The 55,470-nt window shown below is 61.5% G+C and carries 57 protein-coding genes (2 of these 57 running past the window's edge); 22 read left to right on the top strand and 35 right to left on the bottom strand.

Features of this window, described 5'->3' with window-relative positions:
- The 3 genes in view from HWX34_RS16450 to HWX34_RS16440 are tightly spaced (at most 41 nt apart) and all read right to left on the bottom strand, a layout consistent with a single transcriptional unit that may run on beyond the window.
- Nucleotides 1-598, bottom strand: the 5' portion of a protein-coding gene (locus HWX34_RS16450) for a branched-chain amino acid ABC transporter permease (protein ID WP_178973262.1). It extends 350 nt beyond the left edge of the window; 598 of the gene's 948 nt are visible here — the first part of the coding sequence; the start codon lies at nt 596-598; its stop codon lies beyond the left edge, outside the window.
- A complete protein-coding gene (locus HWX34_RS16445) occupies nt 591-1,514 on the bottom strand; it encodes a branched-chain amino acid ABC transporter permease (RefSeq protein ID WP_178973261.1) in 924 nt (307 codons plus the stop codon). The genes HWX34_RS16450 and HWX34_RS16445 overlap by 8 nt, the downstream gene beginning before the upstream one ends.
- Before the next feature lie 41 nt (nt 1,515-1,555).
- Entirely contained in the window at nt 1,556-2,674 is a 1,119-nt protein-coding gene (locus HWX34_RS16440; RefSeq protein ID WP_178973260.1) for an ABC transporter substrate-binding protein, read from the bottom strand.
- Between the two features lie 350 nt (nt 2,675-3,024).
- On the opposite strand from HWX34_RS16440, the gene HWX34_RS16435 reads away from it, so the two are divergent.
- The 11 genes from HWX34_RS16435 to HWX34_RS16385 all read left to right on the top strand — a co-directional run bounded on the left by HWX34_RS16435 (nt 3,025) and on the right by HWX34_RS16385 (nt 12,507).
- Nucleotides 3,025-4,479, top strand: a complete 1,455-nt coding sequence (locus HWX34_RS16435) for a SidA/IucD/PvdA family monooxygenase (protein ID WP_178973259.1) — start codon at nt 3,025-3,027, stop codon at nt 4,477-4,479.
- 332 nt (nt 4,480-4,811) lie between these two features.
- Nucleotides 4,812-5,486 carry a FadR/GntR family transcriptional regulator gene (locus HWX34_RS16430; protein ID WP_178973258.1) on the top strand — a complete coding sequence of 225 codons (675 nt, stop codon included), beginning with the start codon at nt 4,812-4,814 and terminating at the stop codon, nt 5,484-5,486.
- A 39-nt stretch (nt 5,487-5,525) separates the two neighbouring features.
- Nucleotides 5,526-6,320: a transporter substrate-binding domain-containing protein gene (locus HWX34_RS16425; RefSeq protein ID WP_178973257.1), complete on the top strand. Its 795-nt coding sequence runs from the start codon at nt 5,526-5,528 to the stop codon at nt 6,318-6,320.
- 75 nt (nt 6,321-6,395) lie between these two features.
- Complete coding sequence (locus HWX34_RS16420) at nt 6,396-7,064, top strand: amino acid ABC transporter permease (protein WP_178973256.1); 669 nt, start codon at nt 6,396-6,398, stop codon at nt 7,062-7,064.
- On the top strand, nt 7,061-7,711 hold the full coding sequence (locus tag HWX34_RS16415; protein WP_178973255.1) for an amino acid ABC transporter permease: 651 nt from the start codon (nt 7,061-7,063) through the stop codon (nt 7,709-7,711). Before HWX34_RS16420 ends, HWX34_RS16415 begins: the two co-directional genes overlap by 4 nt.
- Nucleotides 7,698-8,429 (top strand): amino acid ABC transporter ATP-binding protein, encoded by a 732-nt coding sequence (locus HWX34_RS16410; RefSeq protein ID WP_178973254.1) that lies wholly within the window; start codon nt 7,698-7,700, stop codon nt 8,427-8,429. The genes HWX34_RS16415 and HWX34_RS16410 overlap by 14 nt, the downstream gene beginning before the upstream one ends.
- Nucleotides 8,430-8,458: 29 nt before the next feature.
- Nucleotides 8,459-9,487: an allantoicase gene (gene alc / locus HWX34_RS16405; protein ID WP_178973253.1), complete on the top strand. Its 1,029-nt coding sequence runs from the start codon at nt 8,459-8,461 to the stop codon at nt 9,485-9,487.
- Nucleotides 9,484-9,984: an ureidoglycolate lyase gene (locus HWX34_RS16400; protein ID WP_178973252.1), complete on the top strand. Its 501-nt coding sequence runs from the start codon at nt 9,484-9,486 to the stop codon at nt 9,982-9,984. Before alc ends, HWX34_RS16400 begins: the two co-directional genes overlap by 4 nt.
- Before the next feature lie 233 nt (nt 9,985-10,217).
- On the top strand, nt 10,218-10,976 hold the full coding sequence (locus HWX34_RS16395) for an amino acid ABC transporter substrate-binding protein (protein ID WP_370459769.1): 759 nt from the start codon (nt 10,218-10,220) through the stop codon (nt 10,974-10,976).
- A gap of 89 nt (nt 10,977-11,065) precedes the next feature.
- Nucleotides 11,066-11,746 carry an amino acid ABC transporter permease gene (locus tag HWX34_RS16390; protein ID WP_178973251.1) on the top strand — a complete coding sequence of 227 codons (681 nt, stop codon included), beginning with the start codon at nt 11,066-11,068 and terminating at the stop codon, nt 11,744-11,746.
- Nucleotides 11,743-12,507: an amino acid ABC transporter ATP-binding protein gene (locus HWX34_RS16385; protein ID WP_178973250.1), complete on the top strand. Its 765-nt coding sequence runs from the start codon at nt 11,743-11,745 to the stop codon at nt 12,505-12,507. Before HWX34_RS16390 ends, HWX34_RS16385 begins: the two co-directional genes overlap by 4 nt.
- Nucleotides 12,508-12,595: 88 nt before the next feature.
- Here HWX34_RS16385 and HWX34_RS16380 read toward each other — a convergent pair whose 3' ends face one another.
- The 14 genes from HWX34_RS16380 to ssuD form a co-directional block, all read right to left on the bottom strand.
- Entirely contained in the window at nt 12,596-13,375 is a 780-nt protein-coding gene (locus HWX34_RS16380; protein ID WP_178973249.1) for a MetQ/NlpA family ABC transporter substrate-binding protein, read from the bottom strand.
- Nucleotides 13,372-14,433 (bottom strand): isopenicillin N synthase family oxygenase, encoded by a 1,062-nt coding sequence (locus tag HWX34_RS16375; protein WP_178973248.1) that lies wholly within the window; start codon nt 14,431-14,433, stop codon nt 13,372-13,374. The genes HWX34_RS16380 and HWX34_RS16375 overlap by 4 nt, the downstream gene beginning before the upstream one ends.
- Before the next feature lie 123 nt (nt 14,434-14,556).
- Nucleotides 14,557-15,312 carry an ABC transporter ATP-binding protein gene (locus tag HWX34_RS16370; RefSeq protein ID WP_178973247.1) on the bottom strand — a complete coding sequence of 252 codons (756 nt, stop codon included), beginning with the start codon at nt 15,310-15,312 and terminating at the stop codon, nt 14,557-14,559.
- A gap of 83 nt (nt 15,313-15,395) precedes the next feature.
- Entirely contained in the window at nt 15,396-16,730 is a 1,335-nt protein-coding gene (locus tag HWX34_RS16365) for an ABC transporter substrate-binding protein (protein ID WP_178973246.1), read from the bottom strand.
- Nucleotides 16,731-16,791: 61 nt separating this feature from the next.
- Nucleotides 16,792-17,859 carry a branched-chain amino acid ABC transporter permease gene (locus HWX34_RS16360; RefSeq protein ID WP_178973245.1) on the bottom strand — a complete coding sequence of 356 codons (1,068 nt, stop codon included), beginning with the start codon at nt 17,857-17,859 and terminating at the stop codon, nt 16,792-16,794.
- A gap of 11 nt (nt 17,860-17,870) precedes the next feature.
- Nucleotides 17,871-18,752: a branched-chain amino acid ABC transporter permease gene (locus HWX34_RS16355; protein WP_178973244.1), complete on the bottom strand. Its 882-nt coding sequence runs from the start codon at nt 18,750-18,752 to the stop codon at nt 17,871-17,873.
- A gap of 104 nt (nt 18,753-18,856) precedes the next feature.
- Nucleotides 18,857-19,639 carry an ABC transporter ATP-binding protein gene (locus HWX34_RS16350; RefSeq protein ID WP_178973243.1) on the bottom strand — a complete coding sequence of 261 codons (783 nt, stop codon included), beginning with the start codon at nt 19,637-19,639 and terminating at the stop codon, nt 18,857-18,859.
- Nucleotides 19,640-19,661: 22 nt separating this feature from the next.
- Nucleotides 19,662-20,837, bottom strand: coding sequence for an AMP-binding protein (locus HWX34_RS16345; protein ID WP_178973242.1), 1,176 nt, complete (start codon nt 20,835-20,837; stop codon nt 19,662-19,664).
- 14 nt (nt 20,838-20,851) lie between these two features.
- Nucleotides 20,852-21,955, bottom strand: a complete 1,104-nt coding sequence (gene sfnG, locus HWX34_RS16340; protein ID WP_178973241.1) for a dimethylsulfone monooxygenase SfnG — start codon at nt 21,953-21,955, stop codon at nt 20,852-20,854.
- 54 nt (nt 21,956-22,009) lie between these two features.
- Complete coding sequence (gene msuE / locus HWX34_RS16335) at nt 22,010-22,600, bottom strand: FMN reductase (RefSeq protein ID WP_178973240.1); 591 nt, start codon at nt 22,598-22,600, stop codon at nt 22,010-22,012.
- A 52-nt stretch (nt 22,601-22,652) separates the two neighbouring features.
- Nucleotides 22,653-22,865 (bottom strand): hypothetical protein, encoded by a 213-nt coding sequence (locus HWX34_RS16330; RefSeq protein ID WP_178973239.1) that lies wholly within the window; start codon nt 22,863-22,865, stop codon nt 22,653-22,655.
- A 35-nt stretch (nt 22,866-22,900) separates the two neighbouring features.
- Complete coding sequence (locus tag HWX34_RS16325; RefSeq protein ID WP_178973238.1) at nt 22,901-23,863, bottom strand: sulfonate ABC transporter substrate-binding protein; 963 nt, start codon at nt 23,861-23,863, stop codon at nt 22,901-22,903.
- A gap of 37 nt (nt 23,864-23,900) precedes the next feature.
- Nucleotides 23,901-24,743: an amidohydrolase family protein gene (locus HWX34_RS16320; protein WP_178973237.1), complete on the bottom strand. Its 843-nt coding sequence runs from the start codon at nt 24,741-24,743 to the stop codon at nt 23,901-23,903.
- A complete protein-coding gene (gene ssuD / locus HWX34_RS16315) occupies nt 24,740-25,891 on the bottom strand; it encodes an FMNH2-dependent alkanesulfonate monooxygenase (RefSeq protein ID WP_178973236.1) in 1,152 nt (383 codons plus the stop codon). The genes HWX34_RS16320 and ssuD overlap by 4 nt, the downstream gene beginning before the upstream one ends.
- Nucleotides 25,892-26,101: 210 nt before the next feature.
- Between ssuD and HWX34_RS16310 the strand changes: the two genes are divergently transcribed.
- The 3 genes from HWX34_RS16310 to HWX34_RS16300 all read left to right on the top strand — a co-directional run bounded on the left by HWX34_RS16310 (nt 26,102) and on the right by HWX34_RS16300 (nt 29,534).
- Entirely contained in the window at nt 26,102-26,830 is a 729-nt protein-coding gene (locus tag HWX34_RS16310) for a GntR family transcriptional regulator (protein ID WP_178973235.1), read from the top strand.
- Between the two features lie 155 nt (nt 26,831-26,985).
- The gene (locus tag HWX34_RS16305) at nt 26,986-28,242 is read left to right on the top strand and encodes an SfnB family sulfur acquisition oxidoreductase (protein WP_178973234.1); all 1,257 of its coding nucleotides are present in this window, start codon (nt 26,986-26,988) and stop codon (nt 28,240-28,242) included.
- A gap of 59 nt (nt 28,243-28,301) precedes the next feature.
- Complete coding sequence (locus tag HWX34_RS16300; protein ID WP_178973233.1) at nt 28,302-29,534, top strand: acyl-CoA dehydrogenase family protein; 1,233 nt, start codon at nt 28,302-28,304, stop codon at nt 29,532-29,534.
- A gap of 115 nt (nt 29,535-29,649) precedes the next feature.
- Here HWX34_RS16300 and HWX34_RS16295 read toward each other — a convergent pair whose 3' ends face one another.
- The 6 genes from HWX34_RS16295 to HWX34_RS16270 form a co-directional block, all read right to left on the bottom strand.
- Nucleotides 29,650-31,062, bottom strand: a complete 1,413-nt coding sequence (locus HWX34_RS16295; RefSeq protein WP_178973232.1) for an LLM class flavin-dependent oxidoreductase — start codon at nt 31,060-31,062, stop codon at nt 29,650-29,652.
- A 146-nt stretch (nt 31,063-31,208) separates the two neighbouring features.
- The gene (locus HWX34_RS16290; protein ID WP_178973231.1) at nt 31,209-31,400 is read right to left on the bottom strand and encodes a hypothetical protein; all 192 of its coding nucleotides are present in this window, start codon (nt 31,398-31,400) and stop codon (nt 31,209-31,211) included.
- 1 nt (nt 31,401) lies between these two features.
- Nucleotides 31,402-32,856 (bottom strand): APC family permease, encoded by a 1,455-nt coding sequence (locus tag HWX34_RS16285; protein ID WP_178973230.1) that lies wholly within the window; start codon nt 32,854-32,856, stop codon nt 31,402-31,404.
- Between the two features lie 166 nt (nt 32,857-33,022).
- On the bottom strand, nt 33,023-34,249 hold the full coding sequence (locus HWX34_RS16280) for an SfnB family sulfur acquisition oxidoreductase (RefSeq protein ID WP_178973229.1): 1,227 nt from the start codon (nt 34,247-34,249) through the stop codon (nt 33,023-33,025).
- Nucleotides 34,250-34,490: 241 nt separating this feature from the next.
- A complete protein-coding gene (gene ribB, locus HWX34_RS16275; protein ID WP_178973228.1) occupies nt 34,491-35,171 on the bottom strand; it encodes a 3,4-dihydroxy-2-butanone-4-phosphate synthase in 681 nt (226 codons plus the stop codon).
- Nucleotides 35,172-35,179: 8 nt separating this feature from the next.
- A complete protein-coding gene (locus HWX34_RS16270; protein ID WP_178973227.1) occupies nt 35,180-36,376 on the bottom strand; it encodes an acyl-CoA dehydrogenase family protein in 1,197 nt (398 codons plus the stop codon).
- A gap of 71 nt (nt 36,377-36,447) precedes the next feature.
- On the opposite strand from HWX34_RS16270, the gene HWX34_RS16265 reads away from it, so the two are divergent.
- From HWX34_RS16265 to HWX34_RS16255, 3 genes are all read left to right on the top strand, one after another.
- Complete coding sequence (locus HWX34_RS16265; RefSeq protein ID WP_178973226.1) at nt 36,448-36,612, top strand: hypothetical protein; 165 nt, start codon at nt 36,448-36,450, stop codon at nt 36,610-36,612.
- A 170-nt stretch (nt 36,613-36,782) separates the two neighbouring features.
- On the top strand, nt 36,783-37,991 hold the full coding sequence (locus HWX34_RS16260) for an acyl-CoA dehydrogenase family protein (RefSeq protein ID WP_178973225.1): 1,209 nt from the start codon (nt 36,783-36,785) through the stop codon (nt 37,989-37,991).
- A complete protein-coding gene (locus tag HWX34_RS16255) occupies nt 37,946-39,115 on the top strand; it encodes a sigma-54-dependent Fis family transcriptional regulator (RefSeq protein WP_304506142.1) in 1,170 nt (389 codons plus the stop codon). Before HWX34_RS16260 ends, HWX34_RS16255 begins: the two co-directional genes overlap by 46 nt.
- Nucleotides 39,116-39,138: 23 nt before the next feature.
- Here the strand turns inward: HWX34_RS16255 and HWX34_RS16250 are convergent, their stop codons facing one another.
- From HWX34_RS16250 to HWX34_RS16200, 11 genes are all read right to left on the bottom strand, one after another.
- Complete coding sequence (locus tag HWX34_RS16250; RefSeq protein ID WP_178973224.1) at nt 39,139-39,861, bottom strand: SDR family oxidoreductase; 723 nt, start codon at nt 39,859-39,861, stop codon at nt 39,139-39,141.
- 191 nt (nt 39,862-40,052) lie between these two features.
- Nucleotides 40,053-40,862, bottom strand: coding sequence for a MetQ/NlpA family ABC transporter substrate-binding protein (locus HWX34_RS16245; RefSeq protein WP_178973223.1), 810 nt, complete (start codon nt 40,860-40,862; stop codon nt 40,053-40,055).
- A 44-nt stretch (nt 40,863-40,906) separates the two neighbouring features.
- Complete coding sequence (locus tag HWX34_RS16240; protein WP_178973222.1) at nt 40,907-42,247, bottom strand: LLM class flavin-dependent oxidoreductase; 1,341 nt, start codon at nt 42,245-42,247, stop codon at nt 40,907-40,909.
- A 1-nt stretch (nt 42,248) separates the two neighbouring features.
- A complete protein-coding gene (locus HWX34_RS16235; protein WP_178973221.1) occupies nt 42,249-43,484 on the bottom strand; it encodes an SfnB family sulfur acquisition oxidoreductase in 1,236 nt (411 codons plus the stop codon).
- A gap of 12 nt (nt 43,485-43,496) precedes the next feature.
- Nucleotides 43,497-44,702, bottom strand: a complete 1,206-nt coding sequence (locus HWX34_RS16230) for an SfnB family sulfur acquisition oxidoreductase (protein ID WP_255497219.1) — start codon at nt 44,700-44,702, stop codon at nt 43,497-43,499.
- Between the two features lie 14 nt (nt 44,703-44,716).
- Nucleotides 44,717-45,370 (bottom strand): methionine ABC transporter permease, encoded by a 654-nt coding sequence (locus HWX34_RS16225; protein ID WP_178973219.1) that lies wholly within the window; start codon nt 45,368-45,370, stop codon nt 44,717-44,719.
- Nucleotides 45,363-46,496 (bottom strand): methionine ABC transporter ATP-binding protein, encoded by a 1,134-nt coding sequence (locus HWX34_RS16220; RefSeq protein ID WP_218645221.1) that lies wholly within the window; start codon nt 46,494-46,496, stop codon nt 45,363-45,365. Before HWX34_RS16220 ends, HWX34_RS16225 begins: the two co-directional genes overlap by 8 nt.
- Nucleotides 46,497-46,507: 11 nt before the next feature.
- Nucleotides 46,508-47,320 (bottom strand): MetQ/NlpA family ABC transporter substrate-binding protein, encoded by an 813-nt coding sequence (locus HWX34_RS16215; RefSeq protein ID WP_178973217.1) that lies wholly within the window; start codon nt 47,318-47,320, stop codon nt 46,508-46,510.
- Between the two features lie 195 nt (nt 47,321-47,515).
- Nucleotides 47,516-48,106 carry a malonic semialdehyde reductase gene (locus HWX34_RS16210; RefSeq protein ID WP_178973216.1) on the bottom strand — a complete coding sequence of 197 codons (591 nt, stop codon included), beginning with the start codon at nt 48,104-48,106 and terminating at the stop codon, nt 47,516-47,518.
- Between the two features lie 9 nt (nt 48,107-48,115).
- Entirely contained in the window at nt 48,116-48,334 is a 219-nt protein-coding gene (locus HWX34_RS16205) for a molybdopterin-binding protein (RefSeq protein ID WP_045847830.1), read from the bottom strand.
- 158 nt (nt 48,335-48,492) lie between these two features.
- Nucleotides 48,493-49,416 (bottom strand): LysR family transcriptional regulator, encoded by a 924-nt coding sequence (locus HWX34_RS16200; protein ID WP_178973215.1) that lies wholly within the window; start codon nt 49,414-49,416, stop codon nt 48,493-48,495.
- Between the two features lie 134 nt (nt 49,417-49,550).
- On the opposite strand from HWX34_RS16200, the gene HWX34_RS16195 reads away from it, so the two are divergent.
- Entirely contained in the window at nt 49,551-50,309 is a 759-nt protein-coding gene (locus HWX34_RS16195; protein ID WP_178973214.1) for an SDR family NAD(P)-dependent oxidoreductase, read from the top strand.
- Between the two features lie 33 nt (nt 50,310-50,342).
- Here HWX34_RS16195 and HWX34_RS16190 read toward each other — a convergent pair whose 3' ends face one another.
- A complete protein-coding gene (locus tag HWX34_RS16190; protein WP_178973213.1) occupies nt 50,343-50,849 on the bottom strand; it encodes an SRPBCC domain-containing protein in 507 nt (168 codons plus the stop codon).
- A 113-nt stretch (nt 50,850-50,962) separates the two neighbouring features.
- Here HWX34_RS16190 and HWX34_RS16185 point away from each other — a divergent pair, with 113 nt between their 5' ends.
- The 4 genes from HWX34_RS16185 to HWX34_RS16170 form a co-directional block, all read left to right on the top strand.
- The gene (locus HWX34_RS16185; protein ID WP_178973212.1) at nt 50,963-51,880 is read left to right on the top strand and encodes a LysR family transcriptional regulator; all 918 of its coding nucleotides are present in this window, start codon (nt 50,963-50,965) and stop codon (nt 51,878-51,880) included.
- A 90-nt stretch (nt 51,881-51,970) separates the two neighbouring features.
- Nucleotides 51,971-52,999 (top strand): LacI family DNA-binding transcriptional regulator, encoded by a 1,029-nt coding sequence (locus tag HWX34_RS16180; protein WP_178973211.1) that lies wholly within the window; start codon nt 51,971-51,973, stop codon nt 52,997-52,999.
- 55 nt (nt 53,000-53,054) lie between these two features.
- Entirely contained in the window at nt 53,055-54,437 is a 1,383-nt protein-coding gene (locus HWX34_RS16175) for a sucrose-specific PTS transporter subunit IIBC (RefSeq protein WP_178973210.1), read from the top strand.
- On the top strand, nt 54,427-55,470 hold the 5' portion of the coding sequence (locus tag HWX34_RS16170) for a sucrose-6-phosphate hydrolase (RefSeq protein ID WP_178973209.1). It continues 384 nt past the right edge of the window; the window shows 1,044 of its 1,428 coding nt (coding positions 1-1,044); its start codon is at nt 54,427-54,429; its stop codon lies beyond the right edge, outside the window. Before HWX34_RS16175 ends, HWX34_RS16170 begins: the two co-directional genes overlap by 11 nt.

Here is a 55,470-nt window from a genome sequence, read left to right as displayed (position 1 = left end):
TGGCCGGGTCCAGCCCCATGGCGGCCACGCACTGCTCATCCTCACGCAAGGCACGCAGCGCATTGCCGTAGTAAGAATGGACGGTGCGCTCCAATACCAGGTAACACAGCAGGAACACCAGCATCACCAGGCCCAGATTGATGGCCGGGCTGGCGGTACTGAGCGGGGCGATGTCGGTAATGCCCATCGGCCCGCGGGTGAAATCCACCCAGTTAAGCAAGGTGACATACACCGCCTGACCTATGCCCAGCGTGGCCACGGCAAAGTGGACATTCACCAGCCGCCGCGTCAGCCAGGCAGTCAGCCCGCCCAGCAGCGCCGCAGTCACACCGGCCAATGGCAGGGTCAGCCAGGGGGAAAACTGGTACTGGCTGGACAGCAAGGCGGAGGTATAAGCCCCCACGCCGTAAAACGCCGCATGGCCCAGCGTCATCATGCCGGCCACGCCGGTAATCAGGTTGGCACTGGCGGCCAGCAGGCCGAACACCAGCGCCATGCTGGCCAGCCGGTAGAGGTAGCTGGCATCCAGCCAGCCCAGCAGCAGCCACAAGACGGCCAGCAACACTAGCGGCCTTGTTGAACGGGACAGACTAGACACGTTCCACCTTCTTTCCAAACAAGCCGCGCGGGAAGTACAGCAGGGTGATGAGCAACAGGCCGTAGCTGATCAGCTCGGACCAGCCCTGCGACACGAAATCGGTGGACAGCGCTTCGCACAGCCCCAGAACAATGGCGCTGATGACGGCACCGGGGATGGAATCCAGCCCGCCCATCACCATGGCGACAAAGGCCTTGATGCCGGGCGAAAAACCCATCTGCGGGAAAATATTGCCCGAATACAGCCCCACCACAATGCCGGACACCGCCCCCATCAGCGAGCCGATGGCAAAGGTGGCAATGATGATGTGATTGACATTGATGCCCACGTGCAAGGCACCCAGCCGGTTATTGGACACCGCGCGGATGGACAGGCCCAGCCGGGTACGGAACAGCAACCATTGCAACAGCAGGAACATCAGCAAGGCGGTGACGAAAATCAGCACCTGACCGCTGGCAATGCTCAGCGGCCCCAGCTGGATGGGGGTCATCAGCAAATACGCCTGCGGAATGGACTGCATGTCGGCACCGACATACAGCTGCATCAGCTCGCGGGTGATGATGGAAATGGCCAGCGAGGACAGCAGGGTTGCCTCGCGCAGCGCCTTGGACTTGAGCGAGGCCTCGTCATTGAAACGACGGAATGGCCGGAAGGCCACCCGCTCCAGTAACACCCCCAGCACCAGCCCGGCCGCAGCCACCAACAGCAGCACGGCAAAAGCCGGCGGGGCCAGCAGCTGAATGGCCAGCAGCCCGGCGAACGCCCCCAGCATGTAGATTTCGCCATGGGCGAAATTCACCACATTGAGTACACCGAAAATCAGCGTGAAGCCGATGGCAATCAGCGCATACACCAGCCCCTGCGCCAGGCCGTTCAATAGCTGCTGCACCAGGAAAACATCAAAAAAATCCAGCATGTGCATTCTCGTGCAAGGCCCGCCACTGGCGGGCCAGTGAATCAATTGGCTACCGAAGTGAAATCACCATTGTGGATTTGCAGGCGCGACAGGTTCTTGGCCGGCTCGCGAGTCACCGGGTCGAAGGTGGTATTGCCGGTTACACCGGGGAAGTCCTTGGTGGCGGCCAGTGCATTACGTACTGCCTCGCGGCTGGCTTTTTCACCACCGGCCTTGGCAATGGCATTGAGCATGATGCGGGTTGCGTCATAGGCCTGACCGGCAAACATGGACGGCTCCACGTGATAACGAGCTTCATAGGCCTTGACGAAGGCCTGTACGTTCGGCTCCTTGCTGCTGGCGGTAAAGGTGGTGGAAATCTTCACCCCTTCCGCTGCCGGGCCAGCCAGCTGGATCAGTTTTTTCTCGTACATCGAGGACGAGCCATACACCGGCACATTGAAGCCCAGTTGCAGCTTTTGTTGCAGCAAGGCAGCGCCGTCTTCATACATCAGCGCCAGATAGATGGCATCCGGGTGGGTACGGGCCACCTTGGTCAGGATGGCGCGAAAATCGCGGGTGCCCGGGTTGAAGCTTTCCAGCGCGGTGATTTCGCCACCGGCATCCTTGAAGGATTTGGCAAAATTCTTGCTGGCGGTCTGGCCCCAGTCGTTCTGGATGCTGATGACGGCAACTTTCTTGATCTTGTTCTGGCTGATCCAGCGGGCGTTATACGGGCCTTCAAACGCCTCGGTGATGATGTTGCGGAATTGCCAGGGGCTGATTTTGACGAAATCCGGGTGCGATGCGGTTTGCGACAATTGCGCCAGATGGGTTTCGGCATACACCTTGCCTGCGGCAATGGAAACCGTGGAGGAGAAATCGCCGATTACCCCGACAATGGAATTGTCATCGGAAAACTTGTGGGCAATCGACACGCCTTCCAGCGCATCACCCTTGCTGTCAGCAAACTTGATGACTACCGGTGCAGCTTTATGTGTCTGATTATATTCATCCAGTGCCAGATTGGCGGCATTACGAAACTGGTTGCCATACTGCGCATATTCACCGGTCAATGGTGCCTGATAGCCAATGGCAACCGGGGCGGCAAACGCCGACAGTGAAAGCGAGGAAAACGCGGCAATAATCAGTGCCTTGTGATATTGACTGGCGGCAGACATGAGTAATCCTTGACTGGTATTAAAAGCAATGTATTGGTAAAAACGGCTGCCTTGATACAAACAATGGCAGCCGTAGGGTTAATGCCGCCAATCTAGCACCGCCGTTTCACCCACTGATTTCCCATTCTTCACATGCTTATCATTTATTCGTGCTTGACAACATGCATCGCCCAAACAGCGCGACAAATCAATTAAAAAACAGCGATTCGCGACAATAAAATTCTGCACAAAATGCCTGCGGCGCAATATTGGATAATTGTCTTTATTTCAGATTTACTGTGCAGGAATTGATATTTGGCCACTCAAAAACCCATGTTAGGGTGTGGTTTTTATCACGGGTGTTTTGCAGCATGACAAGCAGCGCACAAACACAGGGCCTGGCGGCTCTGGAAGAACGTATCCGGCAAGACCTGGACTACCTTGGCCTGCCAGCCAAAAACTGGACCATCCCGGCCAGCCACCCGGAAGGTGAAGTCAAAGATGTGGTGATTGTCGGTGGCGGCATGTCCGGCCTGGCGGTGGCCGCCGCACTGGCTTTCAATGGCGTGGATGCCGACATCTACGACCAGTCCCCCGCCGGACTGGAAGGTCCGTGGGCCACCACTGCCCGCATGATTACCCTGCGCTCCCCCAAGGAGCTGCCCGGCCCTTGCCTGGGCATTCCCAGCCTCACCTTTCGTGCCTGGTACGAAGCGCAGCACGGCCTTGAAGGCTGGCAGCAACTGGACAAGATTCACCGCCTGAGCTGGGCGGAATACCTGCGCTGGTATCGCGAGGTACTGCAACTGAAGGTGCATAACCTGCAAAAGCTGGTCGATGTGGAAGCCCGCGCCGATGGCGTAGTGGCCCTGTCTTTCCGCGACAGTGCCAATGGTGAAACCCGCCAGGTGCTGGCGCGCCATGCGGTACTGGCCACCGGCCGCGATGGCCTGGGCGGTGCCAGCCTGCCCGCCTGGGCCGCCCGCCTGCCACGCAGCCACTGGGTGCACTCCGGCGACGCCTGGTCCGGTGACATGCTGCGCGGGCGCAATGTCACCGTGATTGGCGGTGGTTCTTCAGCCATGGATGCCGCCGCCACGGCACTGGAAAACGGTGCCGAGCGCGTGTCCTTGCTGATCCGCCGCCCCGACCTGCCGCGCATCAACAAAAGCAAGGGCACGGTCAATCCGGGCATGGCACACGGCTTCCGCCTGCTGTCAGACGAATGGAAATGGAAGGTCCGTCATTACCTGAACACCACCCAGGTACCGCCGCCGCACAGCAGCACCTTGCGCGTGTCCCAGCACCCCAATGCCAGCTTTCACTTTGGCATTCAGGTGGAAACCGCCCGGCTGGTGGATGACAAGGTGGTGCTCAGTACCAATCTGGGCGAAGTACATACCGACTTCGTCATCTTCTGCACCGGCTTTTGCACCGACTGGGCACAGCGGCCGGAATATGCCCGTATCGCCGGCCATGTAAGGCTATGGCAGGACCACTACCCCAGCCTGCCCGGCGCGCCGGATCGCGAACTGGCCGGCTCGCCTTATCTGGGCAGCCTGTACCAGTTTCTGGAAAAACAGCCTGGCAGCCTGCCGGGGCTGGAGCGGATTCACTGCTTCAATTACGCGGCAGCCCTGTCGCAGGGCGCCAGCGCCGGGGATATTCCGCAAGTCAGCGACGGCGCACAACGGCTGGCTTCCGGCCTGATTGCCAGCCTGCTGGAGGAGGATGTCGATCAGCACTACGCCCGGCTACAGCAGTATGCCGAGCCGGAGCTGTATGGCAACGAATGGCAAGCCGCCACCACACTGCCACAGTCCTGAGCAAGCACCCACAGCTGACTGGGCATGCTTGTCATGGCCGGGGACAGATTCCTCAAGGCGCTGCCCCCGGCCTCTCCTTCCTGCTTTTGCAAGCCCGGCCCGCCCATTCCGGGGCTGCCGTACGACAAGTGGATTTACCATTTCAGTGCAAGCGCGCCCGGCTTCGGTGCAGCATCTTGAGCGCATGATGCGCCCGTCTGCCATCCACCCCCTCCCAACACCCGTCATTGCTTGATTTTGCTAGCCTGCCGAATGGCTGGCACGCTCTTTGCGTAATGTGTTTCAGCAACTGGTCAGACCAGTCTGACCGGACAGACCACCAGAGAGCTCACATGAACGTCCCACAACAAATTGCCCAGGCCCTGCAAAGAAAACTGCAAGACGGCCACTACCGCGCCGGGGAAAACCTGCCGGGCCAGCGCGAACTGGCCGAAGCCATGGGGGTGAGCCGTGCTTCACTGCGCGAGGCCATTTCCATGCTCGAAGCACTGGGACTGGTGAAGTCGCAACCGGGCAAGGGGGTATTGGTCACCACCGGTCAGGTACGCCAGCACAAGGACATCCCGGCCGGGCCGTTTGCCGCCAGCCCGCAGGCCACTTTCGAGTTCCGCATGGTGCTGGAGCCGGCGGCGGCAGCGCTGGCTGCGCGTCATATCACGCCGGAGGGCAAGGCCTTGCTGTGGCAGATTCAGGCCACGCTGGAAGACGCATTGAAGAACCAGGACCTGGTAGCCGCCGCAGAAGCCGACCTGGATTTTCACCTGCAAGTAGCACGCCTGTCCGGCAATGCCCTGTTTCACCAGGTAGCGCGTTCGCTGTCGGCCCCCATCGGCCACAGCCTGCGACTGCCCTTTGCCGACCACCTGCATATCTGGGAAACCGCCCACGAGCATCAGGTTGTCACCGACGCCATTACCCAGGGCAAGCCGGCAGAAGCCCATCTGGGAATGCTCAACCATTTGCGCAATGCCGCCGCCAGAGTGGGACTGCAGATGGATTCGCTCTAAGCCACGCCAACATCCTGTTCATTTCCCGGAGAAACCGTCATGCATCGTCGCACCTTCACCCTCGGCCTGTTGGCTGCCAGCCTGCTGGGCAGTCTGTGGGGTTTACCGGCCCAGGCCGAACGCCTGGCCAGCATCAAACAGGCAGGACTCATCAAGATTGCCATTCCGGCGGACTTTCCGCCCTTTGGTTCCACCGGCCCGGACATGAAACCGCAAGGCTACGACATCGACACGGCAGAACTGATTGGCCGCGAACTGAAAGTGAAAGTGGAGCTGGTGCCGGTCAGCAGTGCCAACCGTATTGCCTACCTCACCACCGGCAAGGCTGATTTGTTGATTTCCAGCCTGGGCAAAAACCCGGAGCGGGAAAAGGTCATCAATTTCTCCGTCGCCTATGCACCGTTTTTCAATGGCGTGTTCGGCCCGAAGGATCTGACGCTGGACAAGCCGGAAGGGCTGGCTGGCAAGACAGTGGGCGTGACCCGCGGCTCGATCGAGGACCTGGAACTGAGCAAGGTGATTCCGGTCAGCGCCAACCTCAAGCGTTTTGAAGACAACAACGCCACCATTGCTGCCTATCTGGCCGGTCAGGTGCAAGTGGTGGCCACCGGTAATGTGGTGGCCACCACCATCAATGCACAAAGCAAGCGCCCGCGCCGACTGGAGCAGAAATTCCTGATCAAGAACTCGCCGTGCTTTGTAGGGGTGAACAAGGACGATCCGCAACTGCTGGAACAGGTGAACCAGATCATCAACAAAGCCAGAAAAGATGGCGAGCTGAACCGCATCTCGCTCAAGTGGCTGAAAACTCCGCTGGCCAGCTCGCTGCTGTAAATCCCCCGGTAGCAGGCCCTGCCGCAATATGCGGCGCGCCGGCTGCCCCTTTCCTGCCCACCCGGGAGAATGGTGATGAGTTATCAGTTTGACTTTCTGGCTGTAGCCAGGGAGACCCCCGAGCTGGCCGCAGGCCTGGCACGGACTGTGGAGCTGACCGCAGTGGCCTGCGTTGCCGGTTTGCTGATCGGCATTATCGGTGCGGCATGCCGCGCCTGGCAGATACGCCCGTTCAACACGCTGTTTGCCGTGTATGTGGAGATGTTCCGCAATACGCCGTTTCTGGTGCAGCTGTTTTTCCTGTTTTTCGGCCTGCCCACCATCGGCATCGAGATTGCACCGGATAGCGCAGCCATGCTGGCCATGGTGATCAACCTGGGGGCTTATGCGGTGGAAATCATCCGCTCCGGCATCGAAGCCACCCCCAAGGGACAGATTGAAGCCGCCCAGGCGCTGGCGCTCAAGCGCTGGCAGATTTTCCTGCACGTGGTCTTGCGCCCGGCGCTGTTGCGGGTGTGGCCGGCCATGACCAGCCAGGTGGTGATCGTGATGCTGGGCTCGGCAGTGTGCGCGCAGATTTCCACCGAAGAGTTGAGCTATGCCGCCAGCCTGATCCAGTCGCGTAATTTCCGCGCCTTTGAAACCTACTTTGTCACTGCCGGGCTGTATCTGGCGCTGGCGCTGCTGCTGCGCCAGACCCTGCTGCGCGGTGGCGGACGACTGTTGAAACGGGGAAGACCATGAACGATTTCACCCTGGGCGACATCCTGCACGCCCTGCTTGGCGGCCTGCAATGGACAGCCATCCTGTCGCTGACCGCTTTTGTACTGGGCTCCTGCGGCGGGCTGATCATTCTGGCATTACGCCTGGCACATCGCCCGGTATTGGTCTGGCTGGCCAAAACCTTTATCGAGGTGTTTCAGGGTACGCCCTTGTTGATGCAGCTGTTCATCGTGTTTTTCGGCCTGTCGCTGGGCGGGGTGGAAATTCCGCCCTGGCTGGCTGCGGCACTGGGGCTCACCCTGTACACCAGCGCCTACCTGGCAGAAATCTGGCGCGGCTGCGTCAATGCCATTCCCAATGCCCAATGGGAAGGGTCGGCCGCGCTGGCGCTCAACCGCTACCAGCAAATGCGCCATGTCATCCTGCCGCAAGCCCTGCGCATGGCCATTGCCCCCACCGTGGGCTTTCTGGTGCAGGTGGTCAAAGGGACTTCCGTTGCCTCCATCATCGGTTTTGTCGAACTGACCAAAACCGGCGGCATGCTGGCCAATGCCACCTTTGAACCCTTCCTGATTTACGGACTGGTAGCCGCAGGCTACTTCCTGCTGTGCTACCCGCTTTCGCTGTATTCGCGTCACCTGGAAAGGACACTCCATGTCGCTCGTTAACATTACCGGCCTGCACAAGCATTACGGCCCCAACCACGTACTCAAGGGTGTGGACCTGACCGTGAAGCAGGGCGATGTCGTCACCCTCATCGGCCGCAGCGGCTCGGGCAAGAGCACCTTGCTGCGTACCATCAACGGCCTGGAAAGCTTTGATGAAGGCAGCATCACCCTGGCCGGGCAAACCATAGGCAGCCGCGATGCCAAGACCTTGCAGCAATTGCGGCTGCAAGTGGGCATGGTGTTCCAGCAGTTCAATCTGTTTCCGCACCTGACTGTGGGAGAAAACATCATGATGTCGCCGCGCGTGGTCAAGGGTGAGTCACCCCACGTCCTGCGCGAAGAGGCCCATGCCCTGCTGGCCAAGGTGGGCCTGGCCGACAAGTTTGACGCCTGGCCGGACCAGCTCTCCGGCGGCCAGCAACAGCGCGTGGCCATTGCCCGGGCGCTGGCGATGAAACCCCAGGTGCTGCTGTGCGACGAAATCACCTCGGCACTGGACCCGGAGCTGGTCAACGAAGTGCTGGCCGTGGTACGCCAGCTGGCGCAAGAAGGCATGACGCTGATCATGGTCACCCATGAAATGCGCTTTGCCCGCGATGTCAGCAATCACGTGGTGTTCATGCATCAGGGCAAGATTCACGAAGCAGGCCACCCGTCCGATTTGTTCTCCCGCCCGCAAACCCCCGAGCTGCAAAACTTCGTCAGCGCCGTGATGTGACACCTGCCCTATCAAGCCAAGGAAACCCCATGCACTACCCGATTCTGAGCGCCCCGCCTGCCATTTTGCCGGACTGGGCCAGCCAGGCCATCAACCTGGCCGACCCCCGCATTGGCGCACGTGGCTTGTATTCCAGCGATGAATTTTTTGCGCCGCTGGCGCGCATGCTGAACCCGGAAGCCGCCATTTTCGTACCTGGAAAATACGACGAAAACGGCAAATGGATGGATGGCTGGGAAACCCGCCGCAAGCGCCATCACGGTCACGACTGGAGCATCATCCGTCTGGGCAGGCCCGGGCGGATTGCCGGCTTTGATATCGACACCAGCCACTTCACCGGCAACTACGCCCCGGCCATCTCGATAGAAGCCACCCATTGTGCCGACGACAGCCTGCCGGCACTGGAGCAGGCCGTGTGGCAGGAAATCCTCCCGTCCACCGCCCTGGGCGGCAACCAGCACCACTTGCTGCAAATCAGCAATGCGGGGGTTTGGAGCCACTTGCGACTGCGCATTTACCCGGATGGCGGTATTGCCCGCCTGCGCGTGTATGGCCAGCCAGATACCGCATCCGCACTGCAAACGGTGGCAGAGCCGATTGACCTGGTGGCCATGGAAAACGGCGGCCGACCGATTGCCTGGAACGACGCCCACTTCGGCCATCCGTCCAACCTGCTGTTACCGGGACGCGGCAGCAATATGGGTGAAGGCTGGGAAACCCGGCGGCGGCGCGAACCGGGCCACGACTGGTGCATTCTGGCACTGGGCGTACCTGGCATGATCGAGCGTATCGAGGTGGACACGGCTCACTTCAAGGGCAATTTTGCCGATCGCTGCTCCTTGCAGGCGGCCAATGCTCTCAGCAGCATGCCCGCCGCGCTGATTGCCGAAAGCCAGTTCTGGCCGGTGCTACTGCCGGAAACCCCGCTCACCATGGATGCCATTCACCATTTTGCCGATACCGTGGCCCAGTTGGGCCCGGTCAGCCATGTGCGGCTGAACATCCACCCCGATGGCGGTATTTCACGCTTGCGCCTGTTTGGCCAGGTGGCCAGATGAGAAGCGCCACCCTGCACCGTGCCGAAGCCCTGACGGCAACGGCCTTCCGGCCCTTTGGTGAGGTGATGGAAGCGGGCCCGGAAGCGCGGCAGTTTGCCATCAATGGTGGCAATACCATGCGCTTTCACGACCTGGCACGGCTGGATGCCGGGCCGGATGGCCGCCTGATGGTCAGTATCTTTCGTGGCCAGCCACGTAAGCTGCCGTTTGAAGTGTGCATGATGGAGCGCCACCCGCATGGCAGCCAGGCCTTCATGCCGCTGTCCGGTCAGCCTTATCTGGTGGTGGTGGCGCCCCCCGGCGCGCCGCCCAGCGCGGACACCATCCGGGTTTTTCTGGCCAGTCCGCAACAAGGCGTCAACTATGCCGCAGGCGTGTGGCACCACCCCTTGCTGGCGCTACACCAGCCCTGCGACTTTCTGGTACTGGACCGCGATGGCAGCAGCCCCAACTGCGACGAAGTACAACTGCCGGTCAGTGTGATGATCAGCCTCTGAACTACCAGCCTGCCTGTTAATCCAGGCAGGCCTGCTTGCCGGGCCGCACCGGCCTGTAGACTTAGCCCGTGCATCCGGCCTGCCTATCCCGCGCAAAATCGCATGTTCTTTATTCACTTTTCTGATAATCAATGTGGAAATTCTTGTTTATTGAGAATAAGCCTGGCTTGTTATAGTCCTTCCAGACCGCCGGATGGCGGGACGACAAACAAAACAACAGCCAGGAGTACATTGTGAAACGATTTGCCATTGCCGCCCTGCTCGCCGCCATTCTGCCGGGCCTTGCTGCCGCCGAAGACCTGGCCAAGATCAAATCCGCCGGTGTCATCCGTGTGGGTACCGAAGGCACTTACGCCCCGTTTACCTATCACGATGCCAGCGGCAAGCTGGTGGGTTTTGATGTGGAAATTGCCCAGGCCGTAGCCGCCAAGCTGGGCGTGAAAGCCGAATTCATCGAAGGCAAATGGGACGGCCTGATTGCCGGCCTGGATGCCAACCGTTACGACGCGGTGGCCAACGAGGTGTCCATCACCGACGCCCGCAAGGCCAAGTACGACTTTTCCAATGCCTACATCGCCTCCAAGGCCGCGCTGATCGTGAATGGCAACAGCCCGATCAAGAGCTTTGCCGACCTCAAGGGCAAGAAGTCCGCCAACACCCTGACCAGCAACTTCGGCAAGCTGGCGCAATCCTTCGGTGCCGAAGTGGTGCCTGTACAAGGCTTTAACGATTCGCTGGAACTGCTGGCCTCCGGCCGCGTGGATGCCACCATCAACGACAGCCTGTCCTTCCTGGATTACAAAAAGCACCAGCCCAACTCCAAGCTACGCATTGCCGCCACCGAAAAGGACGCCGACTTCTCCGGCATCATTTTCCGCAAGGGCAACCCGCAGCTGCAAGCCGCCATCAACAAGGCCTTGGCTGACATCAAGACAGACGGCACATACCAGAAAATTTCCTTCAAATACTTTGGCGAAGACGTATCGCACTGAGCGATACCGCCTTACACGGTATGCCCGCTTGCCCCGTTCTACGGGGCAAGTTTTTTGGTACCGCACAATAACAATCATGGAGTCGGCACATGCCTGAATGGTTGAAACTGATGGTGGAATCACTGCCGTCGCTGCTGTATGCCGGGCTGGTGTTCACCGTACCGCTTACCCTGCTGTCCTTTGCCTGTGGCCTGTCGCTGGGCTTTGTCACCGCGCTGGTGCGGCTGTATGGCCCCAAGCCGCTGGCGGACGGCTTTCGCTTTTATGTGTGGCTGATTCGTGGCACGCCCTTGCTGGTGCAGCTGTTCCTGATTTTTTACGGCCTGCCCAAGGCCGGCATCGTGTTCGACCCCTTGCCCGCCGCTGTCATCGGCTTTTCGTTGAATGTCGGGGCCTACACCTCGGAAGTGATTCGCGCCGCCCTGCTGGCGGTTCCGCGCGGCCAATGGGAAGCGGCTTATTCCATCGGTCTGACCTGGGCCCAGGCCATGCGCCGCACCATCCTGCCGCAAGCCAGCCGCGTAGCCGTGCCGCCCTTGGCCAATACCTTCATCTCGCTGATCAAGGACACCTCGCTGGCCGCGGTGCTGACCGTGCCGGAAATCTTCCAGGCCGCGCAGCGCATTGCCTCGGTCACCTATGAACCGCTGATCCTGTATACCGAAACTGCACTGATCTACCTGGTGTTCAGCTCCGTGCTGTCCGCCGGCCAGCAAAAGCTGGAAGCCCGCTTTGGCCAGCACCTGCACCAGGCCCAGGAGACGAAATGATTCAACTGCACAATATCGACAAGCATTTTGGCAACCAGCATGTGCTCAAGGACGTGTCGCTGCAGGTGCCACCCGGCCAGGTGACGGCGCTGATCGGCCCGTCCGGCAGTGGCAAGAGCACCCTGCTGCGTTGCATCAACCTGCTGGAAACCCCCAGCGCCGGGCAGATTACCCTGGGCGATGCCAGCCTGCAGTTTGGCCATGGCCATGCGCAGCCGGGCCGTCAGGACATTCATCGCCTGCGCCTGCAAACCGGCATGGTGTTCCAGAACTTCCAGCTGTTTCCGCACCGCACCGCGCTGGAAAACGTGATGGAAGGCCTGCTGGTGGTGAAGAAATGGCCACGCAGCCAGGCAGAGGCGCGCGCGCGCGAACTGCTGCAGCAAGTGGGCATGGCGCACAAGGCGGATGCCTGGCCCGGCACCCTGTCCGGTGGCCAGCAGCAACGGGTGGCCATTGCCCGTGCACTGGCCCAGTCCCCCGGCCTGCTGCTGTGTGACGAACCCACCTCGGCACTGGACCCGGAGCTGGCCAGCGAAGTGGTGGCCGTACTGCGCCAACTTGCTGCCAACAAGATGACCATGCTGATTGCCACCCACGACCTGCGACTGGCCGCCACGCTTGCCGACACCGTGGTGTTTCTGGAAGATGGCCGCATCGTGGAGCAAGGCAGCAGCCGCCAGCTGTTTTTGCAGCCGCAAAACCCGCGTACCGCCAGCTATGTCTCCACGCTGACGGAAGGCCTGCCGGAAGACTGGTAACACCCTGCGCTGCCAGTCAACAAAACAAAGGCGTCCGCCGTAAGGGAGACGCCTTTCTTGCATCTGCCGGTATTGCAGATGCGCAGTGTCAGAACACCGGCACCACCGCCCCCTGGTAACGCTGGTCGATAAACTGGCGCACGTCGTCAGTGGACAGCGCTGCCACCAGCTTTTTCAGCGCCGGGCTGCTGCGGTTGTCCTCGCGCGACACAATGACATTGGCGTAAGGCGACTGGCTGCCTTCGCTGAACAGCGCATCCCGCTTGGGTTTCAGCCCGCCTTGCAACGCGTAGTTGGTATTGATCAGCGCAATGTCCACCTGGTCCAGCACGCGTGGCAGGGTGGCGGCTTCCAGTTCCTTGATCTTGAAATGGTGCGGGTTGCTGCTGATATCACGCGCACCGGACAGGATGTTGGCCGGGTCCTTCAGGCTGATCAGGCCCTGCTTGTGCAGCAGCAACAAGGCGCGGCCGGTATTGGACGGGTCGTTGGGAATGGCAATGGTGGCACCATCCGGCAGCTCGCTAACCTTGTGGACCTTGTGCGAATAAGCCCCGAACGGCTCCACGTGAATGGCCGCCACGCTCACCAGTCGGGTGCCCTTGGACTTGTTGAAGCTATCCAGAAAGGGCTGATGCTGGAAGTAATTGGCGTCGATTTCCTTGCCAGCCACGGCCAGGTTTTCCTGCAGGCCATTGCTGAACACTTTTACTTTCAACTCAATGCCCTGCTTGGCCAGCGCCGGTTTGACGTGTTCCAGAATCTCGGCGTGCGGGACGGCTTCGGCACCGATGGTGAGTACTTCGGCGTGGGCGGGGAGGCTGGCGGCCAGGCCAAACAAGGCCAGCCAGAGGCTTGCGCGTTTCATGCATATTCTCCTGCGGTGGTGGGAAGGGAAGCTGCCTGCAATGCTTGCGGGGAAAGCAGGTCGGCATGGTGTCGGACGGCCACTTTGGGATGGGAGCGCAGACGTCCTTTGAGATAGTTGTCACCAATCCGGTAAAACAGCGGGTTGTCCGGGTCGGCCTCCGGGCCGCGTGCTTCGGCGGCCAGCCCGGCTGGCAGTTGCAGCAGCGGAATGGTGGCATCCAGCCGCGGGCCGAGGAAAAAGGCCACGGACAAGCGGTCCTTGCCTTGCGGCGGGCTCAGCACGCGATGCACATTGGCCCGCAGGTAGCCATCGGATGCCATTTCCAGCGATTCACCGATATTGACGATGAAGCTGCCCGGCAAGGACGGGGCATCAATCCAGCCCTGCTCGCTCTCCACTTGCAGACCGTCCTGATTGTCGTCTTGCAGCAGCAGGGTGAGGAAGCCGCCGTCCTTGTGCGGCCCCACGCCCTGCCCGGCCGCACCTTGCGGGCTGCCCGGATAGCCGATGATTTTCAGATGCTGCACCGGAGCCTCTACAAAGGCATCGTCGAAAATATCGACCGGTTGTTGCAAGGCTTCGGCAAAGGCGCGCAGCAACTGGATGGAAAGCCGGGTGGTTTCCTGCTGCCAGTCCAGCAGCACCGCTTTGAGCTGCGGCAAGGCGGTCGGCCATTGATTGGGGCCTTGCAGACGCCACCACGGCCCCTGCGCTGCCAGGTCCGGCCGCGGGGGACGTTCGGCACCGATATCCAGTTGTTCGCGCCAGTCAGCAGCACCGCGGGTACGTTCTTCGCCAGCACGGGTATAGCCACGAAAATGCGGCGAGTTTTCCATGTCGATGGCCAGCTTGTCCTCTTCCGGCAGGGCAAAGAATGCGCGCGATGCCTGGCGCAGTGCCGTCACCTTGTCAGCGGCAATACCATGGCCTACCAGATAAAAGAAACCGTGGTCACGTGCCGCACCACGTAGTTGTTGCAGCAGCTGCTGACGTTGTTCCGGGCTGCCATCGAACAGGCTGAAGTCGATAATGGGCAGGGTAAGAGGGCTTGGCATGACATCTCCGTAAAGCGGCACCACAGGGGTGCCGGGAAGCTTCACGATATGCCATGACAATGATCTTGCGAACCAAGAAAAACTGATTTGAATATCAAGCCCTTGGCTGTGCCGCAACAGCCCTCAGGCCGCCTCGACACTGCCGCCCAGATAGAACTGGTGTACGTCTTCACGCGCGGCCAGCTTGGTCGAACTGCCGGAGAGCGCCACATGGCCGTTTTCCAGCAGATAGGCCTGATGGCTGTAATGCAAGGCCAGGTTGGCGTTCTGCTCGGCCAGCAAGAAGCTCACCCCTTCCTGCCGGTTCAGCGCTTGCAATATCTCGAAAATCTCCTCGACGATTTTCGGGGCCAGGCCCATGGATGGCTCATCCAGCAACACCAGCCGTGGCGCGGCCATCAGCGCACGGCCTATGGCCACCATCTGCTGCTCGCCACCCGATGTATAGCCCGCTTGCGAACGGCGGCGTTCTTTCAGACGCGGGAAATACTGGTAGATACGGTCCAGATCCTGCTGCAAGGCTGCGCGGCTGGGCTTGCGCGCAAAAGCACCGGTCAGCAGGTTTTCTTCCACGCTCAGGTGGGCAAAGCAATGCCGCCCTTCCAGTACCTGCACCAGCCCGCGCTGTACCAGCTCATGCGGGGCGGTATGGCTGACATCCTGCCCGTCATAGACAATGCGCCCTTGTTGCAGGCAGCCGCGCTCGGCTGCCACCAGCCCGGCAATAGCCTTGAGCGTGCTGCTCTTGCCTGCCCCATTGGCCCCCAGCAAGGCCACGATCTGCCCCGCGTCCACCTGCAAGGAAACACTGCCCACGGCCAGAATGGCCTGGTTGTACACCACCTGAATGCCTTCCACCTGTAGTAAGGGCTGGCTCATGATTCAACTCCGCAATCCGTCAAACACCGGGTGACAAAAACCCGGCGCAGCTAGCCGCGCCGGGCATGGACGGGCTCAGACCATCACGATTCCTTGCTGCAATCGCGCGGGGTGATGCCCTTTTCCTTGGCGTACTTGTGCGAGGAGTCCTCGATGATGGGACGCAGCAGCTTGCGGTCGGCCTGTACCCACGGCGAAATCACCTTCCACTGCTGGCCGTCCCACTGCTGGAAGCGCACCGCGCCGCCGCCTTCGTGGTCGGCGCAACTCAGTTGCAGCGGTTGCAACAGGCCCAGCGCGCCCACTTCCTTCAGCCGCTTGTCGTCAAAGTGCAGATGCTCGAAGCCCCAGCGCACCTGTTCACCAGTCAGCGGTTTCTTGCCGAATTTGGCCTGCGCCAGGCGCACGGCTTCCACGTTCAGGATGCCGTTGACCACGCCCAGGTTGTAATACACGGTGCCAAAGCGCTTGGCGTCGGCCAGATTGCCCTTGCCTGCATCCAGCACGGTTTTCTTGATGCCTTGCAGCACCGGGAACTGGGTGCCGGACGGGTGCGTAGTGATGGAGATGAAACCCTTGGCAGCGGCACCGGCCGGGGCGGCGTCTTCTTCCGAATTGCTCCAGATATTGCCGATGATGTGGTCAGCCGGATAACCGGTTTTCTGCGCGGTTTTCAGTGCCACCGGGTTCATTACGCCCCAGCCGCGCAGGATTACCCAGTCCGGTTTTTGCTGGCGGATGGTCAGCCATTGCGACTGCTGCTCGTTACCCGGGTGCGGCACTTCCAGCGACACCAGCTGGAAGCCGTATTTCTTCGACAGCAATTCCAGGATGGGATTGGTTTCCTTGCCATAGGGCGAGCCGTGGTAGAGCACGGCAATCTTCTTGCCCTTGAGCTTGGCAAGGCCACCGGACTTCTGGCCGATGTAGTTGATGATGGCCGACACCTCGGAATACGGGTTCAGCTGCAGCGGGAAAACATAAGGAAACACGCTGCCGTCGGTGGAGTCGGTACGGCCGTGGTTGATGGTGATCAGCGGCAGCTTGTCGGCGGTGGAGCGCTCCAGAGTGGCATAGGCAATGCCCACCGACAGCGGGTTGGTAGCAGCCGCCGGGGCGCCGTTCAGGCCTTTTTTCAGGCGCTCGTAGCATTCCACCCCTTTTTCCACCACGTATTCGGTTTCGCACTCACTCCAGCTGAGCTTGACACCGTTGACGCCGCCTTCCTTGATATTCACGTACTGCAAATAATCAATAAAGCCGCCAAAAAAACCGGTACCGCCAGCCGCATACGGCCCCACGCGGTAGCTTTGCAGCGGGAAATACTGCTCGCCGCCAGCCTGTGCCGTGGCCGATGCTGCCGCCAGGCCCAATGCCAGTACGACCGCCCCTTTCAGTGTGTGCAGATGATTTTTCATTATGGTTAAACTCCCTGGTTCAGTAGACAAAACTGCTAACGGAAACAACAAGACAAAACGCTCAGAAACGCAGTGGCCACAGCCGGGCGCGCGCGCGCCAGCCTTGCCACAGCCGCGCCAGACCGTCCGGCTCCTTGATCAGGAACAGGATGATCAGCACGCCGAAGATGATTTTTTGCAGGTTCTCCAGTTGCCCGGCGGGTAACACGCCGCTGAGCAAGCTGCCGGACAGGATGGACAGCACGATGGGCAGCAGCACGATGAAGGCCGCGCCAAGAAAGTTGCCCAGAATGCTGCCCATGCCGCCCAGGATGATGATGAACAGCACCTGGAACGAGCGGCTGAGGTCGAAGCCATGCGGCTCCACCGTGCCCAGATAGGTAAACGCCCACAGGGAACCGGCCACCCCCAGAATGAAAGAGCTGATGGCAAAGGCCAGCAATTTGGTGCGCAGGATGGGGATGCCGATCACCGCGGCGGCAGTGTCCATATCACGCACCGCCATCCAGTTTCGGCCCAGGCTGCTGCGTACCAGATTGGCCGCCAGCACAAACAGGGGCAGCACCACGCTGAGCGTCAGCAGGTAACGCCCGGCCGGGCTACCGAAATCGTGACCGGCCACCAGCAGCGGCGGCGCGGTGATGACGCCGGATTCGTTACCGTTGGAGAACCAGGCAAACTTGGTGAGCAGCCATTCGACAAAAAACTGTGCCGCCAGCGTGGACACCAACAGATAAAAGCCCTTGATGCGCAGGCTGGGCAGGCCGAACACCACTCCCACTATCGCTGCCACCACGCCTCCGGCGACAAAGCTGAGCAAGAGCGGCAGACCCGGCAGCAGGAATTGCAGCTTGTAGCTGGCAAATGCCCCCACCGCCATGAAAGCGGCCGAACCCAGCGACAGCTGGCCGGCATAGCCAGTGAGCAGGTTCAGCCCCAGACCGGCCAGTGACAACACCAGAAACGGAATCAGAATGGCGCTGAACCAGTAGTCGTTGCCAATAAAGGGCAACAGGCCGAAGGCCAGCAACAGCAAGGCCCACAGTGCGGCACGCTGCTGCCACAGTCGCAGTGCGCGGCCATCCTGCCGGTAGCGGGTGCTGAACTGCCCGGATTCCTGATAAAACATGCGTATTCTCCTTACACCCGTTCAATGGCGCGTTCGCCAAACAAGCCCGCCGGACGCAGCAGCAGGAACAGCAGCGCCAGCACATAGGGAAACCAGTTTTCAATGCCGCCACTGAGCAGCGGCCCCAGATACACTTCCGCCAGTTTTTCGCTGGCCCCCACAATCAGGCCGCCGACAATGGCACCGCCTATCGAGGTAAAGCCGCCGATAATCAGCACCGGCAAGGCCTTGAGCACGATCAGCGACAGGGAAAACTGCACCCCCAGCCGCGCGCCCCACAACAGCCCGGCCACCAGCCCCACCAGCCCGGCCACTGCCCACACCAGCACCCACATGCGTTGCAGGCGGATGCCTACCGCCAGCGCGGCCAGCTGGTCGTCCGCCACTGCGCGCAGTGACAGGCCGATGCGGGTCTTGTTGAACAGCAAGGACAGCAGCAGCACCAACAGCCCGGCGCTAGCGGCGGCAAACAGGTCGAAGCGCGACAGCATCAGGCCGCCCAGCTCCAGCGGTGTGTCCTCGATGCCCAGGTCCAGCCCGTGCACCTGTGCGCCCCACAGCGCCTGGGCCACGCCCTCCACCACATAGCTCAGGCCCAGTGTGGCCATGAACAGGGTGATGGGTGGCCGGTTCACCAGATGGCGCAGCACCAGCCGCTCCAGCAACAGCGCCAGCAGCAGCATGGACAACAGGCTGATGACAAAGGACAGCCAGAACGGCAGGCCACGCTCCAGCAGGCTGACAAAGGTGAGCGCGGCAAACAGCACCATGGAGCCCTGGGCAAAATTGAACACCCCGCTGGCCTTGTAGATCAGCACGAAGCCGATGGCCACCAGCGAGTACATCACCCCGGCCAGCAAGCCTCCGAGCAGTACTTCCATGAAAAACGACATCAGACAGCCCCCTTGCCGGCACGCCGGCGCAACAGGTCCCCGCCCCGCGCGGGAATACCGACGGGGACGGTGGATACGAAAAGGTGGATAGGGATAAACAGCTTTCAGTGGCGCTGCTGGCCCAGATACGCCGCAATCACCTCAGGCAGCGCACGCACGGCTTCGGGCTCGCCATCGCCGATCTTGCGGCCATAGTCCAGCACCACCACGTGGTCGGACAGTTCCATCACCACGCCGATGTCGTGCTCAATCAGCACGATGGTGGTGCCGAACACCTGGTTGACCTCGCGGATAAACTGGCTCATTTCGCGCTTTTCTTCGCGGTTCATCCCGGCCATGGGTTCATCCAGCAACAGCAGGCGCGGCCGGGCGGCCAATGCCCGCCCCAGCTCCACCCGTTTTTGCAGGCCATAGGGCAGCTGCCCCACCGGGGTGTGCCGCCAGGCTTGCAGGCGCAGGAAGGCAATCACCTCCTCGGCTACCGCACGCTGGGCTTCTTCATCGGCCACCGCCCGGCCTAGCCGGAAAGCCTGCTCCAGCCAGCTGCTGCGGCTGACCAGGTTGCGGCCGGTGAGGATGTTGTCCAGCACACTCATGCCCTTGAACAAGGCAATGTTCTGGAAGGTGCGGGCAATGCCCGCCACCGCCGCCTCGTGCGGCTGCATGGCACGGCGGGCGCGCCCGGCAAAACGGATTTCCCCTTGCTGTGGCTGGTACACACCGTTGATGACATTAAGCAAGGAGCTTTTGCCCGCGCCATTCGGGCCGATCAGCGCGCAGATCTCCCCTTCGGCCACGTCAAAGCCGATGTCGGTCACTGCCTTGACGCCCTTGAAGCTCAAGGAGATGTGCGCCAGGCTCAGCAAGGGCGCTACGGTCTCGGACATAGTGTTGTTTCCATTGATTGATTCAGGCTCGCAGCGGTGGCGTACCGGAAGGCAGCCATTGACGCGTGCCGCTTTCCGCTTCGGCTTGCAAAGGCCGTTGCTGCCACTCGGCGTTATCCGGCCAGTTGCGCACTTCCACGCCCAGCACGGCAAAAAAGTGACGGGTGTTTTCCGCCAGCGGCGCACCCAATAGCAGCGGCACCCGGGTACGGCTGAAACCCAGCACGTCACGCAGCGGGCGAATCACGCTGTAATACCCGGCCCAGCGCCAGAAGCGCCCGGCACCAGGTTGCAGCACCCGGTCCACCAGCGCACGTTGCCAGCTGCCGGTAGGTGGCAGACGGCTGCGTGCCAGTTGTTCCAGCCGGCTATAGGTTTCCCGCGTACCGGCCACCAGGGTGGGCCCCAGCTCGCGGCGGTCGTTGTCGCGGGTGGCCAGGTTTTCCGGAAAATTCAGCCGGAAACCTGCTTGCAGCCACGGAGCCAGCAAGTAGCGCACCTGGGCGGAGCTGGCAAAGGCACGCGAGGCCAGCGCGTCTTCATTGGCGCTCAGGCCTTCTGCCTGTAACAGCTGGCTGCCTGCCTGCAGCAAATGGCCATGCTGCAAGGCCTGCTGTTGCAGCTCGCCCCGGCCATCCACCCGCCAGAAGCGGAAGGCCACGGCGCTATTGCTGGCGCGTACTGCTGGCACGGGCAGCGCGGCTCCCTCTTGCTGCAACTGCGCAACCGCCAGCCAGCCCGGGCCTACCCGCTGCTGCAAGCCACGCCCTTCGGCGTAGAGCAATAGCGCGGGGGCAGGCAAGTCACGTGGCAGGCTGTTGAGCGCCTCGGCATCCTCCACCAGCAGCCAGCGCGGCTGTACATGCAGCAGGATGGCCTGCAAGTCACGCACCGGCTGTTGCAGGTCCAGCGCTACCGCCTCACCGCCCAGCCACTGCGCCGCCAGGCTCAGCAGCAGCACTTCGGAACGCGGATGACTGAGCAACACCAGGCTGTGCCCGGCCGCAAAGCCATGCGCAGCCAGACCGGTGGCCAGCGCAGCCACTTGCTGCTGTAGCTCGGCCCAGCGCCATTGCTGCCAGATGCCCAGCCGCTTGTGGCGCAGGGCAATGGCCTGTGGCTGTTGGTCAGCCTGCCATGCCAGCCAGTCCGGCAGGCTGGCATGGTCTTGCTGCGGCGCTTCCTGATGTCGCTTCATCACCCTTGCTCCTGTCAGGCGGCCACGGCTTCGTGCGCTTTGGCGCGCGCTTCCAGCTCACGCACCAGCGGCAGCACTTTTTCGCCGAAGTAAGCCACTTCTTCCTGGAAGTGCAAGAAGCCACTCAGCACCAGGTCCACCCCCACGGCCTTCAGGGCGACGATACGTTCGGCAATCTGCTGCGGGGTGCCGATCAGATTGGTCTTGAAGCCGTCGTTGTACTGCACCAGGTCTTCGAAGGTGGATTTGGCCCAGTTGCCCTCGCCTTCCGGGCTGGCCTGACCGGCCTGCTTCACCGCATCGCCAAAGGCGTTGACTGCTTCCGGGTCGGCCTTGTCGAGAATCTCGGCCAGTACGGCGCGGGCTTCTTCTTCGGTATCGCGGGCAATGATGAAGGCGTTGACGCCAATCTTGACCTGATGGCCGTTGGCCGCGGCCTTGGCGCGCACGTCATCCACCTGCGCCTTGATGCCCTCTACCGTATTGCCGTTGGTGAAGTACCAGTCGGACACGCGCGAAGCCATGTCACGGGCGGCGCGCGAGCTGCCACCCTGGAAGATTTCCGGGTGCGGCTGTTGTAGCGGCTTCGGCTTCAGGGTGTAGTCGCTGAAGCGGTAGAAGTCGCCCTTGAAGCTGAAGTTGTCCTGGGTCCAGATGCCCTTGAGCACGCGGATGAATTCTTCCGAACGGCGATAGCGTTCGTCATGCTCCAGCCACGGTTCGCCAATGGCGGTGAATTCGCCCTGGAACCAGCCGGAAACAATATTGACCGCCACGCGGCCACCGGTGAGGTGGTCGATGGTGGCAATCTGCTTGGCCAGCACTGCCGGGGTCCACGGACCGGGCAGAATGGCAGCAATCACGCGCAGTTTTTCGGTGGCGGCCAGCAGCGCATGGCTGAAGGAAACCGACTCGTGCTGGTATTCCGCGCCATAACCGGCAGTAAAGCGGATTTGCGACAGCGCGTATTCAAAACCGGCCTTCTCTGCGATTTGCGCCAGTTTGCGGTTGTAGTCGATATCCCAGCTGGTGCGCTGTTCGATCTTGCTGACCACCAGGCCACCGCTGACATTGGGTACCCAGTAGGCAAACTTGATGGCGTTTTGTGCTTGGCTCATGTGATTTCTCCGTGTAGATGCAGGTAATGGTCAAGAGGGCAATGCAGTTTTGATTCAGGCCAGGGAAGATGTCGTGCTGGCGGACTGCGCGCTGGCAATCACCGGCTGGCGGTGGCTGATCAGCGGCAAGGCGCGCTCTACCGCCAGGCGGATGCGGGCCTGCAAGGCGCTATCGCTGACCTGGTAGTCGCTGAAGTCGGCCTCGGCGGCATACACCCCCACAGGCAGGGTTTGTGCCTGGAAGAAGCTGAACAAGGGGCGCAGCTGATGTTCGATCACCAGCGCATGGCGCTCGCTGCCACCGGTGGCAGCCAGCAATACCGGCAGGTCGAACAGGGCTTCGTGATGCACGAAGTCAAAGAAATGCTTGAACAGACCGGTGTAGCTGGCGCGATAGACCGGGCTGGCAACAATCAGCAAATCAGCCTGCTCCACCGCCTGAATAGCCTCGCGTACGGTGTCGGGCAAGTCTGCCGGACGGGTGACGCCACCGTAGTGCGGGGCCAGGTCGCCCAGTTCAATCACGCGGGCCTCAACGGGCAAATGACCGGACAATTCCGCCAGCACGGCCTGCACCAAGGCCAGGGTGCGCGAGGGACGCTGCAGGCTGCCGGAGACGGCGACAACATTAAAAGAGTGGCTCATGCTTGCTCCATCATCAGGGTTCTCCTGATACATAGCAGCAAACGTGCCAGCTTTATTTTTCTTTATAATCAATTACTTGCATAAACTTAACCATGAACGGCAACTGCTGCTGCCGCACCAGCATGCTGACCGGCTGCTGCCTGGGCAGCAGCTGCCAAACCATGCAAAACAAAGCAGGATTGCTGATATGCAGAAAGCATAATCCCCAAGGCCCAAAAGCACACTTCCAATACAAAAAAGCACACCCGGTGGGTGTGCTTTTCATGACAAAGACAGTTGTCTGGCTAGGCTTGTTTCAGCTTATTTGCCATCCCACACGATGTCCTTCACCACCAGCGGCTTTGGAATCAGCTTCAGCTTGAAGAAGGTATCGGCAATGCGCTGCTGCTCGGCCACTACCTTGCCATTCAGCAGCTTGACGCCATAGCCGGAGCGCTTGGCAGCCACCTGCACAATGTCCTTGTCCAGGCCGATCTGGCCGGACAGCTCGGCAGAGACTTCCGGAATATGACTCTTGCCCCAGGCATCCAGCCGTTGCAGTTCTTCCAGCACCACCTTGATCACCTTGGGATTGCTGGCCACATAAGGCTTGCGTGCCAGGTAGAACTGGGTGTTGTTGACGATGCCCTTGCCGTCCGCCAGCTGACGGGCATTCAGTTGCTTCTCGGCCGCGGCCAGGAAGGGGTCCCAGATCACCCAGGCATCCACGCTGCCCTGCTGGAAGGCGGCACGGCCATCAGCCGGATTGAGGAAAACCGGGGTGATGTCCTCGTATTTCAGCCCGGCTTTTTCCAGTGCGCGTACCAGCAGGTAATGCACATTGGAGCCCTTGTTCAGCGCCACGCGCTTGCCTTTGAGGTCCTTTACGCTGCGGATGGGCGAATCCTTGCCCACCACAATGGCCTCACCTTCCGGCGCAGCCGGTTCATTGGCCAGATACAACAGGTCGGCACCGGCTGCCTGGGCAAAGATGGGCGGGGTTTCACCGGTGGTGCCCAGGTCCACGCTGCCCACGTTCAGCGCTTCAAGGAGTTGCGGGCCGCCGGGGAATTCCGCCCATTTCACCTTGACGCCCAGCGGGGCCAGGCGTTTTTCCAGCGTGCCCTGCGCCTTCAGCAGCACCAGCGAGCCGTATTTCTGATAACCGATATTCAGTGTGTCGCTGCCAGCGGCCAGCGCAGTGGCCGACAGTGATGACAGCGCGAGGCCGGCAGCGGCCAGCAGGCCCAATACACGACGACGGGTGGGCTTGAAGTGTTGCATCACGATTCCTTGTTGTTTGCAGTATGCGTTTCTGGTTTTACAAGCCAAACAGCTGGGCGGCATTGCCATACAACACCTTGTCCAGCACATCAGGCCGCAGGCCCAGCCCGTGCAGGTCGTCTATCGACTGGCCTATCGGCCGGAAGGGATAGGACGAGCCAAACAGCAGTTGGTCGGCCATGAAGCCGTTGGCCGCCTCGATATACAGCTGGCTGCCGGGCAGGAACTGGTACATGTCCGGTACCACCCGCACGTTTTCGTGACGGAAGGCAATGCCGACAATCTCGGCCACCCGCGGCCAGTAGCCGTGATAACAAACAATGGGCAAGTGCGGAAAATCCGCCGCCACCCGCGCCACACCGGCCGGGTCGTTGAAGCGCGGGTCCGGCGTGGTGGGGCCGGACATCAAAAACACTGGCACGCCCAGCGCGGCGCAGGTTTCATAGATGGGGTAGTACACCGCATCGTCCGGCTGGCGCGCCGGTACGCCAAAGCCCGGTTCGATATCAATACCGGCCAGGCCCAACTGCCTGATGGCGCGCTCGGCCTCGACCACCGCCGCTTGCTCACCCTGCAAGGCCGGGTCCACCCCGGCAATGCCCAGCAGGCTGTCGTGGCCATGCACGATCTGGTGAATGGTGTCATTGGGCAGATGCTGGCCCGGCGTATGCCGCCCCACCACCACTGCGCGGCTCAGCCCGGCATGGGCTACTTCATCCAGGAAACCCTGTTGGGTCAGCGAGTTGACGAAGTGCTGGTCGTCACGCGAACCCACGCGGCGGTTAAGCCAACGCGCTGCTTGGTAAGCCTGGGTGCCGGGTGAGGCACCAAAAAAGTCGTGCAGGAAGGCGGGCCTGCAACGCATGTCGATCACCTTCATGCGGCCTCCGTTTCGGCCACGGTTTTCGTCACCACGGTGCTGGCATCAAACGGGCCACCGGTCTGCACCCGGTCGTCGCCATACACCCAGCGTTTGCCCGGCAACAGCGGGAACACCAGTTCGGCAAAGCGGTAGGCTTCTTCCAGATGCGGGTAGCCGGAGAGAACAAAGCTGTCCACGCCCAGATCGGCATATTCCTTCAGCCGTGCCGCCACGGTTTGCGCATCGCCTACCAGCGCAGTACCGGCACCGCCACGCACCAGGCCGACACCGGCCCACAGATTGGGGCTGACTTCCAGTTGATCGCGCTTGCCGCCGTGCAGCGCGGCCATGCGGCGCTGGCCTTCGGAGTCCATCGCAGCAAAACGCTGCTGCACCTTGGCAATCACCTCGTCATCCAGATGGCTGATCAGCGCGTTGGCCGCCGCCCAGGCTTGCTCGGTGGTTTCGCGCACAATCACATGCAGGCGCACACCAAAGCGCACGGTACGGCCCAGTTTGGCGGCACGGGCGCGCACATCGGCAATTTTTTCGGCCACGGCGGCCGGTGGCTCACCCCAGGTGAGGTAAGCTTCCACATGTTCGGCCGCCAGGTCGTGCGCGGCATTGGACGAGCCGCCAAAGTACAAGGGCGGGGCCGGTTTCTGCACCGGCTCAAAGAAGTTCTGCGCGTTTTCCACTGTGTGGTATTTACCGGCGTAGCTGACGGTTTCCCCGGCCAGCAGGCGCTTCCAGATATGCAGGAATTCGCTGGCTTCCTCGTAACGCTGGTCGTGATCGAGGAAAATGCCGTCGGCGGCCAGCTCGGCCGAATCGCCACCAGCCACCACATTCAGCAGCAGGCGGCCATGGCTGGCCTGGTCCAGCGTGGCGGCCATCCGCGCGGCGGCGGTGGGCTTGGTCAGCGCGGTGCGCAGTGCCACCAGCAGTTTCAGGCGGCTGGTGACTGGTACCAGGCTGGAAGCTGTCACCCACGGGTCCAGGCAGCCGCTGCCAGTGGGAATGAGAATGCCGTCGTAACCCAGGTTGTCCGCCGCCACGGCAATCTGCCGCAGGTATTCGTTGCTGACGGCGCGGCCTGAACCGGACTGGCCCAGATAACGGGTATCGCCGGAGGTCGGCAGAAACCAGAAGATGTCGAGACTCATGCTGCTTCCTTTACTGGCAGATTGCATGACACCGCAGCGCCGCTCTGGCGGCTGTGGCATGAAGGTGATGGGCCGATTCTAGTCAGCGCCCTGCCCGTCACGAACCAAGGAAAACAGCAAAGCAAATCACTTTAAGTCATAACCTGTCATGACAGCTTGCCCGGTGTTTGGGCTTATACTCGGCGCAATCCAATCAAGCCCTGCCCGCCCATGACCACATTAGCCACACCACAGGCCCTGCATGCCCGCATCCGCGAAAGCCTGCGCAGCCAGATTCTTAGCGGCCATTACGGCCAGCACGACAAACTACCATCGGAAAAACAGCTGATGGAAAGCTTTGGCGTCAGCCGCATCACCGTGCGCCATGCGCTGGGCGCGCTGGAACAGGAAGGTATGATCTTCCGCATTGCCGGCAAGGGCTGCTATGTAGCCAAGAGCAAACCCGCGCAAACCCTCACCCGGCTGCAAGGCTTTGCCGAAGCCATGCACAGCCAGGGCTATGCTGCCTGCAACCGGGTGCTGAGCCTGCAAACCCTGCCCGCCAGCGAAACCGTGGCCCAGGCCTTTGGCGTGGCCGTGGGCACGCTCATGGTGGAGCTGCGCCGCCTGCGTTATCTGGACAATCTGCCGGTGTCGCTGGACATCAGTTATTTCACTCAGGAGCTGGGCTTGCGGCTGGCGCGTGAAGACCTGGCCAGCCGCGACGTGTTTCATATTCTGGAAAACGACTACGGCCTGCCGCTGGGCCATGCCGACCTCAGCATAGAAGCCACGCTGGCCAGCGCAGAAGAAGCCGCGCTGCTGGACGTCAGCACAGGAGCGCCTCTGCTGGCGCTGCAACGCATGACCCGTGGTGCCGATGGTGCCGGGCTGGAGCTGGACTTCATCCGCTACCGTGCCGACCGCTTTCGCTACCAGTTGCGCGTGGAGCGCAATTAAGCCCCCTGCTGCGCAGGCAGCAGCCAGCCAGCACAGTTGTGCTGATTTACAGCAAAAAGCCGCCTTTTTCGACGTAAAACCAGGCATTTTCGCAGGCACGCTTATTGCCATTCTTGTGACATCCCCGGATACCCGGACTTACACAAGGAAACGCGATGACGACCTCCCTGAGCGACCAAGCTGCTGTTCGTGTCAACTCTCCCGAGCCTTTCGCCACCCGCCCGCGCCCCACTACCCCGACGCACATCATCCGCGACGATGCCGAAGCCATCGCCGTGGCGCGTCAGCTGGCCATCCGCTTTGCCCACGATGCCGCGCTGCGCGACCGCGAGGGCCTGCTGCCGCTGGCCGAGGTAGACGCCTACTCGCAAAGCGGCCTGTGGGGCATCAACGTGCCCAAGGCCTATGGAGGCGCAGGCGTGTCCTACGCCACGCTGGCCGAGGTGATCAAGATCATCGCCGAAGCCGACTCCAGCATCGCCCAGATCACCCAGAACCATCTGGCCATCAACCTGCATATCGCGCTGGATGGCAGCGAAGCACAAAAGCAGGAACTGTTCGGCCTGGTATTGCAGGGCTACCGCTTTGGCAATGCCTTCTCCGAACTCAACAGCAAGACGGTGGCCGCGTTTGAAACCCGCTACCAGCTTGACGGTGACACCGCAGTGGTAAATGGCGAGAAGTTCTACACCACCGGCGCACTGCTGGCCCACATCGTGCCCATCGTGGCCGTGGGTGAGGACGGCCTAGGCGCACTGGTATTTGCCGACCGCGACACCCCTGGGCTGAGCGTGATCAACAACTGGTCCAGCTTTGGCCAGCGCACCACTGCCTCCGGCGGCGTGAAGATTGAACAGGTACGCGTACCGGCCAGCCGCGTGCTGCCGATTGCCGCCTTCGACACCCCCACCGTAGCCGGGCCGGTGTCGCAGATCATCCAGGCCGCCATTGACGGCGGTATTGCCCGTGCCGCGCTGACCGACACCATCGAGTTCATCCGCTCGCAAAGCCGCCCTTGGCTGGACAGCGGCAAGGACAAGGCCGCCGATGACCCGTTTACCGTTTCCGCCATCGGCCTGCTGGAAATCCGCCTGCATGCGGCCGAAGCCCTGCTGGAAAAGGCCGGCCGCCTGATCGACGCTGCCCTGGCCCAGCCGGATGAAAACAGCGTGGCACTGGCCACCGTCGCCACCGCCGAAGCCAAGGTACTGACCACCGAAATTGCCATCGAGGCCAGCAACAAGCTGTTTGAACTGGCCGGCACCCGCGCCACCCTGATTGCCCACAACCTGGACCGCCACTGGCGCAATGCCCGCGTGCACACCCTGCACGACCCGGTGCGCTGGAAATACTTCCACATCGGCAACTACTACCTGAACCACATTGCGCCGCCGCGCCATCCGTGGAACTAAAACATCACCGGCAGTACAGCACTGTCGGTATTCACCATATCGCCAAACAGGAAACAACCATGAGCCAACACACTCTGCCGGACGACCTGTCCACCGGCACCGACTACGAAACCCTGGCCCAGCGCTTTCGCCCCATCTTTGCCGAAATCGCCCAGACCGCCCTGCAGCGCGAACGCGAGCGCAGCCTGCCGTATGAGCCCATCAACTGGCTGAAACAGGCCGGTTTTGGCGCGGTGCGCGTGCCCAAGCAATATGGCGGGGCCGGTGCTTCGCTGCCGCAGCTGTTCCAGCTGCTGGTGGAGCTGGCCACCGCCGACTCCAACCTGCCGCAAGCGCTGCGCGGCCATTTCGCCTTTGTCGAAGACCGCCTGAATGCCCCGGCAAGCCCGGAACGCGAAGTGTGGTTCAAGCGCTTTGTCGCCGGTGAAATTGTCGGCAATGCCTGGACCGAAATCGGCGAAGTGGCCGTGGGCGACGTCATTACCCGCGTCAGCCGCCAGGGCGACAAACTACTGCTCAATGGCCGCAAGTTCTACAGCACCGGCAGTATTTTTGCCGACTGGATCGACGTTTACGCCCAAGTGGATGGCACCAATCAGGACGTGATTGCCGCCATCCGCACCAATGACCCCGGTGTAACACAAAGCGACGACTGGGACGGCTTTGGCCAGCGCACCACCGGCAGCGGCACTTCCGTGTTTGAAAACGTGACGGTGGAACCGGAAAACCTGATCGACTTTGCCAGCCGCTTCAAATACCAGACCGCCTTCTACCAGCTGGTATTGCTGGCGGTGCTGGCCGGCATCGGCAAGGCAGTGGAACGCGATGTGGCGCAGCATGTGCGCGACAGAAAGCGCGTGTTCAGCACCGGCAATGCCAGCAGCGTGAGTCAGGATGCGCAGATCCAGCAGGTGGTGGGCGAAATCTCCGCCCTGGCCTATGCCGCCGAAGCCACTGCCATTCGCGCCACCCACCCGGCCCAGCGTGCTTATGAAGCCCGCTTTGGCAACGACGCCGCGCGCGAACGCCAGGCCAATATCGACGCCGAGCTGGAATCGGGCAAGGCGCAGATCGTGGTATCCGAACTGGTATTGCGTGCCTCCACCCAGCTGTTCAACGCCCTGGGCGCATCGTCGGCCCGCGCCGACCTGCTGCTGGATCGCCACTGGCGCAATGCCCGCACCGTGGCATCGCACAATCCGCTGATCTACAAGGCGCGCATTGCCGGTGACTGGGCCATCAACGGCACCGAACCGCCTTATGTCTGGCAGATCGGCCGCGGCAAGGCCTGATTGGTATTACGAAGCGGAAAACGACAAGGCCCGCGCGTGCGGGCCTTTTGCATGGCCAAGACCCATAGAAAAACCGCGCCATGACGGGCGCGGTGTTGAGTGCCAGCTCCAGCCTTCAAGCCGGTTGCAAATCCGCTGCCGGTGCCGACGCATGTTTTTGCTTCCAGGCTTCGATGTCGCGGTATTGCGCGGCCGGGTGGTTGTCCGGCAGCAAGGGACCTGCGCCAAACAGTTTTTCGCGCAGGGTGCCCGGGAGGTATTCCGTCTGGTACACGCCACGGCGCTGCAATTCCGGCACCAGGTACTCCACCACGTCCTCGAAAGTTTCATGGGCAACGGCATAGGCCAGGTTGAAACCATCGGTATCGGTGGCTTCCACCCAGTCCTGCAGGATGTCAGCCACGGTGGCGGCCGAGCCGACAAACACCGGCCCCAGCCCGCCGATGCCGCCAAAGCGCGCCAGCTCGTCTATGGTCCAGGCTTTGCCGCCGCTGGACAGATGCTCCACCGCCGAGATGATGGCGTTGGTGTCCACATGGCGTACCAGTTCGGTGGGGGCGTATTGGCCGAAGTCGATACCGGTCCAGCCGGACATGAACACCAGCGAGCCATCGTAGGAGGCATAGCGCTGGTATTCGGCAAACTTGGCCTGGGCCTTGGCATCGGTTTCGTCCACGATCACCGTCACCAGATTGAATATCTTGATCTGCTGCGGGTCGCGCCCCGCTGCTGCCGCCTGGCTGCGCACATCGTCCACATAGCGGCGCAGGATGTCCTTGGTGGGCGCGGCCACGAACACGCACTCGGCATGCTGGGCGGCAAAGGCCTTGCCGCGGCCGGATGCGCCAGCCTGGAACAGCACCGGCGTGCGTTGCGGCGAAGGCTCGCTCAGGTGATAGCCCGGCACCTCGAAGTATTTGCCCTTGTGGCCGATTTCATGCACTTTTTCCGGATGGGCGAAAATGCCGCGTTCGCGGTCACGCACCACGGCCCCCTCTTCCCAGCTGCCTTCCAGCAGCTTGTAGATCACCTCGATGTATTCGTCCGCCACGTCGTAACGGTTGTCGTGCCGGCGCAAACCGCCCTGGCTGATGTTCTTGGCACCGCTTTCCAGATAGGAAGTGACAATATTCCAGCCCACCCGGCCCTTGGTGTGGTGGTCCAGCGTGCTCAGTCGCCGGGCAAACGGGTATGGATGTTCGAAGGAGGTGGATGCGGTGACACCAATGCCCAGGTGCTTGGTGGTCAGTGCAATTGGCGCGGCCAGTTGCAGCGGGTCGTTGACCGGCAGTTGGGCCCCTTCGCGAATGGCGTGGTAATTGCTGCCCTGGTACACGTCGTAATAGCCGATCACATCGGCAATGAACACGGCATCAAAAAAACCACGCTCCAGAATGCGCCCCAGGTCGGTCCAGTATTCCAGGTCCTTGTATTGCCAGGAGCGGTCACGCGGGTGGGTCCACAGGCCGGGCGACTGGTGTGCCACGCAGTTCATTTCAAAGGCGTTGAAGCGAATGGTCTTGCTCATTGCAGTTCCTGTCGGGGTTGAATGATTACCCGAATGACAGTGCAATTTTCATACCGGCAAGGGGAAATATTCATCATCATTTCCGCTAAGCTATCCACTTTTTATCATGATTTTATTTTTATTATTATCTGTTTATTTTCAATTACTTAAAAAATACCATTAAAGTAACTTGCCGATACTTGTTGATGATTTACTTTAACTGGCCTAGCCACGGAAACAAGCAACTGCTGCCCTGCCAGCACGCCGGCAGCAGCAACTGCGGCATTGGCAGCAGGCAGTAAAAAACGGCCCGCTAGCGAGCCGTTTTTCAAATTTGAAAAAACACAGACGCAGCGCATATCACTCCTGCTGCAATTCTTCCTCGATGCCACGCAAGCGCGCCGGTGCCAGCAGCTTGAGCGCGACAAACCAGGCCAGCCCCAGCCCGACCAGCGCCAGGAACACATAAGGCAGCCAGGCATACACGCCGGTTGGCAGCGGATAAACACTGCCCACCAGCGGGATGGCCAGCAGCAGCACTGACACCAGGCTGATCAGCACATGCTGCGGCTTGAGCTTGCCCTGACGGCGCAGATACAAGGGCGCACCCACCGCCACCAACACATAGGCCAGCAGATAACCATAAGTAGCCACCGAGCTGAGATAACCATAAGAATCCAGCAAGGCCGTGCCATTTGCGGTAAAGACCAGTCCCACGATCAGCGCCAGCACCACCAGCAGCGTGACGGCGATATGCGGCGTGGCATTGCTGGCATGCGCCTTGCCGGTGGACGCATGCAGCAGCCCCTGACGGGCAAAGGTGTAGACAATGCGGGCGGCAGCATTGATGGAGGAGAAAAAAGCGGCGAAGAAGCTGAGCGCCACCCCGGCATCGATGATCAGGCCAAAGCCACCCAGGCCCAGGCGATGCGCCAGGATGGACAGCGGGCCGTCGGCCTGATCCAGCCCCGGATGCTGGCCATGGAAGGCCGCCACCAGCGCATAGGACGCCAGAATGAACAGCAGGGCCGGGCCGACAATACTGATGATGACCGCACGCGGAATGGCCTTCAGCGGCGATTGCGCCTCGGCCCCCAGCACGGTGGCGCTTTCAAAGCCGGTAAAGCTGAAGAAGGCCAGTACCATGCCCAGGCGCAGCTGCTCCGGCTTTACCCCTTCCAGCGCGATCTGGGACTGGTCGACATGGCTGCTGCCATTGAGCAGATAGGTAATCAGCACCACCGCAATCAGCAGGATGGTGAGCAGCTCCACCAGCAGGGTAAAGCGGGTGGACAGACGGATGTCGCGGTAGGCAATGGCCCAGGCTGCCAGCGCCAGCACCACGGTCAGCAGCAGGCTGACCGCCAGTGGCGGATGGGCGGCAACCAGGCCCAGCTCGCGCCCCAGCACCAGAAAGGTATTGACCGTGCCTTGCAGGATGCCGGCGGCCCCCACCGCATAGGCAATCAGCAAGGACCAGCCGCAGATCACCCCCCAGATGGGGCCGATGCCTTGCGAGGCATAGGCATACAGCGCACCGGGTGATGCCGCGCTGCGGGCAAACAGGGTAATGCTCCAGGCCGAGAACAGCAGCGCCACGGTGGCAAAGGCATAGGCCAGCCAGGTGCCGTTACCGGCGGTGGCAAATACGGCCGGCACCAGAATGCCTACCCCGCCGGACACACCGACCAGTCCGATGGACTGCGCCACCAGTTCGGGCAGGCGCAGGTAATTGCGCCGCAGCGTACCGGCCTGGCTTTCTATCTGGGCGGCCGGGCTGTCCAGCACCGCCTCGCCTTGGGTGGAGTGAATCATGAAACACCTCTTGATGGTTGTTGTTGGCTGACAAGTCACCGGCACCGTCACCCTGCCCCGGCGCAAAAGCGCCATGTAGCAAGGGTGCGGCACGGTCAACAGCCGATATGGCGGATAAGCATGGTGGCTCCGACGGCCCGCACCGGGCGGGCCGCATGCGTGCTGATCAGTTCCAGGAATGCCGTGCCGGCTTGATGCCGTTCAGCGTGTAATTGCCGATGGCGTGGTACTTCCAGCGCACCGGGTCGTGCAGGGTGTGCACGCGGGCATTGCGCCAGTGGCGGTCATAATTGAAGCGGCCCTGCGTGGCCTTGCTGCCACCCAGTTCAAACAGCTTGCTGGCGGCCAGCAGCGAAATTTCCGTAGTGGCAATCTTGGCCAGCCCCACCGCGATGGCCGCTTCGGCCACCGTGTCTTCGGTCGGCTCGGCCTTGGCAATATCGATAAAGCGGCCAGCCCGCTCCAGCAGTGCTTCTGCCGCCACCAGCCGGTATTGCAGATCGCCAATGGCGACAATGGTCAGCGGGTCGTCCGCCGCCCGGTCCACCCCGCTGTCTATCCACGGGCGTGCCTGCTGGCGCACAAAATCCACGGTATCGGCCAGCGCGGCGCGGGCAATGCCCAGGTCGATGGCGGCAGTGGTGATCTGGGCGAACGGCCCGGCAAAAGTGGGCCGGTCGTAGGAGCGGTGGGTGTAGAAAATCTGGAAAGGCCTCAGGCGCACCTGCTCGGCAATCACCGTGCCACTGGCCGTGGTGCGCTGGCCAAAGCCGCTCCAGTCATCCACCACGGTCAGGCCCGGCGTGCCTTGCTCGACAAAGGCCAACAAGGCCTTGCCTTCTTCATTTACTGCCAGCACCGGCACCCAGTGCGCATACAGCGCGCCGGTGGCGTAGAACTTGCGGCCATTGAGCACATACTCGTCGCCATCGCGGCGGATGGTGGTCTGGATATCCAGCACCGTCTTGCCACCGGCTTCGGAAAAGGCATTGCCATAACGCTGGCCACGCAGTACCAGCTCAAAGAAATAACGCTGCTGCTCCGGGCTGCCTTCCAGCCGGATGTCCTCAACCAGGCAATAGTGATTCTGCGGAATCTGCCCCAACGACGGGTCTGCTGTGGAAATGATGGCAATCACCTCGGCCAGCGTGACGGCGGACACCTCGGCACCACCAAAGGTGCGCGGTACGGTAATGCCCCACAGGCCGCTACGCGAGAACAATTCCACCTCGTCAAACGGCAGCTTGCGTTGCTGGTCGCGCAGTGCGGCCTGCTCGGCCAGTTGCGGTGCCAGTGCACGTGCCACTTGCAGGGCTTCGGCATCACTACGAATCACCGGCACGCTATCCGGTGTGCTGACAGGATGAGAGGTTTCCAGTACGGCGCTACTCATGGTGCTTTCCTTGTGGGCTGCCAGTCAGAGACAGACAGCGGGATGGCGAAATGAACCTCCATCTCTTTGCAAACAGCATGCCAGCCATTTTTTTGTTAAATTTCAATGATTTGCAAAATTTACCCACACAAGAATGCTGAGCCGCCAGCAGCAGCCTTGCTGCACAGCTGCTGCCATTCCAGCAAACGCAAACTGAAACACCCGCCGTGGCGGGTGTTTCTGGCAGAACGGCAAAGCCGGATCAGGCTGGTACGCCCACAGGGGTAGCGGCGTCCAGCACCGCCATTTCGGTACGTTCGCGGTAGGCAATCAGGTCGGCAATGGTGATGATGGGCAGGCCGTGTTGACGGGCAAAGCTCAGCAACTCGGGGCGGCGCGCCATGCTGCCATCGTCATTGACGATTTCGCACAGCACTCCGGCCGGGGCCAGCCCGGCCAGCCGCGACAGGTCCAGCGCTGCCTCGGTATGGCCCGGACGCGCCAGCACCCCGCCCGGCGCGTAGCGCAGCGGGAAGATATGCCCCGGTCGGGCAAAGTCGCTGGCCGGAATACGGCTGTCTGCCAATGCCCGCAGCGTGGCAGCGCGGTCGGCTGCGCTGATGCCGGTACTGGTGCCGTGCAGGTAGTCCACCGTCACGGTGAATGCCGTGCGCTGCGATTCATTATTGCTGCTTACCATCAGCGGCAGTTGCAGCTGGTCCAGCCGCTCGCCGGTCAGCGCCACGCACACCACGCCACTGCTGTAGCGCACCAGAAAGGCCATTTGTTGCGCGGTGATTTTCTCGGCGGCAATGATCAGGTCGCCTTCGTTCTCGCGGTCGGTATCATCCACCACCACGGCAAAACCACCGGCGGCAATGGCGGCAATGACTTGTTCCACACTGTCAAAATCGTCTTCAACTGCTTGCAGGTTCTGGGTCATCTTGAGTCTCAGGAGTAAAACGAGGGGGTCGGGTACTGGCCATTCAGTGCCCAGTCACCCAGCTCTTGCAGCTTGTAATCCAGCGGGTCGTGCAGGCTGTGCACGCGCAAATTGCGCCAGAAACGGTCCAGCCGCAGGGCGGCGCTGGTGGCGCGCGCACCGGTCACGTCGAAAATGCGGCTGGTCAGGTCCAGCCCGCTGCGGCTGGCATGCACCTTGGCGGCGGCAATCTGCAAGGCCAGCTGGCCGCGGCCGGCCTCATCCAGCGCATCGCCCTGCTGCCAGGCCTCATCCAGCTGGTGGGCTGCGTGGTCGGTCAGCAAGCGTGCGCCTTCCAGTGCAGCCTGGAATTCGCCGTAATGCAGCAAGGTGTAAGGGTCCTTGTTGGCAGACGCTGCCAGCGAGGCGGGCCACAGGCGGCGCTGCTCCAGCGTGTAGCGCCGAGCTTCGGCCACCGCACCTTCGGCAATGCCCAGATAGATATTGGTGAGGATCAGCTGGGCTATCAGCGGGCGCAAGCAGGCGCGCGGCGTGGACAGCGGGCCGGGTTGCAGCAGCAGCTCATCCTGCCGCACCCTCACTTGCTCGAACCGGGCGGAGCCGCTATCGGTCTGACGTTGGCCGATATTGTCCCAGTCCTGATGAATGTGCACGCCTTCCCGACGGGTGGGAATCACGGCGATCAGCAAACCGCCCTGCCCGGCGCGCAAGGCCGAAGCCAGCAGGATGTCGGAATCAGTGGCACCGGAGCAGAAGCTCTTGTCACCATGAAAGCGGTAGTCCTCGCCATCCGGCGTGGCCAGCGTACGGGTATCCAGCGGATTGAGCGCATTCCCCCAGAACCAGCGTTCACGCACGGTTTGCTCAAACCAGGGCTGCCACTGATCAGGCCGCCCGAACAGCTGGGCTGTGGCCAGCAGCAAGTGCTGAAAGGCAAATACATGGGCAACCGAGCTATCCACCCGCGCCAGTTCGCGCACAATCTGCAAGGTGGAGGCCCAGCTTTCGCCCAGGCCACCGAATTCGCGCGGGATGATCAGGCCCAGCAGGCCGCTGTCGCGCAAGGCATCGCGCTCGGCCTTGGGGGTGCCACCCTGCTGGTCACGCGCCACGGCCGTGCGGGCAAAACGGCTGGCCAGTTCGCGGGCAATGGCCAGCGGACTGTCGGGTGCAATGGATGACGGCGTAATGGATGGACTAGCCATGCAGCCTCCCGCTCTGGCGACGCTGCTGGTGGCCAAGTGAAACATTTTTGCTGCTGAATGAATGAATAAGCATGAAATTACCTGCGGCGGAAATTAAACCGGATGCGGTTTTGCCAGAGATAATTAGCAGATTGCATGCCAGCCAATTCCGCCTCATTCATACTGAATCCGGCCAGTTATTGCTGCTACAGCAGCAATTCATTCATCAGCGCTGCTGCCTGCCCAGCAGTCAATAAACACGGTGCTGCCACAGCAGCAATATTAAAAAACGGATATTGGCCGCGATCTGCTGCTAATTCGAATTCTGCATATATTCCTGATAAATCCTTGGTTTACAGCTGCTGATTGGGGCGGTTAAAACTGCCCTCAATGTGTCAGACAGCACACCGTATAAAAGGATGAACGCTTGAACCTGCCCCACCACCTGCTGGCCCCCCCGCCCACCGCCAGCACTCCAGCTTCGGCCCTGCTGCTGGCGCAGCAACTGGCCAGTCAGTTTGCGGCTACCGCAGCAGAGCGCGACCACGCTGGCGGCACCCCCAAAGCAGAGCGCGACGCCATTCGCGCCAGCGGGCTCTTGGGTCTGTCCATTGCCAGCGAGCTGGGTGGCCTGGGTGCCAACTGGCAACAAACCTTGCTGGTGGTACGTGAATTTGCCAAGGTCGACAGTTCGGTGGCGCATGTGTTTGCCTTCCACCACCTGATGCTGGCCACCGTCGAGCTGTTCGGCCAGCCGGAGCAATGGCAGCCCTGGCATGAAATCACCACCCGGCAAAACTGGTTCTGGGGCAATGCGCTCAACCCGCTGGATGAACGCACCATCAGCCGGCGCTTTGACGGCTGGCACGAGTTTTCCGGACAGAAAAGCTTTTGCTCCGGTGCGCTGGATTCGCAAATGCTGGTGGTTTCCGCCCGTCAGCAGCACAGCGGACAATTGGTGGTGGCCGCCATTCCAACCGGCCGCAGCGGCATCAGCGTGCAGCAGGACTGGAACAATATCGGCCAGCGCCAGACCGACAGCGGCAGCGTGAACTTTGAAAAAGTGCGTATCGAACACAATGAAGTGCTGGACAAGCCCGGCCCGCTCACCACGCCACGCTCCTGCCTGCGGCCACTGCTGGCGCAGCTGATTCTCACCAATATTTATCTTGGCATTGCCGAAGGTGCATTCGAGGAAGCCCGCCATTACACCTTGCACGAGGCGCGCCCCTGGCGGGCGGCACAAGTGGACCACACCCACGAAGACCCTTACATCCTGGGCCATTACGGCGAGTTCTGGGTAGGGCTGGAAAGCGTGCGCGCCCTCACCGACCGTGCCGGCAACAGCATGGTGGCCGCGCTGGCACGCGGCGAGGCACTGACACAGGACGAGCGTGGCGAAGTGGCCATGCACATTGCCGCGGCCAAGGTGGCCGCCACCCGGATGGGCCTGAACCTGGCCTGTCAAATGTTCGAGGTCACCGGCGCGCGCGCCACCCATGCCGGACTGCGTCTGGACCGGCACTGGCGTAACTTGCGCACCCACACCTTGCACGATCCGGTTGATTACAAATTAAAGGAGTTAGGGGAATGGGCTTTGATTCGCAACTATCCGACACCGACGTTTTATTCCTGAAACCCGCATCGGCCCGCAGGGCCGAGCCAGCACAAGGCCCGGCCATGCCCCTGATCACCCTGCCTAACCGGCAAAGCCTCACCACCTCCATCCGCGCCACGGCACAGGTGTTCGAGGACCCACTGTCCACCGCCCTGCTGGCCCGGATACAGCTGATTGCCCCCAGCGACGCCAATGTGCTGATCATCGGCGAAACCGGTACCGGCAAGGAACTGATTGCCCGTCATGTGCATGCGCTGAGCCAACGGGCGGACCAGCCCTTCGTGGCCGTCAATTGCGGCGCGTTTTCCGAATCGCTGGTGGAAAGCGAATTGTTCGGCCATGAAAAAGGCGCATTCACCGGTGCCTTTGCCGCCAAACCCGGCTGGTTCGAGGCCGCCAATGGCGGCACGGTGTTTCTGGATGAAATCGGTGACTTGCCGCTGAACATTCAGGTGAAGCTGCTGCGCATCCTGCAGGAGCGCGAGGTGGTGCGGCTGGGTTCGCGCAAGCCCATTCCCATCAATGTGCGGGTGATTGCCGCTACCAATGTGCGGCTGGAAGAAGCGGTAGCCGCCGGGCATTTCCGCGAGGACCTGTTCTACCGCCTGCGGGTGGCCCATCTGGCCCTGCCCGCCCTGCGCGACCGCCCCGGCGACATCCTGCCGCTGGCCCGGCATTTTGTCGACGAATACCGCCAGCGCCTGGGCTATGGCGATGTCGCCCTGCATGCCGATGCCGAGCGCAAACTGCTGCAACACCCGTGGCCGGGCAACATCCGTGAACTGGAAAACGTCATCCACCATGCTTTGCTGATCTGCAAGCAGAATGTCGTGCGTGGCGATGATTTGCAGCTGTCATCCTTGCAACTGAACCGTCGCAACGAACGTAGCAGCGCACCATCAAACCCTGCGCTCACAAGCCAGGACGCAGACGAAGGACACCAGCAGTTGCAACAGGCCTTGCAAGCCCTGTTTGAAACCAATGGCAGCAATCTGTACGAAGATATCGAAAGCACCATCATCCGCGCGGCGTATAACTATTGCCACCGCAACCAGGTGCAGGCCGCCCGTTTGCTGGGCATCAGCCGCAACATCATCCGCGCGCGGCTGATCCGCCTGGGGGAAATCAGCGCGCTGCGCTAGGAATACAGTCAGTCCGGGAAAACTCAGGCCCAGGCCGCGCCGCCATGCAAGTGCAGCACTTCGCCGTTCATGCTGCGGTTATGCATCAGGAACAGCGCCGCGTCGGCAAATTCTTCAGCCTGCCCCAAGCGCCCCAGCGGCAAGCCGGCAGCCAATGCTTGCAAGCGTGCCGCATCATCCCCCAGCGCGGCAGCAAGCAAGGGGGTTTCCATGGGGCCCGGGCTGATGACATTGATGCGGCGCGGTGCCAGCTCGCGCACCAGACTGTGTGCCAGGGTTTCCACCGCCGCAGCAGCCACCGCCGCCATGGCCTTGCCCGGCTGTGGCCGCTGTACCACCATGCCGGAGGTGAGTGTGATGGAGCCTTGCTCTGCCATGCGCGGCAAGGCGGCACGCAGACAATGCACACTGCCCCAGAAGCGGCTGTCCAGATTGCGCTGCAAATCTGCAAGATCCGACTCCACCAGCCGCCCCGGGCTGAGCACGGCGGCAGTCACCAACAGGTGGTCCAGCCTGGGGATGCGGTCAAAAAAACACTTGATGGATGTCACATCCAGCATATCCACCGGCCAGCCACGGGCTGACTGCCCCAGCAGTGCCAGTGCCTGCTGCAAGCGCTCAGGCTGACGCCCGCCTATCACCACATGCGCCCCGGCCTGCTCAGCAGCCTGTGCGGCAGCCAGTCCCAGCCCAGAACTGCCGCCCACCACCACCACGGTTTGCCCCTGCAATGTTTGGTCTTGCATCGCCTTGCTCCTGCTTTCAGTGAAAAAACTGATGCTAAAGCTGTGCAGGCAGTGTTAATGCAAGCTATTTCCTGTTTAAAAAACGACTAAATCTGTAAATATCGTCAGAAACTTCTTGGAAAAACCAGGGCTAGCGACGCAAAAAAGGCATTGTCGCAGCAATGCCTTGTCATGGATGAATCAGCTGCAGGCTATTTTTGCCAGGCCAGGCTGTAGAGCTTGTCGTTATTGGCGTAGGACTTGCGAATCTGCGCCTTCACGGCCGGTGAATTCTGGTAGATCTGCACGAACTTCAACAGGCGCGGGTCACGGGCATTGTCTTCGCGGGCAACAAAACGCAGTGCATATTGCTCGTCATCCTTGCCGGAGAAGATCAGCGCGCTGCCGGGGTCAAAAGCATGGGCCGCCACGATGAAGTGCGGATAGCCCTGCGCCAGATCGACATCATTCACCACCCGCACCAGTTGCGGCCCTTCCACTTCCACAAATTCCAGCTTGCGCGGATTGCTGACAATATCACTCAGCTTGCCGCGGGCGCCCACGCCGTCACGCAGCTTCAGCAGCCCGGCTTTTTGCAGCAACAGCAAGCCACGCCCCTGATTGATCGGGTCGCTGGCAATGGCCACCTTGGCACCGGTTTTCAGCTCGGAAAACTGCTTGATGCGGCTGGAATACAGGCCGATATTGGCCAGAATGCCCAGGCCTACCGGCTTGAAATGATAGCCCTGGCTCTTGATGACATTGTCCAGAAAGGCCTGGTGCTGGAAGTAATTGGCGTCCAGATCCTTGCTGGCCAAGGCGACATTGGGGGTGGTCCAGTCGGAAAACTCGACTACATCCACGTCCAGCCCCTGCTTTTTCGCTTCCTGTGCCGCTACTTGCACCGAGTCGGCATAAGCACCGGGCGTCACGCCAATCTTCAATGCGGCGGCCAGTGCGCCTTGTGCCAGCAGCAGGCCGACCAGCGCCAGCGCGCCCAGTTTCTTCTGGTGAAGTTTCATGATTTTCCCTTGAGTGTGTGATGTTGTTTTGATTTTCTGTCGCTTCAGCGTGGCCGGTAAGCCGCTGCGGCATGGCGGGCGGGCAAGCGGTCGCCCTCGGCAAACAGCTTGTGGCGCAGGCTGCCTTCGGCATAGGCCGTCTTGTAACTGCCGCGGTTTTGCAGCTCCGGAATCACCAGGTCAATAAAGTCTTCGTAGCTTTCCGGCGTGACGGTGCGGGACAGGTTGAAGCCATCCACGCCCACCTCGTTGACCCAGCTTTCCAGCTCGTCCGCCACGCTGGCGGCATCGCCTACCAGTGTCGGGTAACGACTGCCCAGCCGGAAACGTTCCAGCAGCTTGCGCCGGGTCAGCTGGTTGGCGGCGGACTGGATGGCATTGCTGCCACCGTATTCAATCGGGTCGTCCAGACCATAACGGCTGAAGTCCACCCCGATGCTGCTGGCGAAGTGGGCGAGGCCTGCTTCCGGGCTGGCGTACTGCCAGTAGTCGTCAAATTTTTCCTGGGCTTCGGCCTGGGTCTGCCCCACCACGGTGGCAATGCCGATGAAGATTTTCACATCGTCGGCACGGCGACCGGCGGCCACCGCCTGACGGCGGATGTCCTGTACCAGCTGGCGCGTCTTGTCCTTGTCCTGCGCGGCAATGAAGATGCCCTCGGCGTGACGGGCGGCAAACTGCTGGCCTCGGTCTGAGCTGCCGGCCTGAAACAGCACCGGCGTGCGCTGGCGTGAAGGCTCGCACAGGTGGTAACCATCCAGCTGGTAGAACGGCCCCTGATGGCTGATGCGATGGATGCGGCTGGCATCGGCAAACACCCGCGCCGCCTTGTCGCGCCGCACTGCCTCGTCCTCCCAGCTGCCTTCCCACAGTTTGTACAGCAGCTCCAGATAATCATCGGCACGGTCGTAACGCTGGTCGTGTTCGTCCTGGGTCAGCAGGCCCATGGCGCGCGCACCGCTGTCCAGATAACCAGTGACAATATTCCAGCCCGCGCGGCCACCGGTGAGGTGGTCCAGCGTGGACATGCGCCGGGCAAACAGATACGGCGGTTCGTAACTGAGATTGGAGGTGACGCCAAAACCCAGATGCTGGGTCACCGCGGCCATGGCCGGTACCAGCAATAGCGGGTCGTTGACCGGCAGCTGGATGGCTTCGCGGGCGGTGAGGTCTATCGACTGCTGGTACACATCGTAAACACCGATGATGTCGGCGATGAACAGGCCGTCGAACAGGCCGCGCTCCAGCGTTTTGGCCAGCTCGGTCCAGTAGCCCAGAGTGTTGTAGTCCACCGAGTTGTCACGCGGGTGGGTCCACAGGCCGTGGTTGATATGGCCGACGCAATTCATGTTGAAGGCGTTGAGCAGAATCTGTTTTTTCGCCATGTCACAGCGCTCCGTGCCGCGGCGGCAGCACATCGTTCAGCACGTAATTGCCGATGGCGTGGAATTTCCAGCGCAGCGGGTCATGCAGGGTGTGTACGCGGGCATTGCGCCAGTAGCGGTCCAGATTACGCGCTTCCAGCGTGGCGCTGGTGCCGGCCAGTTCGAACAACTGGCTGCCCGCCTGCAAGGACACTTCCGTGGTCAGCACCTTGGCCTCCGCCACCGCCACCGAGGCCTCAGCCACACTGCGGGCATCGGGGAAGGCCTGTGCCTGCAGCGCATCCAGCACCCGTCCGGCGCGGCGCAGCAAGGCATCGGCCGCCCGCAAGCGCACCCGCAGATTGCCCACCCGCTCCAGCAAGAGCGGGTCGCGGCTGGCCTTGTCCACGCCGGAATCTATCCAGGGCCGGGCATGCTCGCGCACATAGTGCAGGGCTTCCTGATAGGCTCCGCGCGCCTGCCCCAGGTCGATGGCGCAATGCAGGATCTGGGCAAACGGGCCAATGGGGGTGGGCCGGTCAAACGAGGCCTTGAACGGGACAATCCACTCCGGTTCCACCCATACCTGGCTGAAGCTGACCGAACCACTGCCGGTGACGCGCTGGCCAAAACCATCCCAGTCGTCGGTAATCTCCACCCCGGCACTGTCACGCGGGATGAAAGCCAGATAGCTGTCCTGGTTGTCATCCACCACCAGGGTGGGAATCCACTGCGCATACAGCGCGCCGGTGCAGTAAAACTTCTGCCCGCTGACACGATAGCCCTTGCCCTCCGGCGTCAGGCGGGTGCGGCGCTGGTAGTCCTTGTGGCCGATTTCGGCCAGCGCATTGCCAAAACGCACGCCATTCAGTGCCAGGCCGTAGAAAAAACGCTTTTGTTCTGCGCTGCCGCCCACGCGCAGTACTTCCAGCGCGTAGAAATGGTTTTGTGGAATCTGCGCCAGCGAGCCGTCCGCTGCGCTGATGGTGGCAATCACCTCGGCCAGCGTCACGGCGGACACCCCGGCCCCACCATATTTGCGCGGCACGGTAATGCCCCACAGCCCGCTCTGGCTATAGCCTTCCAGCTCGGCCCAGGGCAGGATGCGCTCGCTGTCGCGCCGGGCGGCATCACGAGCAAATTCGCCAGCCCAGTGATGGGCCAGTTGCAGCGCCTCTTCATCGCTGGTGATACGGTGGACCGCCAGCGGCTTGGCCTGCTGGCCCTGCAACGGGCGCACTGCAGCCACTTCACTCATGCTGCTCTCCTTTCAATTCCATTGATGGCGTGCCGGAAACACGCCGTTCAGGCTGTAATTGCCAATGGCGTGATACTTCCAGCGTACCGGGTCGTGCAGGGTGTGCACGCGGGCATTGCGCCAGTGACGGTCCAGCTGGTGGCGCGCACGGGTGGAGGCCGAACCGGCCAGCTCGAACAGCTTTTCACTGGCTTGCAGGGCAATCTCGGTGGTCAGCACTTTGGCTTCGGCCACGGCAATAGAGGCTTCTGCGCTGATGGCATCCGTCACCTCGCCCGTGCGCAGCTGGTCCAGCGTGCGGGCGGCATCGTCCAGTACTTCTTGTGCCGCATGCAGGTCGATTTGCAAGCGCGCCACCGCCTGAATCACATAGGGGTCGTCGCTGGCACGGCTGACGCCGGAATCCAGCCAGGGCCGGGCATGCTCGCGCACAAACAAAATGGCATCGCGCAGCGCCGCCTCGGCAATACCGGCATCGATGGATGCCTGGATCAGCTGCGAAATCGGCCCGGTGAGATTGGGGCGGTCCGCCAGCTGCCATACCGGCAGCAGCTGCGCCTCCTCTACCCGCACCCGCTCAAAGCGCACGCTGCCGCTGGCCGTGGTGCGCTGACCGAACGAGGACCAGTCGTCAATCACCTCCACGCCCGGCGCATGCCGTGGCACCAGCACTTGCACGGTCAGGCCGGATTCATCGCGGGCGCGGGTGGGAATCCAGTCGGCAAACAAGGCACCGGTGGAATAAAAGCGCTGGCCGCTGAGGTAGAGCCCGTCGGCCTCGCGGCTCAAACGGGTACTGAGCTGCTGCATGGGCTGTTTGCCCTTTTCCGGCCCGGCATTGCCCAGACGCCGCCCGGACAGCACTTCGCTGTAAATGAAACGCAACTGGGCAGGCGTGGCCAACAGGGGAAACAGTTCCAGCACGGCAAAGTGGTTTTGCGGTATCTGCCCCAGCGATGGGTCGGCCGCGCACAGGATGCGGAACACCCGCGACAGTGTCAGCAAGCTGACCCCGGCACCGCCATATTGGCGCGGTACGGTAATGCCCCCCAGGCCACTGGCGGAATACCGCGCCAGCTCGGCCCAGGGCAGGCGGCGCTCGCGGTCGCGCACACCGGCTTCCACGGCAAATTCGGCCGCCAGCTGGCGCGCCACTTCCAGTGCTTCGGCATCACTGCGGATCAGCGCGGCCTCTTGCAAGATTGCTTGTTGAGTCATGAATGGTTTTCGCTTCATTGACGATGATTGAGACGACGTGCCAACACGTCACCGGCGGTCTGCACCACGCTGACCAGCACCACCAGGCCGATGAGCACCGACACCATCACCTGGGTATCAAAGCGCTGATAGCCATAGCGGATGGCCACGTCCCCCAGGCCACCGGCCCCCACGGCACCAGCCATGGCCGAGGAGCCGATCATCGCCACCAGGGTGATGGTGAGGCCGGACACGATGCCCGGCAGGGCTTCGGGCAGCAGCACATGCCACAGCACATCGCGCTTGCGCCCGCCCATGGCCTGCACCGCTTCAATCAGCCCGCGGTCCACTTCACGCAGGCTGACTTCGGCAATGCGGGCAAAAAACGGAATACCCGCCACCGACAGCGGCACCACCGCCGCCCACACGCCAATGGTGGTGCCCACCACCAGCCGGGTGAAGGGCAGCAGCACCACCAGCAGAATGATGAAAGGCACCGAGCGGAACGCATTCACCACACTACCCACGCCCCGGTTGAGCCAGGGCCGGGCGTACAAATCGCCCGGGCCGGTGGTCACCAGCAGCAAGGCCAGCGCCAGGCCGAAAATGGCGGACACCAGCGCCGATACGCTGACCATTTGCAAGGTCTGCCAGGCGGCAGTCAGATACAGATCGAAAGAATCAGGCATGGTCGACGTACCCCAGAATGCGGATATTGCCAGCCGGAATGGCCAGCTGACGGGCCAGATCGCCCAGCCGGTTGCGCGACTGCGGTGCGCAGGCCAGCACCAGCCTGCCCTGTGCCCTGCCCTGTATGCGTTCCACGCCGCCATGCAGCAGGCGGGTGGCCGGCCCCAAGGCTGCCACCAGCGGGCCCAGCGCCGGGTCCTGCCCGCTGACGCCATCCAGCCGTACATCCAGCAGCAATTCCGCCTGCGCCGTAGCCGGTTCCGCCACAATGCGCCCCGCCACATCGGCGGGCAGTTCATGATTCAGCGAAGCAAGCAAGGCGCGGGTGGCATCAGCTTGCGGCGCACCAAACACCTGCCATACCGGCCCCAGTTCCACCACCTTGCCTGCTTCCAGCACGGCCACGCGGTCGCATACTTCGCGGATAACGGCCATTTCGTGGGTGATCAGCACCACGGTGACCTTGAGTTGACGGTTGATGTCGCGCAGCAGCGCCAGAATGGACTGGGTGGTTTCCGGGTCCAGCGCCGAGGTGGCTTCGTCGCACAGCAGCAATTCCGGCTGATGCACCAGTGCGCGGGCTATGCCCACCCGCTGTTTTTGCCCACCAGACAGACGGGCCGGATAAACATCACGCTTGCCCTCCAGCCCCACCAGTTGCAACAGGCTGTCAACGCGGGCGTCAATCTTGGCCTGCGGCAGCCCGGCTATCTTCAGGGGCAGGCCGATGTTCTGCGCCACCGTGCGCGAGGACAGCAGGTTGAAATGCTGGAAAATCATGCCGATGCCACGCCGCGCCTGCGCCAGCTGGGCTTCGTTCAGGCCGGACAAATCCTTGCCTGCCACCAGCACCTGGCCACTGCTGGGCGACTCCAGCCGGTTGATGGTGCGCAGCAAGGTGGACTTGCCCGCACCACTGCGCCCGATGATGCCGAAGATTTCGCCTTGCCGGATGTCAAAGCTCACCTCCTGCAAGGCCTGCACGCTGCGCCCGCCAGCCTGGAACTGACGTCCCACCTGCCGAAAGCTGACCAGCGCCTCGCCCACGGCCTCCACCTCCCGCTGCCACAAGGCCGGGCCGGCTTCCACCTCTTCAGGCCGTATTGCCTCTGCCAATGCATTCATGCGCCTCTCCCTCATAGCCAGGCCGGGGCGTACAGTTTGCCGAACACCTTGTCCAGCGAGGCGCGCACCTGCTTTGATTGCTGATAGATAGTGATGAAGCGGCGGATTTGCGCATTGTTCACATCCTGTTTGCGCACCACCCATTGCAGGGCGTAAATCCTGTTTTCCAGCCCGTCAAACAACAAGGCATTGTCCGGGTTGTCGCCCGCCAGCTTGAGGAAGGACGGGTAGCCTTGCGCCAGGTCCACATCATCCAGCGAGCGCGCCAGCTGCGAGGCTTCCAGCTGCACGATTTGCAACTTGCGCGGATTGGCCACGATGTCCTGGATGGTGGCCTTGTAGCCCAGGCCGGGCTTGAGCTTGATCAGCCCGGCTTTTTCCAGCAGCAGCAAGCCACGGCCACCATTCACCGGGTCACCGGCAATGGCCACCTTCCCGCCTGTAGGAATCTGGGCAAAGGATTTCCATTTGTGCGAGTACAGGCCGATTTTCATGATGGTGCCGGGCGCAATCGGCACGAAGTCGTAACCGCCCTGCTTCTTGGCGTTTTCCAGAAACGGAATGTGCTGGAAGTAATTGACGTCGATATCGCCATTGGCCAAGGCGGCATTGGGCGTGTTCCAGTCGGAAAACTCCACCAGCTCCACATTCAGGCCCTGGGCCTTGGCTTCCTTCACCGCGATTTGCAGCGATTCGATTTGCGGGGTGGAGGATACCCCTACCTTGATACCGTTGGGACCGGCCACGGCCAGTGAGCTGACAGCCAGCAACAGCGTGGCCAGCACCCTGCCCCAGCGTGAGGATTTGATTCTTGATGGCTGCATTGCAGACTCCCTGATGGTGGCTGCCGCTAGTGGGTGGGCAGCACATTCAGGGGACAGACTAACCATCTGGCATGCATCAACAAACCAATTAAATCGCCGTTAAATATCAAAAATAAAGATAAATAACCGCAATTAACAACAAATAGCACCCATATTTTCATATGGGTGCTGTGTTGGACTCAACCGGAGCAAGACTCAAACGATGGCAGCAGCCTGCTCGAATTCCAGGCGCGGCCCGCGCGCGGGCAAACCTTCGGTCACGCCATAGCCCAGGTTCACTACCAGCAGGCTGCGCCATTGGCCATCCGGGAAGAAGGCGGCGTCCACCGCCGCGGCATCAAAGCCGGCCATCGGCCCGGCGTCCAGCCCCAGGGCACGGGCAGCCAGAATCAGGTAGGCCGCTTGCAGGCTGGCGTTCAGCCGCGCATGCGGTTCCACCAGTTGCGGCAGGCCATCGTAAAAGCCCTTGGCGTCGTAAGCCGGAAACTGCGCAGGCAGATGCTGATGAAAAGCCGGGTCCCAGGCCAGCACCACGGTGAGCGGCGCTGCCGCAGTCTTGTCGCGGTTGCCGGACGAGAGCGCGGGCAGCAGCTTTTGCCGCGCCTCGGCGCTGTGGATGAACAGGTAACGGCCAGGCTGGCCGTTGAAGGCAGTCGGACCCCATTTGAGCAAGTCGTACAACTGGCGAATGGTGGCGTCAGTCACCGGCTTGTCCTGGAAGCGGTGATTGGAACGGGCCGCCACAAACAGCTGTTGCAGTGCGGCGTCGGGCAGAATGGCGCTCATGCCTGCTCCTTAAGCCAGCGTGGCAATGGACACTTCGGTGGACTTGACGAAGGCAATCACCGGAGAACCCACTTTCAGTTGCAGTTCGCGCACCGAGCGGGTGGTAATCACCGAGGTGACGATGCCGGAGGCGGTTTCCACATCCACTTCGGACAGGACCGGCCCTTCCAGGATTTCCTTGATCACGCCCTTGAACTGGTTGCGGACGTTGAGGGATTGAATGCTCATGGTGACTCCTTGATGTGCATGAAAGCTGGCAAGTCATGCGCCTGCCTGACAAGCGACACGCTATCAGAGCCGGACCACCACACTAAGCAAGAAAAACTGCATTGCTTACCAACAATATTGCGTTAGCACCTTGCCTCCTGGCCATCTGCAACGCCCCCTCATGCGGCCGCGCTGTCCTGCAAGTGGGACTGCAACAAGTCGGTCATCCAGTTCATGAATACCTGCACCCGCTGCGGCAGCTGACGGCGGTTGGCATAGATGAAGGAAATCGGCATCGGTGCCGGGCGAAAGTCGGGCAAAATTTCCACCAACTGTCCGCTGGCAAGATAGCTGCGCATGCCCGGTTCGGGCGACTGCACAATGCCCAGGCCCGCCAGACAGGCTGCGGTATAGGCCTCGGAATTGTTGACGGTCAGCACCCCGGCCATGGCCACATGCCGCACACTGCCCGGTACTTGCGGGTCGACATATTCAAAGCCGGGGTCACGCCCGCCAAAGTTGTTCAGATAGTGCACCAGTTGGTGCCGGTCCAGATCCGCCGGTGACTGCGGCATGCCGTGCGCGGCAAGATAGCGCGGGCTGGCGCAGTTGATCATCCGGTACTGCCCCACCGGCCTGGCAATCAGGCTGGAATCCAGCAAGGCCCCCACCCGCAACACGCAGTCGAAACCCTCACGCACCAGGTCCACCCGCCGGTCGGTACTGCTTAATTCCAGCTGCAAGGCCGGATGCTGACGCAAAAAATCCGGCAGCTGCGGAATCACCAGCTCGCGCGCAATGACCAGCGGCATATCCACCCGCAAGCGCCCGCTGAGGGCAGAAGGCTCTGTGCGAAACATCTGCTGCAATTCGCTCATGTCGGCCAGCAGGTCCTTGCTGCGTTCCAGCACCACCTGCCCGTCCTGCGTCAGTTGCACACTACGTGTGGTCCGGTGCAACAAGCGCGTACCCAGCAGGCTTTCCAACTGCTGCACGGCCAGTGAGACGGTGGCCTTGGGCAGCCCCAGGCTTTCTGCGGCGGCGGTAAAACCGGACAGTTCGGCAACGCGGACAAAAACCTGCATGGCGTCGAGTTGATTCATGACTGGGCCCTTTATTGTTGGCAAATAATGGACAGTCTAGCCAAAAATCATGCATTTATCTGACAAAACATTATCAATAGACTGCACAGCATCAGGCAGGCAATACCCTTCCCCATCTCTAGCAGGAGAACACCATGCAACAACGCATCGCACTCATCACTGGCGGCAGCCGTGGCCTTGGCAAGAATGCAGCACTCAAGCTGGCCGCCAAGGGCATAGACATCATCTTTACTTATCACACCCGACAGGACGAAGCCGACGCTCTGGTTCGCCAGCTAGAACAACTGGGCCGTCGCGCTGCGGCGCTACAGCTGGATGCGGGCAATGTACGCAGCTTTGCCGCCTTTGCCGAACAACTGAAAACCGTGCTGCAAGACAAATGGCAGACCGGGCAGATTCACCATCTGGTGAACAATGCCGGCATGGGCATTTACGGCAGTTTTGCCGAAACTACCGAGGAACAATTCGATGCGCTGATGAATGTGCATCTGAAGGGGGTGTTCTTCCTCACCCAGACCCTGCTGCCCTTGATTGCCGATGGCGGGCGCATCCTCAATGTCTCCAGTGGTCTTGCGCGCTTCAGCTTCCCCGGCTATGCCGCCTACGCCACCATGAAAGGCGCGGTGGAAACCCTCACCCGCTATCTGGCCAAGGAGCTGGGCCCGCGTGGCATTGCGGTAAATGTGCTGGCACCCGGTGCCATTGAAACCGACTTCGGCGGCGGCCACACGCGTGACAATCCGCAGGTGAATGCCATGATAGCCGCCAATACCGCCATGGGCCGCGCCGGCCTGCCGGACGATATTGGCGACGCCATCGCCGCCCTGCTGACCGCGGACAGCAACTGGATTACCGGCCAGCGAATTGAAGCATCGGGCGGGATGATGTTGTAAGCACATATTCGCGAGTACAGCCCCCGGCAGTTGTCAAGACTGCCGCGCAGCCGCCACCATGCCATCCAGCCAGTCCTGATGGCCATTGATCATGGGGTTGGGCCTGGTTTGGGCCAGTGCCTGCGCCGGTTTGCCACGCTGGGTTTCCTGGGTGAGGATGCGCACGCGCCCGGCTGATAGTTCTTCAATCAGCCAGGCGTGATGCACGTCCAGCCTGTCTTCCGCCGTACTTCCCGCCCAGCCATGCCAGGCAATGCGCGCAGCTTGTCCGGGGACTGGCGCAATGTGCTCCACCACTTGCGCCTCCACCGGGAAACCGAAGGTTTCAAAGTAAAAACGGTCGCCCATGGCCAGTTCCGGCCCCTTGCCGTCGTAAAAGTGCGGATTGGCCGAATTGGCATAGTAGCCAGGCCACAGCTGCGGTGTATTCAGCAGGACCCACAGTTTTTCTAAGGTCACGCCAGTGACAATCACCTCATTGGAACAGTAATTGTCGGTAAAACCCGGCACATAGCCGGTAGGCCAGATGATGTCGCTCATGATGTTTTCCTTGCGGCAGTCGTTGGTAAAAAAGCTTGGCTGCTACTGTACCCACCCCACGTCAACGCATAAATGGCGGTAAAATCACATCATTTGTTACATCAGAGAACAAAATGCCTGCATTCGACACCACCCAGATCAGCACCATCGCCCTGTTTTGCAAAGCGGCAGAGCTGCGCAGCTTTTCCACCGCAGCAGAAGTGCTGGGGTTGACACCAGCCTCGGTCAGCCGTGCCATCAAGCGGCTCGAAGAACGACTGGGCGTACGCCTGTTTGCACGCACCACACGCACCATGCGGCTGACCCACGAAGGTGAGCTGTACTGGCAAGAGTGCCGCCAGGCCCTGGAGCAGATTGCCGCAGCCGAGCGTGCTATCACCGGCCAACAGAAAGTGCCTAGCGGCTTGCTGCGCATCAGCATCGGCACCTTGTACGCCAATTACCGCCTGCTGCCCTTGCTGGAGGAATTCACCACCGCGTATCCGCAGATCGAGCTGGAACTGAGCCTATCCAACCGGGTGGTGGACATTGTCGAGGAAGGCTACGACCTGGCCATACGCATCGGTACTCCGCAGGATTCCCGCCTGGTAGTGCAAAAGCTGGAAAATGCCTCGCTGGGCATCTTTGCCACACCAGGCTATCTCGCCCGGCGCGGTGTGCCACAACATATTGATGAACTGGCCGGGCATGACTGTTTGCAATTCATCCTGCCCAGCACCGGTCGCGCCATGCCTTGGCTGCTGAAGTTGCCGGATGGCCAGCCGCTGGACCATTCATTCCACAGCCGCCTGCGCCTGCTGGAAGATTCCCAGGGCTGCATTAGCTGGGGGCTGGCCGGGGGCGGGCTGTTCCAGACCTATCATTTCATTGCTGCGCCCGCACTGGCTCGCGGGGAGCTGGTGGAAGTGATGCAAGAGCATGGCGGCAGATCACGCCAGTTTGCTATCACCTATCCGCAGAACCGTCATCTGTCAGCCCGGGTGCGGGCTTTTGTCGACTTCCTGCAGGCACGACTGCGCCAGCCAGCCTGAAACCGGACAGAGGTCAACACAAGCAGGCCCCGCCCCCACAGCGGTCAAGCTGATTGACAAGGCCCCGGCGCTGCGGTTAGCCTGCGCAACATGGAAACGTTACCACAAACTGCCAACAGCATTCGCGAAGTGGCTGCGCTGGCGCAGACTTCTGTCTCCACCGTGTCACGGGTGCTGAATCAGTCCGGCTATGTCAAGGCTGAAGTACGCGAGCGCATCGAACGGGTGATTGCCGCCACCGGCTTTGTCCCCAGCGCCGTGGCCAAGGGCTTGCAGCGCAAGCAGTCCTCACTGGTGGGCGTGGTGATTCCCCGTATCGACTCCTACAGCATCAGCGCCATGGTGGCGGGCATTTCCGCCGTGCTGGAAGCAGCGGGCTACAGCCTGCTGCTGGCGCATACCGACAATCAGGCCGAGCGCGAACTCAAGGCCCTGCAGTTGTTCAAGGAACAACGCGTCAACGGCGTACTGCTGCTGGCTGCCGAACTGGGCGAACAACAGCGCCAGGCTTTTGCCATGTTGCAACGGCCCTTGGTGGTGCTGGGTCAGGACGCATCGGACCTGGGGCTCAGCTGCGTGTTGCAGGACGAATGTGCCGCCGCCACCGCACTGACCCAGGCCTTGCTGGCAGGCGGCCATCGGCGCATCGGCTTTATCGGCGTGAATGCACGCGATATTCAGGTAGGCGGCGAGCGCAAACGCGGCTACCAGAAGGCCCTGACAGCAGCAGGCATTGCAACGGATGAAACCCTGATGACAGCAGGCGGCTTTGATTTTGCCAGCGCAGCACAGGCCGTGGACCAACTGATGGCACTCCCCCAGCGCCCCACCGCCTTGCTGGCCGCCACCGACCGTCTGGCCATTGGTGCCATCAGCCGGCTGGCGGAATTGGGTTTGCGCGTGCCGCAGGACGTTTCGGTGGCCGGCATGGGCGATATTGATATCGCCGCCATGATGCAGCCGCGCCTTTCCACCGTGCATTACGATTACCAGGCCAGTGGCCGCCAGGCAGCGCAATTGCTGCTGGACCAGTTGCAGCACAAGACGGCCGCCAGCAGCAAGCTGGTGATGCCGTTTACCATCAAGATGCGCGACAGCGCACGGCAGTTGACCCCGTAACACAATGGGGCTTTTTAAAACGCAAATGTGGTAACGTTACCACATGGAGGAGACAATGAATTACCAACAAATTGCCGCCGATATCCTGCCTCTGGTGGGCGGCGCAGAAAACATCGACAGCATTGCCCACTGCGCCACCCGGCTGCGTCTGGTACTGCGCGACACGCAGCGGGTCAACAAGACCGCGCTGGATGCGCTGGACAGCGTGAAAGGCAGCTTTGCCAATGGCGGTCAGTTCCAGATCGTGCTGGGCCAAGGGGTGGTCAACCATGTCTGCGCAGCGCTGATTGCCAGCACAGGGTTGAATCAGGCCAGCACCCAGGAAAGCAAGCAGCTGGCGGCGGCCCGTCTGGGTCCGGCACAGCGACTGGCGCAGACGCTGTCCAATATCTTTGTGCCCATCATTCCGGTCATCGTGGCCTGTGGCTTGCTGATGGGTGTGATCGGCACGGCAAAAACACTGGGGCTGGCCGGCGACACCCCCTGGCTGCAACTGGTGGACATGTTCTCCAACACGGCCTTTGTGTTCCTGCCCATCCTGATTGCCTTCTCCGCCGCGCGTGAATTCGGCGGCAACCCTTTCCTGGCAGCCGCACTGGGCGGCATCATGATTCACCCTGCCCTGCAGAATGCCTGGACGGTGGGCAGCGGCATTCATGAATACTGGACGCTGTTCGGCATGCATGTCGCCAAGGTGGGCTACCAGGGTACGGTGTTGCCGGTATTGCTGGCGGTATGGGCACAAAGCCATATAGAACGCCAGTTGCGCCGCATCGTCCCCAACAGCCTGGACCTGATCCTCACGCCGTTTCTTACGCTGATGTGCAGCGCGCTGATTGCACTGCTGCTGATCGGCCCCTTCGGCCGCATGCTGGGCGATGCCATTTCCATCAGCCTGATGCTGATCTACCAGCATGGCGGTGCACTGGCCGGGCTGCTGTTTGGCGGCCTGTATTCGCTGGTGGTGATTACCGGCGTGCATCACAGCTTCCATGCCATTGAAGCGGGCTTGCTCAGCAACCCGGCCATTGGCAAGAATTTCCTGCTACCCATCTGGTCGATGGCCAATGTGGCGCAAGGTGGCGCGGCGCTGGCGGTGTTTTTCCGCACCCGCGACAGCAAGGTCAGACAGATCGCCCTGCCCGCCGCGCTGTCCTGCCTGCTGGGCATTACCGAGGCCGCCATCTTTGGCGTCAACCTGCGCTTTGTCCGTCCCTTCGTCGCTGCGGCGCTGGGCGGCGCGCTGGGTGGTGCCTGGGTGGTATTCAACCAGGTGTCGATGACTGCCATCGGCGTTACCGGCCTGCCTGGCATTGCCATTGTTCCGGCCAGCAGCATGCTGTTTTACATTGCCGGTCTGCTGATTGCCTTTGGCAGCGCCTTTGCTGCCAGCTGGTTGTTTTGCCTGAAAACACAGGATGCAAAGCGTGAGCAATAAACACCCGGTCATCACTGGAAACTGGCGGCCCACCTTTCACCTGTCGCCGCCGCAAGGGCTGCTGAACGACCCTAACGGCTTGGTGCATTTTGACGGTCGCTACCATGTATTTTTCCAGTGGAACCCCTTCGCCTGCGCACATGGCCCCAAAGCCTGGGGCCATGCCAGCAGCCCGGACCTGCTGGGGTGGACCATCCACCCGCCCGCACTGCAACCGGGCGACTGGTATGACAGCCATGGCTGTTATTCCGGCTCCGCCTGGGTGATGGATGGGCGGCTGTGGCTGATTTACACCGGCAATGTGCGTGACGGTGAAGTACGCCACAGCTACCAGTGCCTGGCCGTATCCGACGACGGCATCCACTTCACCAAGCTGGGCCCGACGCTGGATCGCCCAGCACAAGGCTATACCAGCCATTTCCGTGACCCGCGGCTATGGCGTGACAGGGATGGTTTTCATCTGGTGCTGGGCGCACAGCGTAACAACGGGACTGGCACGGTGCTGCATTTTCACAGCCCTATGCTGGAACACTGGACCTTGCGTGGTGAACTGTTACCCGGCAGCGACAACGGCTATATGTGCGAGTGCCCGGACCTGCTCACCCTGCAAGACCGTCAGCTGCTGCTGTTCTGCCCGCAAGGGCAGACCGGCACAGACTGGCCCTGGCCCAACGCCAATGCCAGCTGCTACACCAGCAGGCTGGCCGACAGCCACGGCTTTGCACATCCGCAAGCACTGGATTACGGCCCGGACTTCTATGCCCCGCAAACCCTGCACGGCCCGCATGGAGAACACATCCTGTGGGGCTGGATGGGACGGCCGGAACAGCCGGACACCCCCAGCGTGGCCGATGGCTGGAGCCACTGCCTGAGCGTGCCGCGCCTGCTGAGCTGGCATGACGGGCAGCTTAGCCAACAACCACACCCGGCACTGCACGCCTTGCGTGGTGAGGGCGTGTTACTGACAGACCAGGCCATCAACGGTGACTGGCAGCATGCAGCCGTGCACGGCGAGTGTGCCGAGCTGAAACTG

The organism is Aquitalea sp. LB_tupeE (assembly GCF_013391415.1).
Lineage (GTDB): Bacteria > Pseudomonadota > Gammaproteobacteria > Burkholderiales > Chromobacteriaceae > Aquitalea.
This window is presented reverse-complemented; position numbering and strand designations above follow the sequence as displayed.

What these genes read in the sequence shown, in the direction of transcription:
- HWX34_RS16250 (WP_178973224.1), bottom strand. Translation starts at nt 39,861, where the DNA reads ATGCAAGACCAAACATTGCAGGGGCAAACCGTGGTGGTGGTGGGCGGC.
- sfnG (WP_178973241.1), bottom strand. Translation starts at nt 21,955, where the DNA reads ATGAGCCAAGCACAAAACGCCATCAAGTTTGCCTACTGGGTACCCAAT.
- HWX34_RS16415 (WP_178973255.1), top strand. Translation starts at nt 7,061, where the DNA reads ATGAACGATTTCACCCTGGGCGACATCCTGCACGCCCTGCTTGGCGGC.
- HWX34_RS16435 (WP_178973259.1), top strand. Translation starts at nt 3,025, where the DNA reads ATGACAAGCAGCGCACAAACACAGGGCCTGGCGGCTCTGGAAGAACGT.
- HWX34_RS16305 (WP_178973234.1), top strand. Translation starts at nt 26,986, where the DNA reads ATGACGACCTCCCTGAGCGACCAAGCTGCTGTTCGTGTCAACTCTCCC.
- HWX34_RS16325 (WP_178973238.1), bottom strand. Translation starts at nt 23,863, where the DNA reads ATGCAACACTTCAAGCCCACCCGTCGTCGTGTATTGGGCCTGCTGGCC.
- ssuD (WP_178973236.1), bottom strand. Translation starts at nt 25,891, where the DNA reads ATGAGTCTCGACATCTTCTGGTTTCTGCCGACCTCCGGCGATACCCGT.
- HWX34_RS16180 (WP_178973211.1), top strand. Translation starts at nt 51,971, where the DNA reads ATGGAAACGTTACCACAAACTGCCAACAGCATTCGCGAAGTGGCTGCG.
- HWX34_RS16230 (WP_255497219.1), bottom strand. Translation starts at nt 44,702, where the DNA reads ATGACTCAACAAGCAATCTTGCAAGAGGCCGCGCTGATCCGCAGTGAT.
- HWX34_RS16185 (WP_178973212.1), top strand. Translation starts at nt 50,963, where the DNA reads ATGCCTGCATTCGACACCACCCAGATCAGCACCATCGCCCTGTTTTGC.
- HWX34_RS16410 (WP_178973254.1), top strand. Translation starts at nt 7,698, where the DNA reads ATGTCGCTCGTTAACATTACCGGCCTGCACAAGCATTACGGCCCCAAC.
- HWX34_RS16200 (WP_178973215.1), bottom strand. Translation starts at nt 49,416, where the DNA reads ATGAATCAACTCGACGCCATGCAGGTTTTTGTCCGCGTTGCCGAACTG.
- HWX34_RS16235 (WP_178973221.1), bottom strand. Translation starts at nt 43,484, where the DNA reads ATGAGTGAAGTGGCTGCAGTGCGCCCGTTGCAGGGCCAGCAGGCCAAG.
- HWX34_RS16400 (WP_178973252.1), top strand. Translation starts at nt 9,484, where the DNA reads ATGAGAAGCGCCACCCTGCACCGTGCCGAAGCCCTGACGGCAACGGCC.
- HWX34_RS16205 (WP_045847830.1), bottom strand. Translation starts at nt 48,334, where the DNA reads ATGAGCATTCAATCCCTCAACGTCCGCAACCAGTTCAAGGGCGTGATC.
- HWX34_RS16270 (WP_178973227.1), bottom strand. Translation starts at nt 36,376, where the DNA reads ATGGCTAGTCCATCCATTACGCCGTCATCCATTGCACCCGACAGTCCG.
- HWX34_RS16300 (WP_178973233.1), top strand. Translation starts at nt 28,302, where the DNA reads ATGAGCCAACACACTCTGCCGGACGACCTGTCCACCGGCACCGACTAC.
- HWX34_RS16350 (WP_178973243.1), bottom strand. Translation starts at nt 19,639, where the DNA reads ATGTCCGAGACCGTAGCGCCCTTGCTGAGCCTGGCGCACATCTCCTTG.
- HWX34_RS16375 (WP_178973248.1), bottom strand. Translation starts at nt 14,433, where the DNA reads ATGCCAAGCCCTCTTACCCTGCCCATTATCGACTTCAGCCTGTTCGAT.
- HWX34_RS16195 (WP_178973214.1), top strand. Translation starts at nt 49,551, where the DNA reads ATGCAACAACGCATCGCACTCATCACTGGCGGCAGCCGTGGCCTTGGC.
- ribB (WP_178973228.1), bottom strand. Translation starts at nt 35,171, where the DNA reads ATGACCCAGAACCTGCAAGCAGTTGAAGACGATTTTGACAGTGTGGAA.
- HWX34_RS16310 (WP_178973235.1), top strand. Translation starts at nt 26,102, where the DNA reads ATGACCACATTAGCCACACCACAGGCCCTGCATGCCCGCATCCGCGAA.
- HWX34_RS16330 (WP_178973239.1), bottom strand. Translation starts at nt 22,865, where the DNA reads ATGAAAAGCACACCCACCGGGTGTGCTTTTTTGTATTGGAAGTGTGCT.
- HWX34_RS16240 (WP_178973222.1), bottom strand. Translation starts at nt 42,247, where the DNA reads ATGGCGAAAAAACAGATTCTGCTCAACGCCTTCAACATGAATTGCGTC.
- HWX34_RS16430 (WP_178973258.1), top strand. Translation starts at nt 4,812, where the DNA reads ATGAACGTCCCACAACAAATTGCCCAGGCCCTGCAAAGAAAACTGCAA.
- HWX34_RS16265 (WP_178973226.1), top strand. Translation starts at nt 36,448, where the DNA reads ATGAAATTACCTGCGGCGGAAATTAAACCGGATGCGGTTTTGCCAGAG.
- HWX34_RS16280 (WP_178973229.1), bottom strand. Translation starts at nt 34,249, where the DNA reads ATGAGTAGCGCCGTACTGGAAACCTCTCATCCTGTCAGCACACCGGAT.
- HWX34_RS16285 (WP_178973230.1), bottom strand. Translation starts at nt 32,856, where the DNA reads ATGATTCACTCCACCCAAGGCGAGGCGGTGCTGGACAGCCCGGCCGCC.
- HWX34_RS16295 (WP_178973232.1), bottom strand. Translation starts at nt 31,062, where the DNA reads ATGAGCAAGACCATTCGCTTCAACGCCTTTGAAATGAACTGCGTGGCA.
- HWX34_RS16320 (WP_178973237.1), bottom strand. Translation starts at nt 24,743, where the DNA reads ATGAAGGTGATCGACATGCGTTGCAGGCCCGCCTTCCTGCACGACTTT.
- HWX34_RS16370 (WP_178973247.1), bottom strand. Translation starts at nt 15,312, where the DNA reads ATGAGCCAGCCCTTACTACAGGTGGAAGGCATTCAGGTGGTGTACAAC.
- HWX34_RS16290 (WP_178973231.1), bottom strand. Translation starts at nt 31,400, where the DNA reads ATGCGCTGCGTCTGTGTTTTTTCAAATTTGAAAAACGGCTCGCTAGCG.
- HWX34_RS16360 (WP_178973245.1), bottom strand. Translation starts at nt 17,859, where the DNA reads ATGTTTTATCAGGAATCCGGGCAGTTCAGCACCCGCTACCGGCAGGAT.
- HWX34_RS16190 (WP_178973213.1), bottom strand. Translation starts at nt 50,849, where the DNA reads ATGAGCGACATCATCTGGCCTACCGGCTATGTGCCGGGTTTTACCGAC.
- HWX34_RS16210 (WP_178973216.1), bottom strand. Translation starts at nt 48,106, where the DNA reads ATGAGCGCCATTCTGCCCGACGCCGCACTGCAACAGCTGTTTGTGGCG.
- HWX34_RS16355 (WP_178973244.1), bottom strand. Translation starts at nt 18,752, where the DNA reads ATGTCGTTTTTCATGGAAGTACTGCTCGGAGGCTTGCTGGCCGGGGTG.
- HWX34_RS16255 (WP_304506142.1), top strand. Translation starts at nt 37,946, where the DNA reads ATGGGCTTTGATTCGCAACTATCCGACACCGACGTTTTATTCCTGAAA.
- HWX34_RS16380 (WP_178973249.1), bottom strand. Translation starts at nt 13,375, where the DNA reads ATGAAACGCGCAAGCCTCTGGCTGGCCTTGTTTGGCCTGGCCGCCAGC.
- HWX34_RS16365 (WP_178973246.1), bottom strand. Translation starts at nt 16,730, where the DNA reads ATGAAAAATCATCTGCACACACTGAAAGGGGCGGTCGTACTGGCATTG.
- HWX34_RS16220 (WP_218645221.1), bottom strand. Translation starts at nt 46,496, where the DNA reads ATGAATGCATTGGCAGAGGCAATACGGCCTGAAGAGGTGGAAGCCGGC.
- msuE (WP_178973240.1), bottom strand. Translation starts at nt 22,600, where the DNA reads ATGAGCCACTCTTTTAATGTTGTCGCCGTCTCCGGCAGCCTGCAGCGT.
- HWX34_RS16440 (WP_178973260.1), bottom strand. Translation starts at nt 2,674, where the DNA reads ATGTCTGCCGCCAGTCAATATCACAAGGCACTGATTATTGCCGCGTTT.
- HWX34_RS16445 (WP_178973261.1), bottom strand. Translation starts at nt 1,514, where the DNA reads ATGCTGGATTTTTTTGATGTTTTCCTGGTGCAGCAGCTATTGAACGGC.
- HWX34_RS16385 (WP_178973250.1), top strand. Translation starts at nt 11,743, where the DNA reads ATGATTCAACTGCACAATATCGACAAGCATTTTGGCAACCAGCATGTG.
- HWX34_RS16225 (WP_178973219.1), bottom strand. Translation starts at nt 45,370, where the DNA reads ATGCCTGATTCTTTCGATCTGTATCTGACTGCCGCCTGGCAGACCTTG.
- HWX34_RS16245 (WP_178973223.1), bottom strand. Translation starts at nt 40,862, where the DNA reads ATGAAACTTCACCAGAAGAAACTGGGCGCGCTGGCGCTGGTCGGCCTG.
- HWX34_RS16420 (WP_178973256.1), top strand. Translation starts at nt 6,396, where the DNA reads ATGAGTTATCAGTTTGACTTTCTGGCTGTAGCCAGGGAGACCCCCGAG.
- HWX34_RS16425 (WP_178973257.1), top strand. Translation starts at nt 5,526, where the DNA reads ATGCATCGTCGCACCTTCACCCTCGGCCTGTTGGCTGCCAGCCTGCTG.
- HWX34_RS16175 (WP_178973210.1), top strand. Translation starts at nt 53,055, where the DNA reads ATGAATTACCAACAAATTGCCGCCGATATCCTGCCTCTGGTGGGCGGC.
- HWX34_RS16390 (WP_178973251.1), top strand. Translation starts at nt 11,066, where the DNA reads ATGCCTGAATGGTTGAAACTGATGGTGGAATCACTGCCGTCGCTGCTG.
- alc (WP_178973253.1), top strand. Translation starts at nt 8,459, where the DNA reads ATGCACTACCCGATTCTGAGCGCCCCGCCTGCCATTTTGCCGGACTGG.
- HWX34_RS16215 (WP_178973217.1), bottom strand. Translation starts at nt 47,320, where the DNA reads ATGCAGCCATCAAGAATCAAATCCTCACGCTGGGGCAGGGTGCTGGCC.
- HWX34_RS16345 (WP_178973242.1), bottom strand. Translation starts at nt 20,837, where the DNA reads ATGAAGCGACATCAGGAAGCGCCGCAGCAAGACCATGCCAGCCTGCCG.